This is a genomic window from Microtetraspora fusca (assembly GCF_001570365.1).
Lineage (GTDB): Bacteria > Actinomycetota > Actinomycetes > Streptosporangiales > Streptosporangiaceae > Microtetraspora > Microtetraspora fusca.
The window spans coordinates 1-57105 of the sequence record NZ_BBYK01000074.1; the positions used below are offsets into that span (position 1 = coordinate 1).

Annotated in this window: 53 protein-coding genes (1 of these 53 only partly in view); 33 read left to right on the forward strand and 20 right to left on the reverse strand. The window is 69.7% G+C overall.

The features are described 5' to 3' along the window. Positions 1–147: 147 nt before the first annotated feature. From AWQ68_RS46305 to AWQ68_RS34770, 3 genes are all read right to left on the reverse strand, one after another. Positions 148–540: a serine hydrolase gene (locus tag AWQ68_RS46305; protein ID WP_157546217.1), complete on the reverse strand. Its 393-nt coding sequence runs from the start codon at positions 538–540 to the stop codon at positions 148–150. Further along, positions 501–1532 carry a medium chain dehydrogenase/reductase family protein gene (locus AWQ68_RS34765; protein WP_066949168.1) on the reverse strand — a complete coding sequence of 344 codons (1032 nt, stop codon included), beginning with the start codon at positions 1530–1532 and terminating at the stop codon, positions 501–503. The genes AWQ68_RS46305 and AWQ68_RS34765 overlap by 40 nt, the downstream gene beginning before the upstream one ends. A gap of 105 nt (positions 1533–1637) precedes the next feature. Further along, positions 1638–1985, reverse strand: coding sequence for a hypothetical protein (locus AWQ68_RS34770; protein ID WP_066949171.1), 348 nt, complete (start codon positions 1983–1985; stop codon positions 1638–1640). A gap of 177 nt (positions 1986–2162) precedes the next feature. On the opposite strand from AWQ68_RS34770, the gene AWQ68_RS34775 reads away from it, so the two are divergent. Both AWQ68_RS34775 and AWQ68_RS34780 read left to right on the forward strand, forming a co-directional pair. Beyond that, positions 2163–2810 (forward strand): TetR/AcrR family transcriptional regulator, encoded by a 648-nt coding sequence (locus AWQ68_RS34775; protein WP_066949174.1) that lies wholly within the window; start codon positions 2163–2165, stop codon positions 2808–2810. 251 nt (positions 2811–3061) lie between these two features. Further along, positions 3062–4075 carry a hypothetical protein gene (locus AWQ68_RS34780; protein WP_066949177.1) on the forward strand — a complete coding sequence of 338 codons (1014 nt, stop codon included), beginning with the start codon at positions 3062–3064 and terminating at the stop codon, positions 4073–4075. 138 nt (positions 4076–4213) lie between these two features. On the opposite strand, the gene AWQ68_RS34785 is transcribed toward AWQ68_RS34780, so the two are convergent. The 5 genes from AWQ68_RS34785 to AWQ68_RS34805 all read right to left on the reverse strand — a co-directional run bounded on the left by AWQ68_RS34785 (position 4214) and on the right by AWQ68_RS34805 (position 11089). Continuing rightward, complete coding sequence (locus tag AWQ68_RS34785) at positions 4214–5110, reverse strand: phosphorothioated DNA-binding restriction endonuclease (protein WP_066949341.1); 897 nt, start codon at positions 5108–5110, stop codon at positions 4214–4216. A gap of 110 nt (positions 5111–5220) precedes the next feature. After that, positions 5221–7326: an ABC transporter ATP-binding protein gene (locus AWQ68_RS34790; protein ID WP_066949180.1), complete on the reverse strand. Its 2106-nt coding sequence runs from the start codon at positions 7324–7326 to the stop codon at positions 5221–5223. Between the two features lie 14 nt (positions 7327–7340). Continuing rightward, a complete protein-coding gene (locus tag AWQ68_RS34795) occupies positions 7341–8258 on the reverse strand; it encodes an ABC transporter permease (protein ID WP_066949183.1) in 918 nt (305 codons plus the stop codon). Beyond that, positions 8255–9214, reverse strand: a complete 960-nt coding sequence (locus AWQ68_RS34800) for an ABC transporter permease (protein WP_066949186.1) — start codon at positions 9212–9214, stop codon at positions 8255–8257. The genes AWQ68_RS34795 and AWQ68_RS34800 overlap by 4 nt, the downstream gene beginning before the upstream one ends. Before the next feature lie 69 nt (positions 9215–9283). Beyond that, on the reverse strand, positions 9284–11089 hold the full coding sequence (locus tag AWQ68_RS34805; protein ID WP_066949189.1) for a peptide ABC transporter substrate-binding protein: 1806 nt from the start codon (positions 11087–11089) through the stop codon (positions 9284–9286). A 304-nt stretch (positions 11090–11393) separates the two neighbouring features. Here AWQ68_RS34805 and AWQ68_RS34810 point away from each other — a divergent pair, with 304 nt between their 5' ends. Genes AWQ68_RS34810 through AWQ68_RS34820 form a run of 3 tightly spaced genes read left to right on the forward strand, consistent with a single transcriptional unit; the run spans position 11394 to position 15025 of the window. Then, on the forward strand, positions 11394–12542 hold the full coding sequence (locus AWQ68_RS34810) for an ROK family transcriptional regulator (RefSeq protein WP_066949192.1): 1149 nt from the start codon (positions 11394–11396) through the stop codon (positions 12540–12542). A 13-nt stretch (positions 12543–12555) separates the two neighbouring features. Continuing rightward, entirely contained in the window at positions 12556–14025 is a 1470-nt protein-coding gene (locus AWQ68_RS34815; protein WP_066949195.1) for a M81 family metallopeptidase, read from the forward strand. Between the two features lie 49 nt (positions 14026–14074). Further along, positions 14075–15025, forward strand: coding sequence for an ROK family protein (locus AWQ68_RS34820; protein ID WP_066949198.1), 951 nt, complete (start codon positions 14075–14077; stop codon positions 15023–15025). Here the strand turns inward: AWQ68_RS34820 and AWQ68_RS34825 are convergent. Beyond that, complete coding sequence (locus AWQ68_RS34825) at positions 15022–15399, reverse strand: hypothetical protein (RefSeq protein WP_066949201.1); 378 nt, start codon at positions 15397–15399, stop codon at positions 15022–15024. The genes AWQ68_RS34820 and AWQ68_RS34825 overlap by 4 nt on opposite strands. 94 nt (positions 15400–15493) lie before the next feature. Beyond that, positions 15494–16000, reverse strand: a complete 507-nt coding sequence (locus tag AWQ68_RS34830; protein WP_066949204.1) for a MarR family winged helix-turn-helix transcriptional regulator — start codon at positions 15998–16000, stop codon at positions 15494–15496. A 68-nt stretch (positions 16001–16068) separates the two neighbouring features. Here AWQ68_RS34830 and AWQ68_RS34835 point away from each other — a divergent pair, with 68 nt between their 5' ends. From AWQ68_RS34835 to AWQ68_RS34850, 4 genes are read left to right on the forward strand one after another with little or no spacing between them, the layout of a single operon-like run. Next, positions 16069–16848, forward strand: a complete 780-nt coding sequence (locus AWQ68_RS34835) for an SDR family NAD(P)-dependent oxidoreductase (protein WP_066949207.1) — start codon at positions 16069–16071, stop codon at positions 16846–16848. Beyond that, positions 16845–17585, forward strand: a complete 741-nt coding sequence (locus AWQ68_RS34840; RefSeq protein WP_174554183.1) for a hypothetical protein — start codon at positions 16845–16847, stop codon at positions 17583–17585. The genes AWQ68_RS34835 and AWQ68_RS34840 overlap by 4 nt, the downstream gene beginning before the upstream one ends. Next, positions 17582–18406, forward strand: coding sequence for an SGNH/GDSL hydrolase family protein (locus AWQ68_RS34845; RefSeq protein ID WP_066949210.1), 825 nt, complete (start codon positions 17582–17584; stop codon positions 18404–18406). Before AWQ68_RS34840 ends, AWQ68_RS34845 begins: the two co-directional genes overlap by 4 nt. Continuing rightward, positions 18403–19041: an NAD(P)-dependent oxidoreductase gene (locus tag AWQ68_RS34850; RefSeq protein WP_066949212.1), complete on the forward strand. Its 639-nt coding sequence runs from the start codon at positions 18403–18405 to the stop codon at positions 19039–19041. The genes AWQ68_RS34845 and AWQ68_RS34850 overlap by 4 nt, the downstream gene beginning before the upstream one ends. A 280-nt stretch (positions 19042–19321) precedes the next feature. Here the strand turns inward: AWQ68_RS34850 and AWQ68_RS43095 are convergent, their stop codons facing one another. Beyond that, entirely contained in the window at positions 19322–19807 is a 486-nt protein-coding gene (locus AWQ68_RS43095; RefSeq protein ID WP_157546196.1) for a hypothetical protein, read from the reverse strand. A 29-nt stretch (positions 19808–19836) separates the two neighbouring features. On the opposite strand from AWQ68_RS43095, the gene AWQ68_RS34860 reads away from it, so the two are divergent. Together AWQ68_RS34860 and AWQ68_RS34865 are read left to right on the forward strand one after the other, a co-directional pair. After that, positions 19837–20178, forward strand: coding sequence for a cupin domain-containing protein (locus AWQ68_RS34860; RefSeq protein WP_084464737.1), 342 nt, complete (start codon positions 19837–19839; stop codon positions 20176–20178). Positions 20179–20283: 105 nt separating this feature from the next. After that, positions 20284–20991 carry a type 1 glutamine amidotransferase gene (locus tag AWQ68_RS34865; RefSeq protein WP_066949218.1) on the forward strand — a complete coding sequence of 236 codons (708 nt, stop codon included), beginning with the start codon at positions 20284–20286 and terminating at the stop codon, positions 20989–20991. 31 nt (positions 20992–21022) lie between these two features. Here AWQ68_RS34865 and AWQ68_RS34870 read toward each other — a convergent pair whose 3' ends face one another. Beyond that, positions 21023–21958 (reverse strand): CPBP family intramembrane glutamic endopeptidase, encoded by a 936-nt coding sequence (locus tag AWQ68_RS34870; protein ID WP_066949221.1) that lies wholly within the window; start codon positions 21956–21958, stop codon positions 21023–21025. Between the two features lie 134 nt (positions 21959–22092). Between AWQ68_RS34870 and AWQ68_RS34875 the strand changes: the two genes are divergently transcribed. Both AWQ68_RS34875 and AWQ68_RS34880 read left to right on the forward strand, forming a co-directional pair. Next, positions 22093–24105 (forward strand): sensor histidine kinase, encoded by a 2013-nt coding sequence (locus AWQ68_RS34875; RefSeq protein ID WP_157546202.1) that lies wholly within the window; start codon positions 22093–22095, stop codon positions 24103–24105. Continuing rightward, positions 24102–24758 (forward strand): response regulator transcription factor, encoded by a 657-nt coding sequence (locus AWQ68_RS34880; RefSeq protein ID WP_218007168.1) that lies wholly within the window; start codon positions 24102–24104, stop codon positions 24756–24758. Before AWQ68_RS34875 ends, AWQ68_RS34880 begins: the two co-directional genes overlap by 4 nt. Before the next feature lie 90 nt (positions 24759–24848). On the opposite strand, the gene AWQ68_RS34885 is transcribed toward AWQ68_RS34880, so the two are convergent. After that, positions 24849–25430 (reverse strand): GNAT family N-acetyltransferase, encoded by a 582-nt coding sequence (locus AWQ68_RS34885; protein ID WP_066949226.1) that lies wholly within the window; start codon positions 25428–25430, stop codon positions 24849–24851. 503 nt (positions 25431–25933) lie between these two features. Here AWQ68_RS34885 and AWQ68_RS44470 point away from each other — a divergent pair. From AWQ68_RS44470 to AWQ68_RS34915, 7 genes are all read left to right on the forward strand, one after another. Beyond that, positions 25934–26200, forward strand: coding sequence for a WGR domain-containing protein (locus AWQ68_RS44470; RefSeq protein WP_218007169.1), 267 nt, complete (start codon positions 25934–25936; stop codon positions 26198–26200). A 70-nt stretch (positions 26201–26270) separates the two neighbouring features. Beyond that, the gene (locus tag AWQ68_RS34890) at positions 26271–29438 is read left to right on the forward strand and encodes a DUF4132 domain-containing protein (protein WP_218007170.1); all 3168 of its coding nucleotides are present in this window, start codon (positions 26271–26273) and stop codon (positions 29436–29438) included. Beyond that, on the forward strand, positions 29435–29767 hold the full coding sequence (locus AWQ68_RS34895) for a hypothetical protein (RefSeq protein ID WP_066949229.1): 333 nt from the start codon (positions 29435–29437) through the stop codon (positions 29765–29767). The genes AWQ68_RS34890 and AWQ68_RS34895 overlap by 4 nt, the downstream gene beginning before the upstream one ends. 144 nt (positions 29768–29911) lie before the next feature. Beyond that, positions 29912–30487 carry a DUF1707 SHOCT-like domain-containing protein gene (locus AWQ68_RS41615; protein ID WP_084464738.1) on the forward strand — a complete coding sequence of 192 codons (576 nt, stop codon included), beginning with the start codon at positions 29912–29914 and terminating at the stop codon, positions 30485–30487. A gap of 432 nt (positions 30488–30919) precedes the next feature. Continuing rightward, complete coding sequence (locus tag AWQ68_RS34905; RefSeq protein ID WP_066949234.1) at positions 30920–31648, forward strand: DUF8817 family protein; 729 nt, start codon at positions 30920–30922, stop codon at positions 31646–31648. A 361-nt stretch (positions 31649–32009) separates the two neighbouring features. After that, on the forward strand, positions 32010–32618 hold the full coding sequence (locus AWQ68_RS34910; protein ID WP_084464739.1) for a nucleotidyltransferase domain-containing protein: 609 nt from the start codon (positions 32010–32012) through the stop codon (positions 32616–32618). A 6-nt stretch (positions 32619–32624) separates the two neighbouring features. Next, entirely contained in the window at positions 32625–32867 is a 243-nt protein-coding gene (locus tag AWQ68_RS34915; protein WP_066949240.1) for a hypothetical protein, read from the forward strand. A 256-nt stretch (positions 32868–33123) separates the two neighbouring features. Here the strand turns inward: AWQ68_RS34915 and AWQ68_RS34920 are convergent, their stop codons facing one another. Beyond that, a complete protein-coding gene (locus AWQ68_RS34920) occupies positions 33124–36675 on the reverse strand; it encodes a WD40 repeat domain-containing serine/threonine protein kinase (RefSeq protein ID WP_066949243.1) in 3552 nt (1183 codons plus the stop codon). Between the two features lie 355 nt (positions 36676–37030). Between AWQ68_RS34920 and AWQ68_RS34925 the strand changes: the two genes are divergently transcribed. The 3 genes from AWQ68_RS34925 (at position 37031) to AWQ68_RS34930 (ending at position 39812) form a co-directional block, all read left to right on the forward strand. Beyond that, entirely contained in the window at positions 37031–38260 is a 1230-nt protein-coding gene (locus AWQ68_RS34925) for a low temperature requirement protein A (protein ID WP_218007171.1), read from the forward strand. Positions 38261–38553: 293 nt separating this feature from the next. Beyond that, positions 38554–38784: a hypothetical protein gene (locus AWQ68_RS44475; protein WP_218007172.1), complete on the forward strand. Its 231-nt coding sequence runs from the start codon at positions 38554–38556 to the stop codon at positions 38782–38784. Positions 38785–38828: 44 nt separating this feature from the next. Continuing rightward, positions 38829–39812, forward strand: coding sequence for a WD40 repeat domain-containing protein (locus tag AWQ68_RS34930; protein WP_066949246.1), 984 nt, complete (start codon positions 38829–38831; stop codon positions 39810–39812). Positions 39813–39914: 102 nt separating this feature from the next. On the opposite strand, the gene AWQ68_RS34935 is transcribed toward AWQ68_RS34930, so the two are convergent. Then, a complete protein-coding gene (locus AWQ68_RS34935; protein ID WP_066949249.1) occupies positions 39915–40856 on the reverse strand; it encodes an AraC family transcriptional regulator in 942 nt (313 codons plus the stop codon). 134 nt (positions 40857–40990) lie between these two features. On the opposite strand from AWQ68_RS34935, the gene AWQ68_RS34940 reads away from it, so the two are divergent. After that, positions 40991–41491 (forward strand): anthrone oxygenase family protein, encoded by a 501-nt coding sequence (locus tag AWQ68_RS34940; RefSeq protein ID WP_066949252.1) that lies wholly within the window; start codon positions 40991–40993, stop codon positions 41489–41491. 49 nt (positions 41492–41540) lie between these two features. Beyond that, on the forward strand, positions 41541–42368 hold the full coding sequence (locus AWQ68_RS34945) for an NAD(P)H-binding protein (RefSeq protein ID WP_066949255.1): 828 nt from the start codon (positions 41541–41543) through the stop codon (positions 42366–42368). 182 nt (positions 42369–42550) lie between these two features. Here AWQ68_RS34945 and AWQ68_RS34950 read toward each other — a convergent pair whose 3' ends face one another. Next, positions 42551–44140, reverse strand: coding sequence for an MFS transporter (locus tag AWQ68_RS34950; protein ID WP_066949258.1), 1590 nt, complete (start codon positions 44138–44140; stop codon positions 42551–42553). A 208-nt stretch (positions 44141–44348) separates the two neighbouring features. On the opposite strand from AWQ68_RS34950, the gene AWQ68_RS34955 reads away from it, so the two are divergent. Beyond that, a complete protein-coding gene (locus AWQ68_RS34955) occupies positions 44349–45182 on the forward strand; it encodes a TetR/AcrR family transcriptional regulator (protein ID WP_066949261.1) in 834 nt (277 codons plus the stop codon). A gap of 38 nt (positions 45183–45220) precedes the next feature. Here AWQ68_RS34955 and AWQ68_RS34960 read toward each other — a convergent pair whose 3' ends face one another. Next, the gene (locus AWQ68_RS34960) at positions 45221–46231 is read right to left on the reverse strand and encodes an Lrp/AsnC family transcriptional regulator (protein WP_066949264.1); all 1011 of its coding nucleotides are present in this window, start codon (positions 46229–46231) and stop codon (positions 45221–45223) included. Positions 46232–46366: 135 nt separating this feature from the next. Here AWQ68_RS34960 and AWQ68_RS34965 point away from each other — a divergent pair, with 135 nt between their 5' ends. From AWQ68_RS34965 to AWQ68_RS34975, 3 genes are read left to right on the forward strand one after another with little or no spacing between them, the layout of a single operon-like run. Continuing rightward, on the forward strand, positions 46367–47674 hold the full coding sequence (locus tag AWQ68_RS34965; protein ID WP_066949267.1) for an MFS transporter: 1308 nt from the start codon (positions 46367–46369) through the stop codon (positions 47672–47674). A gap of 37 nt (positions 47675–47711) precedes the next feature. Beyond that, the gene (locus tag AWQ68_RS34970; protein ID WP_066949360.1) at positions 47712–49181 is read left to right on the forward strand and encodes a M81 family metallopeptidase; all 1470 of its coding nucleotides are present in this window, start codon (positions 47712–47714) and stop codon (positions 49179–49181) included. A 56-nt stretch (positions 49182–49237) separates the two neighbouring features. Next, positions 49238–50506 (forward strand): metal-dependent hydrolase family protein, encoded by a 1269-nt coding sequence (locus AWQ68_RS34975; RefSeq protein WP_066949270.1) that lies wholly within the window; start codon positions 49238–49240, stop codon positions 50504–50506. A gap of 33 nt (positions 50507–50539) precedes the next feature. On the opposite strand, the gene AWQ68_RS34980 is transcribed toward AWQ68_RS34975, so the two are convergent. Continuing rightward, entirely contained in the window at positions 50540–51433 is an 894-nt protein-coding gene (locus AWQ68_RS34980) for a PaaX family transcriptional regulator C-terminal domain-containing protein (RefSeq protein WP_066949273.1), read from the reverse strand. A gap of 170 nt (positions 51434–51603) precedes the next feature. On the opposite strand from AWQ68_RS34980, the gene AWQ68_RS34985 reads away from it, so the two are divergent. The 4 genes from AWQ68_RS34985 to AWQ68_RS35000 all read left to right on the forward strand — a co-directional run bounded on the left by AWQ68_RS34985 (position 51604) and on the right by AWQ68_RS35000 (position 55358). Continuing rightward, positions 51604–52665, forward strand: coding sequence for an alpha/beta hydrolase family protein (locus AWQ68_RS34985; protein ID WP_245656400.1), 1062 nt, complete (start codon positions 51604–51606; stop codon positions 52663–52665). A gap of 179 nt (positions 52666–52844) precedes the next feature. After that, positions 52845–53348 carry an RNA polymerase sigma factor gene (locus AWQ68_RS34990; protein ID WP_066949276.1) on the forward strand — a complete coding sequence of 168 codons (504 nt, stop codon included), beginning with the start codon at positions 52845–52847 and terminating at the stop codon, positions 53346–53348. Beyond that, a complete protein-coding gene (locus tag AWQ68_RS34995; protein ID WP_066949278.1) occupies positions 53345–53986 on the forward strand; it encodes a permease-like cell division protein FtsX in 642 nt (213 codons plus the stop codon). The genes AWQ68_RS34990 and AWQ68_RS34995 overlap by 4 nt, the downstream gene beginning before the upstream one ends. A 136-nt stretch (positions 53987–54122) precedes the next feature. Next, the gene (locus AWQ68_RS35000) at positions 54123–55358 is read left to right on the forward strand and encodes a GNAT family N-acetyltransferase (protein ID WP_245656403.1); all 1236 of its coding nucleotides are present in this window, start codon (positions 54123–54125) and stop codon (positions 55356–55358) included. Between the two features lie 164 nt (positions 55359–55522). On the opposite strand, the gene AWQ68_RS35005 is transcribed toward AWQ68_RS35000, so the two are convergent. Further along, positions 55523–56413: a MurR/RpiR family transcriptional regulator gene (locus AWQ68_RS35005; protein WP_066949282.1), complete on the reverse strand. Its 891-nt coding sequence runs from the start codon at positions 56411–56413 to the stop codon at positions 55523–55525. A gap of 252 nt (positions 56414–56665) precedes the next feature. Further along, a protein-coding gene (locus tag AWQ68_RS35010; protein ID WP_169809043.1) for a M14 family zinc carboxypeptidase crosses the window boundary here: on the reverse strand, positions 56666–57105 show its final stretch. The gene runs 976 nt beyond the window's last position; the window shows 440 of its 1416 coding nt (coding positions 977–1416); its start codon lies beyond the right edge, outside the window; the stop codon is at positions 56666–56668.

Consider the following 57105-nt stretch of genomic DNA (forward strand, 5'->3'; position numbering starts at 1 on the left):
GCCACTGCGGCTCAAGGAGGCGGCCGCCGAGCAAAGCATCGAGAAAGATGGCGAGATCTAAGGGGGTGGAGACGATGGCTCCGGCAGACCAGGACTCCGAGGGCGTGAACTCGGTGGTGTCGATGTAGCCCAAGTCTCGGTCGAGTCTCATGTAGCCGCGAACGTGACGACCCTCGATATGCACCTCGTTTCCGGGCATGTAGGTCGAATCAAGGTGAAGGGGGCGAAAACGCGCTGATGAAAGACATCGGCCAGGGATTGCCGGGTCAGCTTCTCAACAATCAGGCCAAGGAGGATGTAGTCGGTGTTGGAATACCTGCACCAGGCTAGGAGGGATTGTGGACGCTTTCTGCCCTCTTTGCGATGGCGATCGCGCCGCGTCCGCGACCCGTGTCCTGGCCTTGCCGGAGATCCTCCGAGACCGCGGTGGAGGTCAGGCCTTGGCCCAGCAGGCGCGGTGTCCGGCCACCTTGGTGGTGCTGCTGTGGGTGCCGCGTGGGCTATGGGGTCAGCACGACCTTTCCGGCGACGGTGCCGGATTCCGCCAGCCGCAGGGCGTCGGCGATGCGGGTGAGGGGCAGTCGGGCGGCGATCCGGACGGTGATGTCACCGCGCTGGAGGGCGGCGAAGACCTGGGTGAGGTCGGTGCGTAGCCGGGCCCGGAACCGGTTTTTGGCCAGGGCTCGTCCGGCCCAGATGTTGAAGAAGTAGGCGCGGCGCCGGTTCGGTAGGGCGTGCCACAGCCAGACCCGGCCGAGCAGTTTGAGGACGGGCCACTGCTTGGACCCCTCGTCGTCGCGGGTGGAGGCGCTGCCGTAGGAGACGAGCGTGCCGCCGGGGGCCAGGAGGCGCCAGGAGTCGACGATGCCGTGGCCGCCGACATGGTCGAAGACGGCATCCACCCCGCCGGGGGCGAGTTCGCGGACCCGTGCGGCGACGTGCTCGGTGCGGTAGTCGACGGGGGTGACGCCCTGGTCCCGCAGGGTGTCGTGGTGGCGGGCGGAGGCCGTGCCGATGACCTTCACTCCCGCGGCCTGGGCGAGTTGGACCAGGACCGAGCCGACGCCGCCGTTGGCGCCGTGCACCAGGATGGTCTGCCCGCTGCGGACGCGTGCCTTGCGGTGCAGCATCTGCCAGGCGGTGATGCCGTTCACGACGAGGGTCTCCGCCTCCGCCGCGCCGATCCCGTCGGGGACCGGAACCACGTCCGCTGCGTCGACGAGCACGTGGCTGGCCCAGCCGCCGACCTTGACCAGCGCGGCGACCCGGGTGCCGGCCAGGCCCGGCTCGACGCCCTCGCCGGTGGCCAGCACCGTGCCGACGAGGTCGTAGCCGGGCACGAACGGGAACGCCGGCTGGTCGTAGTAGCGGCCGCGGCGCATCTGCTGCTCGGCGAAGGAGACGCCCGTCGCCTCCATTCGGATGAGGACCTGGCCCGGGCCCGCGGCGGGGACCCTCCCGCGCCGGATCTGCAGCCCTTCCGGCTCGACCTTGCCCGGCAGGACGACCTCGACGAGTCCTTCGGCGTTCATGTCGACCTCCGGCGTTGGTTACTTGTCTTCATGTTCATTAGGGCCTCTAACTCGTTGCCATGGGGAGGTGCGCGTTCTGTGCAAGGGGTGTGGCGGCGCGCTCCGTCAGCGTCGGCGGGCTCGAAGGATGGCCACGATGAGTGCGGCGGACGCGGCGCCGATCAACCCGACGAAAGCGGGGTGAATGTCCTTGGACAGGCTCGGCGCACCGTCGGGTCGCGTCAGCCATATGGCGAGTGGGATCGCGTACGTGACGGCGAGAAGCGCGGCCGCCCAGCGGATTGTCCGGTCGCGGGTGTGACGGAGCGCGCCGACCAGCGCGATCGCGACCGGAACGATCGCCAGCAGGGCGAACTGGCCGAGCACCAGGACGGGGACCGCCCAGGAGGAGACGGTCACCGCCAGTGGAGTGTGCCGGCCGGTGCAAGGAAGTGACGTGGACGTGGTCGTCATCGCGGTGTCCCTTCGTCTGTGGAGTGCATGGCTGTGAATCAGTGCCGTGCATCCGCGATCAGCGAGAGCCTCATGCTTACGTTAGAGGTTATAACTAAACCAAGAAGAGAGTGTCAATAGGGATCGTGATACCCTCTAACTAAATCTTCACAATGTAGCTTCACAAGGTGGCGGGTCATGGCGGAGACGGACACGAAGACCCCTCGCGAGCGCTACCGGACCCAGGTGCGCGCGGAGATCAAGGAGCACGCGTGGGAGCAGATCGCCACGACGGGGGCGTCCGCGCTCTCCCTCAATGCGATCGCCAAGCAGATGGGCATGAGCGGGCCCGCGCTCTACCGCTACTACGACGGCCGCGACGCACTGATCACCGAGCTCATCAGGGACGCCTACCGAAGCCTCGCCGACACTCTCCGCTCGGCCTCCGCCGCAGGTGCCGACCTGGCCGTGCTGGCGCACACCCTGCGTGCCTGGGCGCTGGAGGACCCCCAGCGGTACCTCCTCATCTACGGCACCCCCGTCCCCGGCTACCACGCGCCCGACGAGATCACGCTCATCTCGTCCGAGACCATGGCGATGCTGCTCGACGCCTGCATGGCGCTGCCCTCGGACAGTCCCGTGACGCCGTTCGACGCACACCTGGCGGACCACCGCGACTGGGCGGACGGCCACCCCGCCCCGCCCGCGGTCCTGCACGGGGCCCTGAGGTTCTGGACCCGGCTGCACGGTGTCCTGTCCCTGGAACTCGCCGGCCACTTCACCGGAATGGGATTCGACCCCGCCCTGCTCTTCGCGGCCGAACTGGACGACCTGCTGGCGCACTGAGCACCGCCGGCCAACCGAGCAGGGGACGGGCCGGCAAACGTCCGGGCCGCGAGGCCGGTCGAATCCCTGAATTGGCCACCGTCGGCTACCTGAGGCGGGCGGCGTGACACGAGCAGCCGATCGCATTGCGGCGCGGCCGACAGGCGGTGATCAAGTGGCTTGCAAGCGGGTGGCCCTTCACTGCGTGCACAAGCCCGGGTGACACAGGCAAGTGCCAGACCGGGACGTGCCCGCTATTTCAGGAGATCTCGATGAAGCGCACCGCACTCCCTCCGACCGCCGACGCGATCGCCGCCACCCCAGTGTTGAAGCTGCGCGTCCTTTCCGGACTCGCCCTCGTTCCTGCGTTGCTGACCCCCGTGCTGCTCACACCCGATGCCGTTCTCGCCCGCACCGCCACTGCGGACGGAGCCGGTGCGGCCGCCGCGGCCACCGGGATCACGAGCGCGGCGCCGAAGCCGATCGAGGGGGTCGCCGTCTACTTCAGGGAGGGCAAGGGAAATCCGATCAGCCGGTACGAGCCCGGCAAGGGATTTATCAAGATCGGCAGTGCGCCGGAGATGTACCAGTTCGCCGCCTCGCCCGACGGTACGAGGCTCGCCTGGATCACGCTGGACGGCAAACTCCACGTCGGGGACGGGGGCACGTCGAAGATCGTGGCCAAGGGCGCCGCTGCAGGGGGGCCCTGCCTCACGCCGGTCTGGTCCCCCGACTCCGCCCAGGTCGCCTACTTCCCCAAGAGCAATGCCGACAGGTCGCCGCTGATGGTGGTCAACGCGGACGGCACGGGCGCGCGCAAGGCCGGTAAGACGTTCGGCGTCTGCCACCTCGCCTGGTCCGCCGACGGGCGCCACCTCGCCGGATATACCGGGACGACCGCAGGCGTCTACGTTTTCGACATGCGGACCGGGACCTCGGTCCGGGCCAAGGGCATCAAGCTGGCCAACCACGTGCAGAGCCTGTCGCCGGACGGCAGGAAGGTCGTGGTGCACACCCTGTCGCCGGAGGATCCGGGGGGAGACGGGGGTTGGCCGGTGGGGTTCACGCCGACGATCGTCGACACCATCACCGGCAAGAAGGTGCCCATCCCAGTCAAGGGGACCAAGATGGGCGCGTTCTACCTCGCCGACGGCCGCCTGGTGGTCCGCGTCCTCGGTCGCACGCACAACACCCTGGTCGTGCTCGACTCCGCCGGCAGGGAACTGCAGCGGCTCGCCGAGCCGGCGCAGACGCGAAACCAGGCCCTGCTCCAGATCGTCAGATGACCCACACCACCGGAACGGGCTCGCGACTCCTATCTCTGCCCCATCGGCGAAGCGGCGGGGGATGACCGGGGCGTCCTGATGGTCAGGGCGACGTGCCATGGTTGTACGGGATGCGCCGTTCGAGCTGGTGAAGAACTGTTATCCGCTTCGGGCGGGGGCGCGGAAGACTTGGCGGCGATGCCATTCGATGTGTGCGGCGTCGACGGGGGCGAGCCCCGGTTGTGGGGCGCGGGCGGGGCGTTCGGCCAGGGAGAGGACCACATCCTTGGCCGCCGACGTTCGGCCGACGAACCTCGCGGAGACAGTGATCGTCCGGTCGGAGGTAAGACCGAGGACGCCCTTGTCGAAGAGTTTGTGGTGGATCGCACACAGACACAGGCCGTTGGCGACGTCGTCGGGTCCCTCGAACGCCCACCAGCGGACGTGGGCGGCGTCGAGGCCGACGGCGGTGCCGTCCAACCATCCGTCGTACTCACAGAACGCGCAGCAGTACTCGTAGGCCATGAGCACGTTCTCGCGGAAGGCGGGGTCCCGCCGGACCGTCGAACGCGCCCGGACGTTCACCGGGTCGGCTGCGCCGTGCGTTTCCAGGTCGAGGCCGGTGAGTTGGCAGATGTCGGCGTGGAGAGATGGTTCGAAGTTGGCGTCGAGCAGATGGCGGGCGAGGCGTACGACCAGAAGGGAGTCTTCGGACAGCGCTCGCAGGAGGTCGGGATGGAGCCGGCCGGAGGCTTGGGCGGCCCGCAGCCGGCCGAGTTCCGGCCCGGGACTGCCCGGGCCGTGAACGGTGTCGACGAGCCAGATGTCGTCGCTGGTCAGGTGGTGGAACGGGTAACCGGGGCTGGTGTCCCGTGGCGGTCCGAACTCCTTGAGCAGGCGCTTGAGATCCGCTTCCGCTGTGCTGAACGGGATCGGGCCGCCGCCGTGGCGTTGGAAGCGGCCGAGTGCGTAGAGCAGCAGGAGGGGCTTGTGCGGGGCGCGTTCGCCGCCCCGCGTCCAGCGCCGGATGTCGGCGACCCGCTCGACCCAGTCCATGGCCATCACCATATGGTGATCTTCATCCTGCCGACCAGGGCCTTACCGCCTTGTCGGAGCACGCCCGCTCGGAGTCGCGGATCCCACCATGGTCGATCTGGGAGGCCGGCTCATCCGATCCCCCCTGTCGGCGCGCCCGCCGTCCTCGGCTCGGGACGCAGCGGAAAGTGACAGGCGACCTGATGCCGGTCGCCCGCCAGCGGCGGCTCCGTCTCGCAGATCTGCTCGGCGATGGGACACCGCGTCCGGAACCGGCACCCGGTGGGCGGGTTCAGCGCGCTGGGCAGTTCACCCCGGATGGTGATGTTCTCGCGCGGCGCGGCGGGTTCGGGGTCGACGGAGGGAACGGCGTCGATGAGCGCTTGGGTGTAGGGGTGCCGGGCGGCCCTGACCACGTCGTGGGCCGGGCCGACCTCGACGAGCTTGCCGAGGTACATGACGCCGATCCGGTCCGACATGTAGTCCACGACGGACAGGTCATGGCTGATGAACACGTACGCCAGGCCGAGTTCGCGCTGCAGATCGCGCATGAGGTTGAGCACCTGCGCCTGGATCGAAACGTCGAGCGCGCTCACCGGTTCGTCGCCGACGATCAGCCGGGGCTGCAGGGCCAGCGCCCGGGCCAGCCCGAGCCGTTGCAACTGGCCGCCGGAGAATTCGTGGGGATAGCGCTCCAGGACTCGTCGCGACAGGCCCACCTGGTCGAGCAGCTCCGTGATGCGGGCCCGGCGCGCGGACGTGTCACCCACCTGCTGGATCTCCAGCGGTTCGGCGAGGATGGCGTCGACCCGCATTCGCGGGTTCATGGCCGCGTAGCTGTCCTGGAACATCAGCTGGACCTGCCGATGCGTCCGCCGGCGTTCGCGGCGGTTCAGCGTGGCGATGTCGGTCCCGTCGAGGACGATCTGCCCGGCGGTCGGCTTCTCCAGGCCGACCACCAGGCGCCCCACGGTGGACTTGCCGCACCCGGATTCGCCTACCAGCCCGAAGGTCTCGCCCGGGTGGACCTCGAACGAGACCCCCGCGACGGCGCTCACCTGCCCGGACGCCCGTCGCAGCAGCCCACCGGTCGTGGCGCCGTAGTCCTTGACCAGATCACGGACCGACAGGATCGCCTCCGTGGCCGCCTCGGGCGCCTCCGTGGACGGGGGCGCCGGGACGGTCCGGACGGCCGTGGCAGTGGTCGTCGCGGTGACCGGGTGCAGGCACGCGTACCGGTGCTCGCCGGTTGACAGGGTCACCTCGGTGGTACGGCACTCCGGTGTCGCGAATCGGCAGCGCGGGGCGAAACGGCACCCGTTCAGGGGCCGGGACAGGTCCGGCGGCAGGCCGGGGATGCTGTACAGGCGCTTGCCCGCACCGGTCTCGCCGGTCACCGACTCGGGAAGCGACTCCATGAGCGCCTCGGTGTAGCGGTGCCGGGGTGCGCGGAAGAGCCGCGCGGTCGGGGCGGTCTCCACCACGCGGCCGGCATACATGACCGCGACACGGTCGGCGCGGCCGGCGATCACCCCCAGATCGTGGGTGACGAGGATGACGGCCATCCCGAACTCTTCACGCAGGTCGTCGATGAGCTCGAGGATCTGACGCTGCGTGGTGACGTCGAGCGCCGTCGTGGGCTCGTCGGCGATGAGGAGGCGCGGGGAGCAGATGAGCGCCATGGCGATGACGACGCGTTGGCGCATCCCGCCGGAAAGCTGATGGGGATAGTCGTCGACGATCTTGTCTGCGCGCGGCATCCCGACCCGGCGCAGGATCTCGATGGCTCGCGCGCGGGCCTCCGCCTTGCCGACGCCCTCGTGTACGCGCAGCGGCTCGGCGACCTGGGTCCCGATGCGCATCGTCGGGTTGAGCGAGGTGAGCGGGTCCTGGAACACCATGCCCATGCGGACGCCGCGGATCCGGCGCACCTCGTCCGGCGGCAGGGACCGCAGGTCGCGCCCCTCGAAGAGGATCTGCCCGCCGACCACGCTGCCGCCGGAGGGCAGCAGGCCCATGACCGACAGCGCGGTCATCGTCTTGCCGCTGCCGGACTCGCCCACGATGCCGAGGGTCTCTCCCGGCCGGACCTCCAGGTTGACGTCGTCGAGGGCGTGTACGGTGCCGCGACGCAGCGCGATGTTGGTGCTGAGGTGACGCAGCTGCAGCAGCGGCCGGCTCTCTCCGCTGTCACCGGGCGCCCCGTCGTACGGGGCCGTGTCGATTGGTGCGCTCATTAATCCTGCTCCTGCTAGCGTCGCCGGAGGCGGACCTCGAAGGCGTCCCTCAGCCCGTCGCCGATGAAGTTGAAGGCGAGGACGATGAGGATGATGGCGATTCCGGGTGGGTAGAGCAGCCACCAGTGGCCGCTGAATGTGTCGGCGAGACCGTCGGAGAGCATCCCGCCCCAGTTGGCCGCCGGTGGGGGAACGCCGAGGCCGAGGAACGACAGGTAGGCGACGTAGAGGATCGCGTCGGCGATCTGGAAGGTCGCGTTGACGATCACGGTCCCGATGGCGTTGGGGATGATGTGCCGTCGCACCGCACGTCCACCGGCCCCGCCCATCGAACGCATGGCCTGGATGTACTCGCGGGAGCGCAGCGACAGTGCCTCACCTCGTACGAGCCGGGCCGGCCCGAGCCAGGCGAAGGCTCCGATGATGAGGATGAGCATCGACACGCTCGGTGTGACGATGGCGGCCAGGAGCATGAAAAGGAACAGCGACGGGATCGACATCATCGCGTCGACGAGCCGCATCATCGCGGCGTCCACCCACCCGCCGGCGAAACCGGCGATGGCGCCCCACACCGTTCCCACGACGGTGGCGAGGATTCCCGCCGCGAGCCCGACGATGATGGAGGTCTGCCCGCCGAGCATGAGACGACCCAGCTGGTCGTAGCCGACCCCGTCGGTGCCCAGCGGGTGTCCGTCCGTACCGGGGGGAAGATGCACGGCGGAGAGATCGGTGTGCACCTGGTCGGTCTGGTAGAAGAGCGGTCCGAGGAAGCAGGCCGCGGCGAGGAGTACGAACATGGCCAGGCCCACCAAGGCCAGCCGGTTCTCGCAGAAGACCTCCACCCCTTGGCGCCACAGGCCCCGGACGGGCGTCTCGTCCGGCTGCGGCGACGTTCCTTCGGACATGCCGGTTGTCTCAGCCGGTGTGGTCACGACGCGCTCCTTCGGAGGCGGACCCTGGGGTCGGCGGCGGCGTAGAGCACGTCGGCCAACAGTGCGCCGAGCACGGTCGCGACCGAAATGATCAGGGTGACCCCGAGCAGGATCGGGAAGTCACGCTTGAGGGCGGCCTGCCAGAACAGCTGGCCCATGCCGGGGAAGTTGAACAACGACTCCACGACCAGAGCGCCGCTGAACAGCGCGGGCAGGTACATCCCGAGCAGCGTGATGACGGGGAACAGGCCGTTGCGCAGGGTGTGCTGGACGACGACACGTCGCTCCGACAGCCCCTTGCTGCGCGCGGTGCGCACGTAGTTCTCGTTGAGGTTGTCGACCATGGACGAGCGTACGTACCGCGAGTAGACGGCGACGGTCACGACGGCGAGCGTGACGGTGGGGAGGACGAGGCCGGCCGGGTCGGCGAGCACCTCCCCAAGGGTGAACCCCTGCGGTGCCTCCGGCGGCAGGATCGGCCAGACCTGCGAGAAAAGGATGATCATCATCAGGCCAAGGAAGAAGATCGGCGTGGCGTAGGCCAGCAGCGACAAGGAGGTGATGGTGTAGTCGGGCCACCGGTTGCGACGCGTGGCCTGGACGACTCCGAGCGGGATGGCCACGACGATGGCCAGCAGTGTCGACAGCAGCGACAGCACCATGGTCTTGGGCAGCCGCTGGCCGATGGCTTCGGTGACGGACTGGTTCAGCTGGAACGAGTAGCCGAGGTCGCCGTGCAGCAGGCGCTGCACGTACATCACGTACTGCTGGATCCAGGGTCGGTCGTAGCCCATCTCGTGGTCGAAGGCCGCCAGCTGCTCAAGCGTCGCCTCCTTGCCCAGCGTGGCCCGGGCCGCGCCCCCCGGCAGCAGGTGCAGGATGACGAACGTGATGATCGTGACGAGCACCACGATGACGAGGGCTTGGCCCAGGCGGACGATGAGATACCGGGCCACGTGGCCCCTCCTTTTCGAGGGGCTCCGGTGGCGTCGTCAGGGTGCCACCGGAGCCCGACGGTCGGTGTCTCAGCTCTTCCAGGACCAGTCCTGGAAGAACATGTTGTTCAGCGGGTCCTGCACGACCCCCTGCAGATCCGACCTGTACGCCGAGATCTGGTAGACGGGGTTCGGCATCCACAGCACCGGCAGGTCCTTGGCCAGGAAGTCGTTGTAGGCCTTGAGCGTGCTCTCGTCGCCGGAGAACTGCGTCGCCTCGATGAGCTTGTCGGCCTCGGGGTTGCTGTAGCTGCCGAGGTTGACCGGCGCGCCGGTGGCGAAGAGCCGCTCACCGCTGGCGAAGGCCGGGTAGTACCAGCTGCCCTGGGAGCCGAAGAAGGACATGTCCCACGTGCAGCTCGCCTCCGACGGCTTGCACGCCGGAGTCACCGCGACCGAGTCGGGCACCTCCTTGATGGTGAGCTGGATGCCGACCTTGGCCATCTGCGACTTGATCTCGGCGAACATCTTCGTCGTCGCGGCGAAGCCGGTCTGGCTGGTGACCGTCAGGCGCAGCGGAGCACCGGCGGCGATGCCCTCCCCACACTGGTCCGCACCGGTGCCTGGCTTCTGGCAGGTGGTCTCCCCGTCCGGGACCACCTTCCACCCGTGGCTTTCCAGCAGTTCCTTGGCCTTGGCGGGGTCGAACGCGTAGACACACCCGTCGCCGGCCTCACCGGTCCCCGGCTTGGGCGGCACGGGACCACACGTCGGCGCGGCCGTGCCGGACCAGATGACCTTGCTGATCGTCGGCTGGTCGATGAGCATCTGCATCGCCTGGCGCAGGTACAGCTGCTTGAACAGCGGCCCGGACGTGGGGTTGTTGTAGTTCAGCTGCAGATAGGTGATGGACCACCCGTACCAGGGCGAGATCGTGTAGCCCTTGGACTCGAGGTACTGCTGCTGCGACAGGTTGCCCGGGGGGACGTACCCGTAGTCGATCTCACCGGCGCGCAGCACGTTGAACTGGGAGTCGTCACTGGTGAAGGGCCGCAACACCACCGTGGACACCTTCGGCTTGTCGCCGCCGGAGTAGCTCTTCTGCGCGGTGAAGACGACCTCGCCGTTCGGTACGTACTTCTCCAGCTTCCACGCGCCGCTGTTGACCTTCCACAGCTCGTTGGTCGCGTAGGTCTTGGGATCCTTCGACGCCGCGGTGAGGAAGTCGAAGACCTTGCCGGCGCCGGCCGAGGTGCCGGAGAGGTCGCTCACGCTCGCCGTCGCGGAGTCCTTGTCCCACGCGTGCTGCGGGAGCGGCACGATGCGGTTGAGCTGGTTCCCCACGAACCACGCGGTGTTGTAGACCTTCGTCGTCGTCAGCGAGAAGGTCTTCTCGTCCTTGACGGTGAACTCGGCGATGTTGTCGGGGAAGCCGCCGGCCCGGTAGGACGCCCACTTGTCCTTGTTCGCGCTGACGAGGTCGTACCAGAACCGCACATCGCGGGTGGTGATCGGCTTACCGTCCGACCACGTGTTGTCCTTCAGGGTGATCGTCAGGGTCTTGCCGCCGTTGCTCACCTCGGGCGGGTCGGCCATCGAGCGCCCGGGGTCGATGTTGTACTTCGCCGAGCCGTCCAGCTGGTACTCGTACAGGTGGCGGTACTGCGCCCCGCTGAAAATGGCGTTCTCACCCTGGGTGAATCCTGGCGCCGAGATCGGCAGGATCCAGTTGGGCGTGCGAAGGGCGACGGTCACCGAGTCCTTGCCCTGACTCCCACTTTGAGCGCCCTTCGGTGAACCGGCGCCGCCGCAGGCGGCCAGGCCCAGCCCGATGACGATCGCGCCGGCGGTGACCGCGGTGCCGCGGAGTGCGCGCCGGTGGAATCTACTCCTCATGGGTCTCCTCGCTTGATGTGCACGTGACCGGGCACGCCGGGGGATGCCTCGCTCGGCTGTCTCAAGCGTTGGGGGCCGGGGAGCGGTGTCCCGTCGCCTGGTCATCTTCGAGCGATGGTTCGCAGAATGTATTACGCACGATGTAGGTAGTCAACGAAAATAAGTGGACTTGTTTCGCCCATTTATTTCGGGCACGATGGAAGTGGCTGAAGATCTTTCGATGCCGTACGCCTGGTCCATGATTGGGGACCGCGGCGGCCCTGCGGTGGGCAGCGCCGGAAGACCAGCCACGAGAAGGAGAGGCATGTCGGACCCGTCGATCTCCGCCAGCTTGCGCGAGCAGACCCTCAACCTGCTGGCCAGTGGGGAGGCCACCTCCCGCGCCGACCTCGTCGAGGCGTTGCGGGTCGCCCCCTCGACGGTCTCCGGGCTGGTCCGGCGCTTGCTGGACGAGGGCGTCATCCTGGAGGAGGGCGTGGGCCGCTCCACAGGGGGACGACGGCCGCGGATCCTGCGGCTGCGTGAGACCGACGGTGTCTTCGGCGTCTCCGAGCTGGGCGGCCGGCATGCCCGCATCGGCCTGTCCTCGCTCGACGGACGACTGCTCGCGGCCGAAGAGGTCGCCATCGACATCGCCGCCGGACCCAAGGAGGTCTTCGACGTGATCGCCCAGGCGTTCACGCGGATCCGCGCGGCGGAAGCCCCTGGTCAGGCGTTGCTCGGGGTCGGCGTGGCCCTCCCGGGCCCGGTCCGGTTCCCGAGCGGCCGGCTGGTCGGCCCCGCCCGGATGCCCGGCTGGAGCGGCGTCGACGCGCAGGCCGACCTCAAGGAACGCTTCGACGTGCCCGTGGTCGTCGAGAACGACGCCAAGGCCGCCGCGATCGGTGAGCACATCACCCGCGGCCGGGACACCGGTGACATGATCTACGTGAAGGCCGGCACCGGCATCGGCGGGTGCCTGGTCAGCGGCGGTCAGGTCTACCGCGGCAGCCGCGGTCTCAGCGGCGACCTCACCCACGGGCGGGTGGTGGACAGCGGTGAGCGCCACTGCTCGTGCGGCAGGCGCGGCTGCCTGGAAACCGTCGCGAGCGGCGCCGCCCTGGTCCAGCAGCTGAAGGAGCAGGGCCTGTCGGTGGCCACGACCCGTGACGTCATCGCCGCCGCCGTGGACGCCGACCCCGCTGTGGTGACGATGGTGCGCCGCGCCGGCGGGCTGCTCGGGGTGGCACTGTCCGGCCTGGTCAACTTCCTCAACCCCGACGCGGTCGTCATCGGTGGAGCGCTCTCCAGTCTCGACGTCTACATGGCGGCGGCCCGAGGAGTGCTCTACGAGTGCTGCCTGCCGTCCATGACCCAGTCTCTGTCCATCGAGGCCAGCGTCGCGGGCCCGGATGCGGCCCTTGTCGGCCTCGGGCATCTGGCGCGCGCGGTGGCCGATGTCCGGCTTTCCTGAGGAGGCCCCGTCAGTGCCCCGTTCCCTCCGCATCGCCATCGGTGGCATACACATCGAGTCCAGTACCTTCTCGCCCCACCTGAGCACCGCCGACGACTTCCACGTCACCCGCGGTGACGCGTTGCTGGCGCGCTATGACTGGCTCTCGCCCGCCCGGCCCTGGGCCGGAGACGTCGAGTGGGTGCCCCTCGTGCACGCACGAGCGCTCCCGGGCGGCGTGGTCGACCCCGCCGCCTACGACGCCTGGTCGGCGGAGATCCTGGACAGGCTGGCCGAGGCAGGCCCGGTGGACGGCGTCCTGCTCGACATTCACGGCGCGATGAGCGTCGTCGGGCGGGAGGACGCCGAGGGTGACCTCGTCACCGCCATCCGGACGCTGATCGGGCCGGAGCCGTACATCTCCGCCGCCATGGACCTGCACGGCAACGTCTCACACGTCCTGTTCGAGGGCTGCGACCTGCTCACCTGCTACCGCACCGCGCCCCATGTCGACGTGTGGGAGACCCGCGAGCGCGCGGCGCGCAACCTCGTGGACGCGCTGCGCCGCGGACAGCGCCCGCACAAGGCGCTCGTACACGTGCCGATCCTCCTGCCCGGCGAGATGACCAGCACCCGGACCGAACCGGCCCGGGGGCTGTACGCCGGCATCCCCGAGATCGAAGCCCGGGAAGGGGTGATCGACGCAGCGGTCTGGATCGGTTTCGCCTGGGCCGACCAGCCCCGCTGCCGCGGAGCGGTGGTCGTGACGGGCACCGACGCCGCCGCCGTGGAGAAGGCGGCCGGGCAGCTCGGTGAGCACTTCTGGTCGGTGCGCGAGGAGTTCGCGTTCGTCGCCCCGACCGGCTCGATGGACGAGTGCCTCGACGTCGCGCTCGCCACGGCGGCAGACCCCTCCCGCCGCCCGTTCTTCATCAGCGACTCCGGAGACAACCCGGGCGCCGGCGGCGCCGACGACGTCACCTTCGCCCTTGAGCGGATGCTGGCCCGCCCGCGGATCCGCGACGGCTCCCTCCGGGCGGTGTACGCCTCGCTGGTCGATCCGGAGGCCGTGGCGCAGGTCGCCGACCAGCCGCTCGGCTCACCGGTTCGGGTACGCGTCGGCGGCCGGATCGACCAGCGGGACCCGGGCCCGCTCCAGCTCGACGGCGTCCTGGAGGCGGTCGCCGAGGACCCCGCCGGTGGGCGGTGCGCGAGCGTGCGAGTGGGCGGGCTCAGCGTGTTCGTCACGTCCCGTCGCATGCAGTACGCCGAGCTGGCCTCCTACGCCCGTCTCGGCATCGCGGTCGGCGACATGGATCTCGTCGTCGTGAAGATCGGCTATCTCGAACCCGAGTTGTTCGACGCGGCGGGAGACTGGCTGCTCGCGCTGACGCCGGGCGGCGTCGATCAAGACCTCGGGCGTCTGCCGTACCGGCGTCTGGTGCGACCGGTGTTCCCTCTGGACCGTGACTTCGCCGCGGACCTCACTGTGGTGACCCGGTGATCGCGTGACATATACGGATGTGTCGTCCGCAGGTCCCTGCGTGCTCGCCATGGATGTCGGAGGCACGACGATGAAAGGGGCGGTGGTCGGCGAGGAGGGCCGGATCCGGCACTCCGTGGTCGTACCGTCGCCTGCGGACTCCGATACGAACCCGGTCGAGACGTTGCGGGAGCTATGCCGGCTGCTGTACGACGACGCGCTGGCTCTCGGCGCCATCCCTGCGGGTATCGGGGTGGTCGCGCCGGGGATCGTCGACGAGGCTGCCGGGGTGGTGCGGTACGCGTCGAACATCAGGTTCCGCGATGTGCCGCTGCGGACGCTCATCCGCGACGACTTCGGGCTGCCGGTCGCGGTCGGCCATGACGTCCGCGCCGCGGGCGTCGCCGAGGCGGTCGCCGGGGCGGCCCGCGGCCTGGACAACTTCCTGATGTTGCCGTTGGGAACGGGCATCGCCGCCACTGTGATGCTGAACGGTGAGCCGGTGGCGGGCGCGGAGTGGTCGGCGGGGGAGGTCGGCCACATGCCGGTCCATCCCGGCGGCGAGCCGTGCGCGTGCGGGCAGCGCGGGTGCCTGGAGGTGTACGCCTCCGCCAGCGGGCTGGCCCGGCGCTACATCCGGCTCGGGGGAACGCCTGGGCTGGACAGCCGGGCCATCGCCGAGGCCACGTGCACCGACCCGCTCGCCCGCTCGGTGTGGGACACCGCGACCCACGCGTTGGGGACCGCCTTGGCCACCCTCACCCTCACCCTCGACCCGGCGTGCATCGTTCTCGGCGGTGGACTGGCCGAGGCCGGCGCGCAGTTGTTCGACCCGGTGCGCGACACATTGCAGTCGGCCCTCGCCTGGCGGACGGCGCCGGCGGTGCTTCCTTCCGCCTTCGGGGCCCGGGCGGCGCAGGTGGGCGCCGCCATCCTGGCCCGGCGTGCGGCGGGCCTGGCCGTACCGGAGGGCTGGGGCGCGCAGAACCAGGCGGGTCAGGTGGCCGGGAGCGAGCATTAGGGCCGGCTCGCCCTGCCGCCGTTGTCGGAGCACATCCGCTCGGAGGGCGTGGTTCCCACGAAATCACTCCAAAACGCCACCGTGGACTTCGGCTCTTGGGCCCGGATGCCGAACCACGTGAACTCCCGGCGGATGTAGTCGGCCAGGTCGAGGCCGTAGAAAACGATGTCGGTCTGGTGCATCGACAACACCGGATGGCCGAACGTGCCGCGCCCCGCGGGCAGGTAACGGTGGCCGAAGACCGGGACCATCGTCGGTGCTTCGGCCAACCGCCGCCGGGCCAGGTCGATCGCTTCCGTCATCGCGGCGGGGCGATCGCCCCACTCCTCGTGCCAGTAGGCGTTGTGCTCGACATCGAACAGGACCCCGTCCACGGGCCAGGCGAGCCGGCCGGCGAGCGCGTCGGGGTCGCCGTCGTGGCAGTGGCATCGGTCCTGAGAGGTGGACCGGCCTGCTGCTCCAGTGTGGTCACCACGGTGCTTTCCGGTATCCGGGATGGACGCCGGAAGTGAGCCCTTGCTGGGCGGCGATGGCTTCGAGCAGGGCGGTGAGCTGCGCCCGCTGGTCGTCGTCGAGCGCGGCGCAGATCTCGTCCTCGTGCGCGGTGGCCAGCTCACGCATCTTGCTCATCACAAGCGTGCCTTCCGCGGTCAGGTGCAGCGCGTAGTTGCGCCGGTCCTGCGGGTTCCGCTGTCGTTCGACCAGCCCTTTGCGCTCCAGGCCGTCGACAAGTGAGACGACCCGGCTCGGCACGACTCCCAGCTCCTCGGCCAGGGACTGCTGGCTGCGTCCCGGACGGCCGGCGATCATGCGCAGGAGTCCGACATCGGAGGGGAGCACTCCCAGACCGCTGATTCGCTCGGCGAACCGTGTCGCGGCCTGAGCACCCACCTGAGAGAGCAGGAACGCTGCTCCCCTCGGCCGGGAGCGCGGTTCCGGTCCGCCGTCGTGGCCGGTCTGCTGTTCCGTGGACATGCAAGCGATGGTAGTGGCAGAGAATAGTTCTGTGCTATGAATAGTTCACTAGACAGAACGGAGTGGAGATGATCAGCGATATGAGCGGCCCGGCGCACCCCGACCTGGCCGGCAAGGTGGCGCTGGTGACCGGCGGCTCACGGGGAATCGGGGCCGCGACCTGCCATGCCCTGGCGGCGAACGGAGTCAGGGTCGCGGTGAACGGCCGTGACCGGGCGGCGATCGACGCGGTCGTCGAGAAGATCACGGCTGACGGCGGTACGGCGGTGGCGGCACCCGGTGACGTCACCGATGAGACCGCGGTGCGAGAAATGCGTGACACGATCGAGCGCGCGCTGGGACCGGTGGAGATCCTCGCGGCGTTCGCCGGAGGCCAGGGCGCCCCCGTGCCGACCGCTCAGCTCGGATCCGACCGGTGGCGTGCGATCGTCGAGTCCGACCTGACGTCGGTGTTCGTCACGGTGGCCGCGTTCCTGCCCGCCATGATCGAGCGGGGTGGCGGGAGCGTCATCACCATGGCGTCCACGGCAGGCCGCCAGCCGGGTGGCGCGAACGCCGCCTACGCCGCGGCGAAAGCAGGCGTGGTGATGTTCACCAAGCACCTGGCGAACGAGGTCGGCCGGCACGGTGTCCGGGTCAACTGCCTGGCCCCGTCCGCCGTGCTCAACGAACGCATGCAGCGGTTCATGTCCGCGGAGCAACTCGAGGAGCTGGCCTCGGCATATCCGCTCGGCCGTATCGGCGAGCCCGGCGACATCGCCCAGGCTGTGCTGTACCTCGCCTCGAACGCCTCGTCCTGGGTCACGGGGGTCACGCTCGACCTGACCGGTGGGCGGGTGATCGTGTGACGACCGTCGAGCGCACTCGGCGGCAGGCCGACGGCGGGCCGCCGCTGGGGATCCTCGCCGTGGTGTTCACGGCGCTGTTCCTCGGCGGGATCGTCGTCAGTACGGCGATGGCGGGCGGCGCCACCTTCCCGTCGCCCTTCGGCTCCGCGGCCGGGATCCTGGCGTACTTCCAGGGCCACCAGGACGCCGTGCACGTGAGCGCGTTCCTGCAGTTCGCCGCCGCGGTTCCGCTGGCGATCTACGCCGCCACCGCCTCGGCCCGCCTGCGCAACCTCGGCATCCGGGCACCCGGCGCCACCATCGCCCTGGCCGGTGGCCTGCTGGCCGCCGCCATGCTGGCCCTGTCCGCGATGTTCAGCTGGGTGCTCTCACGCCCGGAGGTGCTCACCGAGCCCGCCGTGGTTCGAGCCCTGCAGGATCTCGCCTTCGCCGCCGGCGGCGCCGGACACGTCGTCTTCCTGGGGCTGCTCGTGGCGGGCATCGCCGTACCGGGGCTGCTGGCCGGTCTGCTGCCGCGAGCGATGGCGTTCGCCGGCCTGGCCATCGCCGTCGTCGCCGAACTGTCCCACCTGGCACTGCTGGTCCCCGACACGGCGATCCTGCTGCCCGTGGCCCGGTTCACCGCCCTGGCCTGGCTCATCGCCACCGGCTTCCTGCTGCCCCGCACCAGAACCAACCGAGCCGGCGTCCGCCGGGACCGAACGACAGCGTCGATGGCTGAAGAAGGAGCCGCATGAACGCCGCGATGACCGAACGACTCATCCGGTTCCAGCACCCTGAGAAGGCCCTGGGATATCTCGGAGGGCTCGACGACGACCGCCTCGCCGCGCTGTACGGACTGGACGCAGGCTCCTACCGACGCGTGCGCCAGGAGCACGAGGAGCAGGCACGTCGCGCCGCGACGGACCTGCTCGACGATCCCGAGTTCGCCGAGAAGGTGGACCGGTTGCCGTTCGCGCCCGATCAGCGCGTCGTGGCCGTCGGTGAGAGCACCACCGACGACCTGCTGTCATGGTTCGAAATCCTGCGCCACGTCATCGACCTCCGGCGCCCCGCCGACGGCATCACCCTGACGAACATGGCCGTCTCCGGACATACGAGCACCCAAGCTCTCACCTTGCTGCCCGGGTTGTCCTTCCACCGCCCGGACTGGGTGCTGTGCATGCTCGGCGGCAACGATGCCCAGCGCCTCGGCTCGGTCGACGGACCGACCCTGGTCAGCGTCGCCGAGACCGAACGCAACCTCCGGGCCCTCCGCGATCTCGCCGCGAGGCGCACCGCGGCGCGATGGGTGTGGATCACTCCGTCCCCGGTGGACGAGGCGCGCGTCGCGGCCTATCAGCCGTTCCAGCGAGCCGGGCTCACCTGGGCCAATCGTGATGTCGACGCCATCAGGCGGATCCTGAACGCGCAACCGGACCTCACGGTCGACAGCCACCCCGTCCTCGCCCGGCAGACGGGGGAGGAGTTCCTCCTCGACGACGGGATCCACCTTTCCCTCGCCGGCCAGCGGGCCCTGACCGCCGCCGTGGTCGACGCTCTTACGGACAAGTCGTGAAGCTCCTCATCTTCGGCCCCACCGGCGGCAGCGGCGCCCAACTCCTGACCCAGGCGCTCGAGGCCGGTCATGACGTCACCGCCGTCGCCCGCGATCCGGACAGGATCCCGGCGGCGGGCCACGGCCGGCTGACCCTCATCGGCGGAGACGTACTGGAGCCCCGGACCTGGCAAGCCGCGGTCGGTGGTCACGAGGCCGTCCTGTCCTGCCTGGGCAGCAGGGATCGGAAGCACCCCACCACCGTCTACTCGCAGGGAACGACCAACATCGTCGACGCCATGAGCCAGGCAGGGGTACGACGCCTTGTGTGCCTGTCCTCGGCGGGCCTCGAGATCCCTCCCGGGACTCCGTTGCCCCAGAGGCTCGTCACCAGGTTCCTCATCCAACGTCTCTACCGCCATGGCTACACCGACATGGCCGCCATGGAGCGTGCCGTGGCGGCGTCTGACGTCGACTGGACGATCATCCGCCCGCCGATGCTCACCGACGGGCCACTCACCGGGCGCTACCGGGCCGCGGTAGGCCGGCACCTGGCGAACCCGAGGAGGATCTCGCGCGCGGATCTCGCCCACTACATGCTGAGCCACATCGAGGATCGCGGCACCTGGCAGAAGACGGTCGAAGTCTCGTCGTGAACCGTCCGGCCGTACGACGGAGGGCCTGTCGTCCAGGTGTACTGACCACGGACGTCGGTGACAGCCGGGGCGGCCGCTGAGGGCTTTCACGGCTCGGTGTGTGGGGACCAAACCGCAGCACCGACCGGAAGCCCTCAATGCCGTACCGCAACGCCCCGCTGACCTGCACCTCGTACAAGCGAGCCGGCTTGGGTCGGCCCGCCGTACCGGCGCAAGAGCACCGCCATGTCGACAGCCGTATGCGCCGGTCACGGCCGCCGTGCACCGTTCACCGGAATCGTCAGTCGAGGCGCGTCCGGCGCACGAGCAATTTCCGTACGCGGGCCCAGAGGGCGTACTCCCTGGCTGTCAGGTAGATGGCGAGGGCTACCGGGCCGAGAAGGGCGCGCTGGGCCGCTTCGACCGCGCCGCGCGCATGCTCGCCGAGTGCAGGGAGATGTGCGCCCGCGCCGGCGACGCCCGAGGGGAGGCCATGACCGCGTATGCCCTGGGGGAGATCTGCCGGTGGCGCGGTGACGAACGCGCCGCCCTTGATCACTTCACTGCCTGCTATGCCATGCTCAGCCGGCTCAACCAACCGGTCTGGTCCGCCCGCACCCGCGAGCAGATCGCCCGTTCCCGCGCAGCCCTCGGCGAACTCGGCGCCTGAGGTGCCGTATAAGGCGTACGTCAGGACCGCCAGTCTCTGGACAGGCGACTCGCTCAAGCGATCCGCCGCGATGCCCGGGCGGAGAGGATGTCGGTGAATGTACGGGATGCTCAGCATGGACTCTGCTGCCCGGTAAGGTCGCGGTTGTGCAGATCATCAAGGGTGCAGGTGAGTGGGCGCGGCCGGCTGTCGGGGCTGCCAATGACTGGATTGAGCACCTCAAGGTGCCAGACCTGTCCGTTGGAACGTATTGCATCCCGGCGGGCGGGATCGACACCCAAAGCCCGCACACCGAGGACGAGATCTACGTGGTGACCGCAGGCCGGGCCCGGATCGTAACGCCGAGCGGTGAGGCGGAGGTCGGCCCCGGCGCTGTGATCTTCGTGCCGGCAGGCGAGGAACACCGCTTCGTGGACGTCACCGAGGATCTGGCGCTGCTGGTCGTGTTCGGGCCGGCCTACGGCTCGCGCGCGGACTCCCGGGGCTGACCCCGCCTCAGCACGGTGACGCCCTCGTCGTCCCTGCCGCATTCCGCCGGAGAGCTCACAGGTGCATATGTGGCGAGAGCGATAGAGTCGGGCCTCGTGCCGAAAATGCCGCGTGTGCTTGCTGTGCAGAATGGAACGAACGGTGGACCCGGGCGGTTCGGGGAGTGGCTGGACGCCGCCGGAGTCGCCGTCGACGTGGTCACCGCCTTCGACGGGTCGCCCCTCCCGTCACGACTGGAGCACGACGGCCTGATCGTGCTCGGCGGCGGTTACCTGCCGGACGACGACGACAAGGCGCCCTGGCTGGCGACCACCCGCGCCCTCGTCGAGCAGGCTCTCGCCCGGTCGGTGCCGTTCTTCGGCATCTGCCTCGGCGGGCAGATGCTGGCTTCGGTCGGCGGCGGGAAGGTCCAGGGCGACGCCGGAGCACCCGAGCACGGCAGCACGTCCATCACCATGAGGGCCGAGGCGGCGGACGATGTGCTCTTCGGCGGCCTGCCCGCCGCTGTCCCGGCGATCGAGAACCACATCGACGCCATCACGGCCCTGCCGCCGGGCGCGGTCTGGCTGGCCGAGACCGAACGTTGCCCTTACCAGGCCTTCCGGCTGGGCGACCGCGCCTGGGGCGTGCAGTTTCACCCCGAGGTAGGGCCCGAGCGCATCCAGCAGTGGGACGTCGAGTACACCCGCCGGCGAGGTCTCGACCTCGACGAGCTGTACGCCGCCGCCGTGACCGACGACCCGCTCTCGCGGGCCGCCTGGGCTGAGGTGGCCTCCCGTTTCGCCACCCTGGTCAAGGAGGGACGTCCCTAAAATCGCACCGCGTTCCGGTGTCCCACGCGTGTCAGCGGGACCGCCCGCTCGCACCCGGCCGGCCGCGCCAGAAGCGCCGGGTGGCGAAGACCACGACGATCGCCGAGATCGCGGGCAGCGCGCCACCTTCCCCGAGGAGCAGGGCGGGGCGGCCCTCCGTCGCCGTCATCGCCTCGGCCACGAAGTAGGTCGCGGCGTTGCCCGTGGCGTGCAGCACCAGCACCGGCCAGATGCTGCGGGTGCGCAGTCGCAGCCACACGAGCGGGAAGGCCAGCGTGATCGTGTTCACGGTGAAGACCGCCAGCGCGTACGCGAGCGGCACGCTCTCGTCCACCGCTCCCGGTACGAAGAGCATCAGGGGCACATGGAACGCCGCCCAGGCCAGGCCGACGATTACCGCGGTGACGTCGGGGCTCCTGGTCTCGGCCATCCGGGTCGCGAGGAGGGAGCTCCAGCCGAGCTGTTCCCCCAGCGCGAGCACGATGTACGGCACGATCCCGGGCAGCAGGCCGAGCAGTACGCCGAGGATCGGGTGCAGTCCGGTGGCCTCCTGAAGATTACCCGGGTCGAAACCGGCGAGACCGGTCAGCCAGGCGGTGCCGTACGCCAGGGCGGTGATCGCCACCGGAAGCGCCCACGCGCCGGCGAGCGTCCGCCAGGGCACCCGGTGGAACCCCCAGTCGAACCCGCGAAGGCCCCCTGTGCAGAGGCAGGCGATCAGCGCGGCGAGGGCCGGCATCAGCGCCTGGCTGTAGGCGGCGATCTGCGCCGCGACCGGGGCCTGCGAGATCCGGTCGAGGTCCAGGCCGCGGGACACCGCGAACGCGACGGCCGGAAGGACGAGCACGGGAAGGGTGACGGCGAACACAGTGATCCGGCGCCGTCGCGACGACGGGTCCGGGGAGGGTTCGACGGGCGGGACCGAGGACGGAGCCGACGTCGTGGCGGGGTGCGTGTGCGATTCCATGACGGGGATTCCACCCGCCCGGCGGTCCCGGTCGCCTGAGGGGACGGTCCTCTTCCGGTCCGTTCGCGGGGTCCCGGTCCGGCCGGGACTCTCGTCCTATTCCCCTTACGGCGGGAGTGCCGAATGATGTCCTGGTGCGAGCGGAAATGCCCCGATGGCCGTGGGCCATCCCCGCCCTGTGCGCGGCAGCGGTTCTCGGAGGCATCCTGCTGACCCTGTCCGGCCCGGAGGCGGACACCACATACCTGCTTCTCGACACCGTCGTCGGGCTGACCTACCCCGCCGTGGGGGCGCTGATCGCCACCCGCCGTCCGGGCAACCCGGTCGGCTGGCTGCTCTGCGCGGGCGGCGCGGGGCTCGCGCTCCAGGCGCTCGCCGGAGGCTACGCCTGGTACGGCGGGGCCCACGGATGGCCGGGGGCCGGGGCGGCGGCCTGGGCGACGAACTGGGTGTTCTTCCTGGGCTTCGGGCCGCTTCTGCTGCAGCCGCTGCTGTTACCCGACGGTCGGCTGCCGTCCCGGCGCTGGCGTCCGGTGCTCGTTGTGCTGCTCGCCGAGATGGCCGTGGTCCAGCTCATGCTGCCGTTCCGCGACCGGGTGTGGGTGTGGGGGAGGGAGTGGCCGAGCCCCCTCGGCCTCCTGCCCACGGAGACCGTCGTCGCTCCCATGTTCGCCGTGGCGATCGCTTCTCTGACCGTGGCGACCGTGGCCGCGCCGGCCGTACGGGTCCGGCGGGCGGGTCGCGGGCCTGACGAGGACCACCCGGATCAGACGCGGCGGCGGCTCGTGCCCGTCTTCGCGGCCGTACTGGCGATGGCCCTCGCGACGACCGCCGACCTGGTGCTCCCTCCCACCCCGCCGATCGGTGTGTGGCTGGAGGCCCTGGCCCTGCCGCTCTTCCCGGTCGCGGTCGCGGTCGCGATCTTCCGGTACCGGCTGTTCGACATCGAGGTGCTGCTGCGGCGGACGGTGGTCTACGTCGTCGTCACGGTCGTGCTCCTGGGCGCCTACCTGGTGACCGTCGCCACGCTGGACACGCTGGTGCGGGAACAGGGCGGCACGCTGGAGGCGCTCGCGGCCACGGCGGTCGTCGCGGTCGCGTTCGCTCCGCTCCGCCACGCCGTGCAGCGGGCCGTGAGCCGGGTGCTCTTCGGGAACCGGGGCGACCCCGCGTCCGCCCTGTCGGAGCTCGGCCAGCGGCTGAAGACGTCGGCGGACCCGACCCGGCTCCTCGACGGCGCGGCCGAGATCGTCGCGCACACCCTGCGGCTCCCGTCGGTCGCCGTGCTCGCCGCCGACGGCACGCCCATGTCGGTTGAGGGCGGCCTCCCGTCCCAAGGCGTACGGGTGCCGCTCCTGGTCGGGGGACGCGAGGAGGGGGAGCTGCGGGCGGCGCCGCGGTCGCCGGGAGAGACGCTGTCGGCCGCCGACACGGCGGTGCTCGACGACCTCGCCCGGCATCTCGCGGTCGCCCTCGCCGCCGTACGGCTGGCGCGGGAGGTGCAGACCTCGCGGGAGGGCCTGGTCATCGCCCGTGAGGAGGAGCGGCGGAGGCTCCGCCGTGACCTGCACGACGGGCTGGGCCCGGGCCTCGCCGCCATAGGCGTACGGCTCGACCTGATCGAGGCGACCGCCCCCGAGGCGATGCGCGGGCAGCTGGCCGAGGTACGCCAGCTCACGCAGGGGCTGGTCGGCGACGTCCGGCGAATCGTGCACGACCTGCGGCCTCCGGCACTGGACGAGCTCGGCCTGGGCGGCGCGCTGGAGGACCTCGCCCTGGACGCGGAGGGCGGCGCCGCCGTCACGGTCACGCTGCCGGGGCCGCTGCCCGACCTGCCCGCGGCGGTCGAGGTGGCGGCCTACCGGATCGTGCAGGAGGCGCTGGCCAACGCGCTCAGGCACGCCGGGGCGAACAGTGTAGAGATCAGCGCGGTGGCGGAGCCCGGCGACCTTCGGGACGCGGGGAGCGCCGCGCAAGCCCGACTGGTCGTCACCGTACGCGACGACGGTCGTGGGCTGCCCGAGCGGCTGGTCGAGGGCGTGGGATCGGGCAGCATGAGAGAGCGCGCGGCGGAGCTGGGCGGACGGCTGCGCAGGACATCAGGCCCCACAGGGGGCACGACCGTGGAGGCGGTGCTGCCGCTGTGACAGATCCGGTTTCCGAACCCCCGATCCGGGTCCTGCTCGTGGACGACCACCCCCTGCTCAGGCACGGGCTGCGGGCGCTGCTCGAACAGGTCGGCGGCGCCGAGGTCGTGGGTGAGGCGGGCGACGGCGACGAGGCGATCGCCCTCGCGCTGTCCCTCGCCCCCGACGTCGTCGTGATGGACCTGGTCATGCCGGGCACCTCGGGCATCGAGGCTACCCGGCGGCTGATCGATCGGCGTCCCGATCTCGGGGTGCTCGTGTTGACGATGAGCGAGGACGACGCCTCCGTCTTCGCCGCGCTTCGGGCGGGCGCGCGGGGTTATGTGCTCAAGGGCACGGGCGGGTCCGAGTTCATCGCGGCCGTCCGCTCCGTCGCCCGCGGCGAGGCGGTGTACGGCCCGGCCGTGGCCCGCCGAATCCGGAGGTTCATGGCCGGAGGACCGGCGACCGGCCCGTTCCCCGAGCTGACCCAGCGGGAGCGTGAGGTCCTCGACCTGCTCGCCTCTGGACGCTCGAACCCCGAGATCGCGCGGATGCTCTTCCTCAGCCAGAAGACCGTGAAGAACCACCTGACCTCGATCTTCGCCAAACTCCAGGTGGCCGATCGGGCCCAGGCGGTGGTCCGGGCCCGGCGCGCCGGACTGGGCGACTGAGTCGCGAGGCCCCGGCACCCGGGGGCGTTCAGTGGTCGGCGCGCAGGGCGTGGCGACGGCAGCCCAGGTTGACGTAGCGGGCTCGAGGTCTTACCAGAGCTTGTCGATCAGGCCCGGATAGAGTTCGATTCGAGCCTGGTGGAACGACGGCCGGTGTTGCCGGCTTCTCACGGAGAAGAAGTCGGCCATCGTGACCTTGTCGAAGCCGGGCTGATCGCTGGGGAAGGGCTCTTCCGGGGTTCCTCCGATCAAGACTGTGGCAGGCAGTGGCTGCCACCCGCCGCTTTCGTAGAAGGCCTGAAGCGGGCGATCGCAGGTGAACAGGCCGATGTCGAAGCCCGCGTCCGCCATCGCGGTGCGGGCGGCGGTGATCAACGTGCGGCCGTGTCCGCGGCCGCGCGCTGCCTTCCGGGTCACCACGGTGCTCAACCCCGCGGCGCGATAACGCCGGCCATGGTGCGTGATCTCTTTGGAGAGGATGTCCAGGGCGGCCACGACGATGTCGTCGTCGACCAGCAGCATGGACAGCGGGTGCAGTGCGGGGTCGTGGTTCGGCTCACCACTGCCGGGCGCCGGGAAGGTGTAGGACGGCCAGGCCTCCTGCTGCAGGTCCCGGACCTGGATCAACAGCTCGGTGGGCGTGGCCAGGTCGGGTCGGGACACGATATGCACGGATCCCGAGTGTGCTGACCGGAGGCGATTCCCGGCAAGCGAGTTTTGCGTTCGCTACCTGTGGTTTGCGGCGGATCGCGGATTGGCTGCGTCGTTTCCCAGCCCCTCCGGGTGCCGGGGTGCTGCTTCATGGGGCGAAACGCCACCCTCAGGCGCGAGACGTTCCAGGGCGCCGGGTGCCGGCCCTCCGCCCACACCGCCCGGCTGTCCGTCTTCGCCGCGATCAGCCGCCACAACACCCGAAGGAGGCACTCGAGCCTGGGCTACCTCAGGCACTGCCTGGGCCACGTCCTCGGCCGGCCGCCCGCAAAGGTGCGGAACCCGCCCCCAAGCCTGTCGCCGCCGCGGCGGCCGACAATCGGCAGTGCGGTGAGTGCCAGTTTGTCAGTCTTGCGCGCAATACTCGCCGCTGGCGATCACGAGGATGAGGCATCGGGGATGGCGCGTCTACTCCGTCGCTTGAAGGACGAGTTCTACATGAAACCCAGCGTGGAGGGATCGGCATGAGCGCAGATCGGATGCTGACCTATGTCGGCGGCGGTGCGGCGAAGTTCTGGGAAGTGCGTCAGAACGGTACGGAGCTGAACATTCGGTATGGGCGGCTGGGCGCAGCCGGTCAGACGCAGGTCAAGTCGTTCGACTCCGCTGCCGCCGCCGCGGCGGCGGCCGACAAACTGGTGGCGGAGAAGCTGCGCAAGGGTTACACGGAAGACGAAGCGGTCGCCGCGCCGGTGACCTCCCCGGCGGGGGGGCGACAGCGTCGGGGATGAGGACCGGCTGACGATGCCGACCGCTTGGCTGCGCGCTCTCCATCCGCGCCGGGGTGGCGTGGAGGTCGCCGTGAAAAGGCTGAACGCGGGCGCGCCCAAGGAACTCGCGGCAAAGGTGGACGAGCGTCGGCAGCTGATCCTTGACTCGCTGGCGAAGTGTCCCGACCCGGAGATCGCCGCCGCAGGCACGGCGTACCTGGCCGGGGAGCCCACTGCGACGCCGCTGGGCGCTGCGGTGGTCGCCGAAGTGGTGGCCGCGTCCCTGCCATGGAACGATCAGACGCTGCTGCCCCTGTTCGCCGAAGTTTGGCTGGTCGAACGCGGCCTGGTCTTCGCGGCAGTGGCCGCGACCGAACTGGCCTCGCTGGCTTTCGATGTCAGCGAGCACACGCGGCCGGTTCGGCGGCGGGCTGCCGGTGAATCCCCTCACTATTGGCACGGCTGGAATCGGATGGAGCCCGCCACACGGGTCCGTGCCGCCCTCGCGGCCGCATCGGATGCCGAGTATGCCGAGGTCGTCGCGGCGCTGGCGGTGATCCGTGAGGGCGGGCTCCACCATCGAGTGGCGGCTTCCTACCTGGCGCCGACCGAGGTCGACTGGGTTGCGGCCGACTGCGCCGAAGTGAGTCGTGTCAATCCGCGTCTCGCCCTCGGCCTGGTCGCCGCCATCAGCACGCCGGAGCATGCGGCGCTCATCGCGGGCCACGTGTGGGATTACGGCGTGATGAGATCCCTCGCTCTGCCTGCCACGGTCGTCGACGGCATGGGTGACGCGGCCGTGCCGGTGCTGGCCGGCTGGTTCGACGAGCTCTACGACGCGGAGAGCCAGCGGCGGCTGCTGGGTATGCTCGCCGAACTGCCGACCGACGCGGCGATGCAGGCACTCCTCGACCGGATCGAGCACCAGTACACCCAGCCGGCCCTCCTGCGCGCGGCGGCCCGCTTCCCACGCCGGGCGATGCGGATGCTGGCCACCTCCGGCGGCAAGGTAGCGGACCTGCTGCTGCGCGCCCACGTGCTCGCCCATCCCGACCTGGTGGCCGAGGTGCTCGCGAGCGTCGATGATGCCGCCGCCGAGCGGATCAACAAGGTCGCGACCGCTGCGCCCGTCGCCACCGCTCCGCTCGAGGCCTTGCCCGAGGTGTTGGTCAGCCCGCCGTGGACCCGTCCTCGTACGGCCCGCAAGCCGGTCGTGGTGAGTGACCTGGTGTGTGCCGATGAGGCGACCGTGGTGTGGAAGCCGGGCGAGCGGGACAATTGGCTTTCCGCCCCGCCAGGACAGTGTTCATGGGATCTGCCCTGGCGCCAGAGCTGGAAAGAGGTCGCCGGCCAGATCGCCGATGGCCGGCAGGGCTCCTGGTACAACGAGATCGCCCTGTTCGTCTCCGGGCCCGCGGAGCTGGCCGGACCGCTGATCGAGAAGTGGCGACCGGCTGACCAGTGGGACGCCTCCGAATGGATGCCGAAGGTGGTCGCCAGGTTCGAGCTGGCAGCGCTGCCCCTGGTGCTGGACAGCGCCCGGCGCAACCCCGGCGCGATCGCTCCGGCGCTGCTTCCGTTCGCCGGCCCGCAGATCGCTGTGCTGATGGCCGACTGGCTGTCCCGGCTGAAGTCGGTGCGCGCCACCGCACGCGCGTGGCTGGCACGCCACCCCGAGGCGGCCGCGAGGGCGCTGATCCCAGCCGCCCTGGGCAAGGCCGGGCCGGCCCGGCGACAGGCCGAGCAGGCGCTGGCGGTGCTGGCCGCGGGCGGTGGCCGTGACGCTGTGGCGGAGGCCGGCGCGGATTACGGCCCCGCCGCCGAAGCCGCAGTCGCCGACCTTCTCTCGGCTGACCCGCTGGACGCGCTGCCCGGCAAGATGCCCGTGCTGCCCGAGTGGGCGGAGGTCGCGATCTTGACACCGATCCACCTGCGCGGCGACGCAGGCGCGCTGCCGGCCGAGGCGGTCCGCCATGTCATGACGATGCTGGCGATCTCCCGGCCCGGTGATCCGTACGCTGGTCTCACCCTGGTCAAGGAGACCTGCGACAGCCGCAGCCTCGCGGACTTCAGCTGGGCACTGTTCCAGCGCTGGCAGGCGGCCGGCTACCCGTCCAAGGAAAGCTGGGTGATGGACGCGCTCGGACTGCTCGGCGGCGACGAGACCGTCCGACGGCTGACGCCGTTGATCAGGACCTGGCCCGGTGAGGGCGGACACGCGCGTGCGGTCGCGGGTCTGGACCTGCTGGCCGCCATCGGCTCCGAGGTCGCGTTGATGCACCTGCACGGCATCGCCGAGAAGGTCAAGTTCACCGGGCTCAAGAACCGGGCCAGGCAGAAGATGGACGAGGTCGCCGTGGAGCTCGGCCTGACGCCGCAGGAACTGGCCGACCGGCTGGTGCCGGACTTCGGACTGTCCGCCGACGGCAGCCTCACCCTCGATTACGGCCGCAGGCAGTTCGTCGTCGGCTTCGACGAGCAGCTCAAGCCGTACGTTGCCGACACCGCGGGGAAGCGGCTCAAGAACCTTCCCAAGCCGGGGGCGAACGACGATCCGGAGCTCGCGCCCTCCGCCTACCAGCGGTTCGCTGGGCTGAAAAAGGACGTGCGCGCCGTGGCCGCGGACAACATCCGCCGACTGGAGCAGGCCATGGTGAACCGGCGCCGCTGGAGCGGTGAGGAGTTCAAGCGGCTGCTCGTCGGCCATCCGCTGCTCTGGCACATCGTGCGGCGGCTGGTATGGGGGCTCTACGACCCCTCGGGCCGGCTCACGGGCACCCTGCGAGTGGCCGAGGACCGCAGTTTCGCCGACGTCGAGGACGACACCCTGACGTTGCCCGACGGGGCCGTCGTAGGGGTGGCGCACCCGCTGGAACTGGGGGAGAAGCTGGCCGCCTGGGCCGAGGTGTTCGCCGACTACGAGATCCTGCAGCCGTTCCCGCAACTGGGCCGGGAGACATACGACCTGGACGAGACGCTGCTGGCCGAGATCAGCGCCGCCAGAATTCCCACGGGCAAGGTGATCGGCCTGGAACGGCGTGGCTGGCGGCGAGGAGAGCCGCAGGACGCCGGTATCCAGTGCTGGATCGAGCGGGACGTGCCCGACGGCAGGACCATCACGATCGCTCTCAATCCGGGCATCGCGATCGGCTACCTCGACTTCGCCGACGAGCAGACCCTGGAGGGGGTCGTGCTCGACGGCCTCGATCCGATCACCGTCTCCGAGATCCTTCGAGACCTGCGGGAGATCACCCGATGAACGAACACGTCCAGCGCCCCCCGGCCGAGATCCGCTACGCCGACGAGCTGGCCCGGCTGCGGGAGAACGACACCGACGACCGGCCGCCCGGCTGGGCGTTGAGCCTGCGAGCAGCGCGGCGCTTCGTCCTCGGGGACGAGAAGCTGGACATCAGCCGCCAAGCCGCCCAACCGCGTTACATGTGGGAGCACCGGCGGCTGTGGTGGCCCTCGCGCCGCCGCCAGCGTCTGATGGAGGAGCAGGGCTGGGAACGCATCGTCCCGTCCGATTTCGACTCGCCCTGGGCCTACTACGAACGCCGCCTGAACGAACCCGCCGAGCGGGCCTGACCTTTCTCCGAACTTTCTATGAAGATTGGCTTGCTGAAGTGACCACAACTGGCTTCATGAAACCCGTGTCCACGCCCCCGAATCCGCATTTGGGCGGCTTCCCTGGGATGGCGACGCCAAAGGGCAGATCATTAGGCTGCTGCCATGGATGAGAAGCCGGATTTACGGGCCGGTGACCGTGATCGGGACCGCATTGCCGAGATGCTGCGTATCGCCCTGAGCGAGGGACGCATCAGCGTCGAGGAGATGACCGAGCGACTCGATCGCGTGTACAGAGCACGAACCTTCCCTGAACTGGACGCCGTCGTTGACGACTTGCCTCGGACGCACCTGGTAACGCCGTCAGGAGGTCCGGATCTGCTACGGCTGAATTCCCGTGGCTTTCGCGCGATCAGGAAAACCGGGCGGTGGACGGTTCCCCCACGACTCAACCTCGACTGCACCTGGCGTACCGCCGTAATCGACTTCCGGCAGGCGTACTGTCCGCATCCGGAAATCGCCATGCACGTGTCGTGCCATTCGCCTTTCGGGGACATCATCATCCGGGTCCCCGTCGGCTGGCAGGTGCTGTCGGACGAAATGACGTCCGGCGGATGGATACGGCTGCTTCGCGTGCACAACAGGCCACCCGAACCTCTGTCACCGGACGGGGTCGTGCTGCGCCTGTCCGGCCACATCAGCGGAGACATCTGGGTGCGCTACCACCACGACCCTTCCTGAACCAACCGCCCGAGGACTACCAGAACTTCTCCGGCAACGGCCGCTGAGATCGGTACCGGGTCCCCAGATGGTCACTGACCTGCGTTTTCCCTTCATCGCTTCTTGATGATTCTGGGCGTCTCGCGTCTTCGTATGCCGTCAATGTGCTTGCGGGAGCAATTACCTACTGGGCGCCGATGCGGTGACCATTCAGGTCGGGTGTAGTTCTTCTGCAATGACTGGAACGATCAGGGATGAGGGTGGTCCGTTCCGTTCAGTCCCCAGCGGGTTCGGTGATCTCCGGCCGGTCATCGACCTGATCGCGGGCCGTTCCCTCGATCACGCCGCTGGCGACTGGCCGGCCCTGCTCCAATGCGGGCCCTTTGGAGCGATCCATATGCGAGCCTCCCCGAAGGGTGTCAACATCGCCGGGCGACCTGGAAGGTGAATGACTTGAGTGAGCCCGTGGTTCGGCCGAACGAGACGCCGGTGCCGTTGATGCCGTGCGCATCGGTGGAGGAGACCTTGGCCTTCTATGAGGCGCTGGGATTTGAGGCGACCTACAAACAAAGCAAGCCCTATGTCTATCTGGCGCTGCGGTGGAGCGGATTCCAGCTGCACTTCGGCCCGACGCCCAAAGGCCTGGACCCGGCCCGCGAGGAGTCCGGAGGCTGTCTGGTCATGGTCGACGCCGTGGCGCCGTACCATGCGGCGTTCGTCGCGGCGATGCGCCGGGTCTACGGGAAAGTGCTGAGTTCCGGCCTTCCGCGGATCACCCGTTACCGGCCCGGCGCGTCCCGGTTCACGCTGGTCGATCCGTCCGGGAACTCGATCATATTCATCCAGCGCGACGAGCCGGCCGAGCTGGAGTACGGCGGCTCGAAGAAGCTGACGGGCCTCGCCAAGGCGCTCGACAACGCCCGGATACTGCGCGAGTTCAAGAGCGATGACCTGCAGGCCTTCCGTGCGCTCAAGTCCGCGGTGCGCCGGCACGGCGCGGACGCCTCGCCGGTCGAGCGGGCCATCGCCCTGTGTCACCTTGTCGACTTGGCCGCGGTCCTCGGTGAGCCCACCGATCCCTGGCTCACCGATCTGCGTGGTCTGGAGCTGACCACTGACGACAGGCAGCGCATCGAGTCGGAACTCGGGCATCTCGCCGGGCTTCAGGAGTGGCTCCCCTGAATTTGCAGCGGCTCCTTCTGAGGGAGCGAAGGTGGATCAGGCCGTGAGGCGGCATTCGTCCTGGCAGTGGGCGTGGTGAACGCGGCGGTGTTCGCGGTCGAGACGGTAGCGCCTCGTCGGGATCGGCGATCGACGAGCCGCACAGCCACTTGCCGGTCGCGTGCGCGGGCATGGTGGTGTCCATCGGCAGGTGGGCGAGCGCGGCCAGTCCTGGCACCGCCGACGCGGCCGGCGTCAGGACGGCGAACTGCCGGCCGTGCGCGTCCAGCCGGCATCAGATCCAGGACGGCGTCCGGGTTGTCGAGGAGTTCCTGGATCAAGGCGCTTCACCCGCCTTGTGCCCATGGGGGATGATGAGCCGGTGCCGCGCATCGAGACACCGTGGGGACCGTGGGAGGCGGCGCCGCTGCATGCGGTCGTCGCGCTTTTTCAGAACCTCGCCGCCCCGTGGTGGGTGAGCGGTGGGTACGCGATCGAACTGGCGGTCGGCCGCTCTTTCCGTGAGCACGAAGACGTGGACATCACTGTCCTGCGCCGTGACCAGCTCGCCGTACGCGCGGTGCTGGCTGATTGGGATGTGCACGCGGCCGATCCGCCGGGAAGGCTGCGGCCGTGGCCGATCGACGAGCCGCTGCCGGCCCATGTCCACGACATCTGGGTGCGTGAGCACCCAGGCGGACCGTGGCGATTCCAGCTGATGCTTGAGGAGACCGACGGCGACGAATGGGTCTATCGGCGTGACGCGCGCATCCGCCGCCCGCTCGCCTCGGTCGGCATAGCGGCAGAGGGCTTCCTTCGCCTCACCCCGGAGATCCAACTGCTGTTCAAGGCCAAGGGCACACGGCCCAAGGACGAACTGGACTTCGAGCAGGTGCTACCCTATCTGACCCCGGAGCAGGCGGCCTGGCTGCGTGAGGCGTTGGCGACCGAGCACGGCAGGCACCCCTGGCAGGCACGACTCGGCACCTGATCGACCATGGCAGATCCCGCCCAGGACGGCGGGCCGTCTTCCCTGACGTGGCGGGAGCCGCTTGACGACTGGCTGGTGTCCGTAGCCCGCCGCGTCCACGGAGCCGTCCCGTTCCGGCGTGCGCTGGTCGGCTTCGAGACCTACGGAGAGGGGAGCGAGCAGACGTCGGATGTCGTTCCCGACCGGAGATTCTGCGGGTATGTGCTGCCGCGCGGGGGAGCGCTCACCTACTGGGCCCCGACCGATTGACGCGATCACAGTATGTCCTCCTCACCGTCGAGGCCGGCGAGCGGGGCACGGGCGACGGCATGTCGCCCGCCGCGGCGTGCGTGATGACGGTGACCTGGCGGCCTTCGGGCATTCGCCGACCGATGCCGTTGCGCCTGTGCAGGTGGCCGAGCGCGCCCTGCCGGCGACGCACGGGCCTGGCTGCCGCGCTCGAGGCCGAGAGGGATCGTCGCGTGGTGTGGCTGGACGCGCGGCCGCGCCGGCTGCGGGTGGCGGTTCACCGGCAGACGTCGCGGTACGGGACGCCGGGCAGGTAGCGCCGCCACTCGGCGAGGGACAGCGTCCGGCCCATGCGGGCGCAGACCTCGGCGGCCATACGCCGCGGGTCGACCGTGATGTCCCGCAGCACGCCCGCCTCGTCGATGGTGTGGAACACCGCACCGCCGGAGCCGAAGGCCGCCGACAGAAATCCCTGGTCCGCGCTACCGCTTATGCGAGGGCCGAGCTTGCGGGGAGTGCCGGCGTCCCAGAGCTGGACGTCCGAGGAGCCCGTGGACGCCGCCACGTCGCCCCTGGGGGAGAACACGATCTCCGCCTCCTCGTTTTCGCCGTGCGCCCGAAAGATCTGGCCGTGCCGGTTGCCGGTGCGCACGTCCCAGAACGCCAGCCGGCCGGACTGGTCGACGGTGGCGACGGTCGCTCCGTCGGCGCTGAACCCCAGGGCTTTGACCGGGGAATTGAGCGACCCCGGCCCGAAGACGTGTCCGACCGGTCGTCCGGTGGACAGATCGACCAGCTGGTTGGCCGAGGCGGAGACCGGCGCGATCCTCCGGCTGCCTGGCTGGAACACGACCTCGGTGTAGTCGGGGAAGTCGACGGTCCGGCTCCAGCGCCCCTGCCGTACGTCCAAAATGAACACCCGGTTCACGCCTGTCCCCTCGAAGTCGTCGACGCCGCGGGCGGCGGTGACCGCGAGCAGCGTGCCGTCGCCGTCGATGCCCAGCGACGACGCCATCCACCCTTTGGGCAGCCGGGCCGTACGAACACGGGCCAGGGTCGAGGTGTCCCAGATGGCCACCGTGTCGCCGAGCTGCCCGATGGCTCCGAGGAGGCGCCCGTTCTGACTGAAGGCGAGCAGGCTGCCTCCGGTTTCTCCGACGGGTGCTCGGAAAGACGGCCCGAGGGGACGGCGGTGTGCGACGTCCCAGAGCACCACCCGGTGGCCGTCCTCCTGCGAGGTGGCCAGGAATCGGCCGTCCGGGCTGAAGACGGCCGAGGACGGCGGCCGGCCCGGCAGGCGTGCCGGTTGGAGAGTGTCGGCGATGTCGACGCTCACAACGGTGTCATCGGCGAGGTAGCGCAGAGTGGCCCCGTCGAAGCCCACGCTCTCGGCAGTACCCCGATAGATGAGGAGCGTGTCGCCGTCGGTGACCCGCACGATCTTCCAGTCCGTGTCCTGGGCGACGACCAGGTAACGTCCGTCAGGGCTGAACCAGAGGTTGCGGTTGTAGCCGCCCCATTTCACGGCGTTGTCGTTCAGTTTCCGTCCGGTGCGTACGTTCATGAACGTGATGTCTGAGCCGGTGCCGCAGGCGAGGATGTGCCCGTCGGGGCTGATAGCCACCTTCTCCGTGTTCCGGGCGCAGGTGGAGGAGCCGTGCCGTCGCTTGACCGGCGTGCCGCTCGGGAGCCGAAGAAGCGCGAAGTGATGTTCGGCGTCGGTGCCCGCCACGAGGTCGTTGGCCGGTGTGACCGAGGTGGTCGCGAAGCCCGCTTTGACGCGGACGGTGGCCCCCGTCTTCGTGTCCCACAGCTCGCCGCCCTGGAACCCGTCGACCTTGATGTATCGGTCGCCCGTCTGGTAGGTCATCCCGGCGAAGAGCCCGGGAAACCGGATGGTGCGCACGGCACCGGTCGGCCTGCCGGTCGCGGTGTCCCAGACCCTGATCGTGCGACCGGCGGCGACGGCGAGGTACCGGCCGCTTGGGCTCAGGCTGGCCGCGCGGAACCGATCGTCGCCGATGCCGAGGCCGTCCCAGCCGCCGACCCTGGCGCCGGTGCGCAGGTCGTAGACGCGTACGCCGCTGGGGGACACGCTGACGAACCTCCGGCCGTCCGCGGTGATCTGCCGCACTGTCTGGCCGCTGGAGTCGGGGTCGACGAAGACCTGTCTCTCGCGTTGCGCCCAGGCGTTGTGCAGGGTGGAGCGGGTCACGGGCGTGGGGGACAACCGCCAGGCGGCGACGCTGAGCAGCATGGCGTGCACCGGGTCGGTGGTACGCATCGTGTCGGCGTCGGCCGCGGCCTTGACCGCCGTCGTCTCGGCCAGACGCCTCGCGAGCGTCTCCTGCTGCGCGGTGACGGTGCGGGTCTGCCACACGGCGAGGGCGCCGCCGAGCAGGGCCAGGACGAGCAGGACGGCCAGAGCGACGGTGACCACGCGGCGGCGGCGCACCCGTTGCCGGCCGGCGGCGTTGGAGGCGTCGAGGAAGTCGCGTTCGCGTTTGGTGAGAGTGAGGTGGCGGCGTCCGGTAGCGGCCCAGCGCAGCGCGTCTTCCAGACGGCTGCCCTGCAAGAGGTCGGCAGGGAGGCGCCCGTGGTCGTTCCAGTGCACGGCGGCGGCGTGGAGGGCGGCGTGCGCCGGCAGCCCGTCACGCTCGTCGGTGAACCAGGAGCGCAACCGTGGCCATGCCTGCACCAGAGCGGGCCGGGCGAGGAGGATGCTGTCGCCGCGGGTGGCGAGCAGATAGGAGAAGACCTTCCGCACACGGTCCAGCGCCGCTTGTTCCGCAGGGGTCCTGCCGTCGGACAGCTCGCCGGGTGACAGGGGGCGCATGACGACCTCTCCGGCGTTGCCGATGCCGACCATACGCAGGAACAGATCGGGTACCAGGTTGCGCTCGCCGGGGGTGAGTAACCCGTAGGCGTCCTCGGCCAGCGTGCCGAGAGCGGGATCGTCGATGGTCGCGCTCAGCAGGCCCGCCTCGGCGCTGCCCACGGTGAGCAGCTCCGACGGCGTGCCGGTGAACCCGCTGATCAGGCCGAGCAGCAGTTCGCGCGCGGTGGGCCGGGTCAGGGGGTCCTTCGACAGCGCCGCGGCGACCAGCGGGCGCAGCACCGGGGGCAGGTCGTCCAGGTCGGGGTCGGTGGCCAGCACCCTGTGCATCACCGCGCCCAGGGTTTCGGCCCGGAACGGGTCGTCGCCGCTGGCCGCGTACACCACGATCGCGCCCCAGGAGAAGACGTCGGCGGGGGCGCCGGCGCGCTGCCCGGTGAACACCTCCGGCGCCATATACGTGGGGGTGCCCGTGACGAGCCCGGTCGCGGTCAGCGACATCTCCAGCGTCCGCGCCACCCCGAAGTCGATGACCCGCGGCCCATCCGGGCCCAGCAGCACGTTGTCCGGTTTGAGATCACGGTGGATCACGCCCGCGTCATGGATCGCCGTCAACGCGGTGGCCACCGCAGTGGCCAGCCGGTACAGATCATCCCCGGCGAAGCGCCGCCCTCCGGCCACCGCCTGACGCAGGCTGGGCCCCTCGATGTACTCGCTGACGATGTAGGGCTTTTCGGCGTCCAGGTCCACCGCCAGCACCCGCGCGGTGCAGAAGGACGCCACCCGCCGGGCGGCGGTGGCCTCCTTGCCGAACCGCGAGCGCAGGTCCGAGGCTACGGCGGCCTGAGCGTGCAACACCTTGATCGCCACCCGGGAGCCCTCGGCGTCGTAGGCCTCGTACACCACGCCCTGGCCACCGGCGCCCAGCCGACCGGCGAGCATGTAGTCCCCCAGCCGCGGGGGATCCCCCGCCTGCAGCTCCGACGCCGCCATCACCGACCACCCGTCCGATCCCTGCGCGCTACGCCCCTTAGATGCCGCCCACACCAGCGAAGTTCACCGGGACCTGGGGCCGTGGAGGCCGGAGGTGGACGACCAGCTCGGCGACCTCGCGTGTGAGCAGCCGACCGGAGTCCTGTCCGGTCCGTGGTAGCGGCCGCCGGGTGAGGCATGCTCGCCGGTGGGCTGGGGGTCAGGAGGGTTCATGGCGAGGTCTCCCTGGCCCGCGTTGAGGCGGACGTCGCCTCATGCGGGCCGGGTCGTGAGGGACAAGCGGTCTCGGTGCTGTCATAGATTGCTTTCCTGCTTTCCAGGCGGACCGGACTCCCGGAGCGACAGGAGCGAAACCTTGCCACCGACCGGCACCACGATCCGGATCCGCGTCCGGATGAGCGCTCGCCCCACCGACGAGCAGCACCGTGTCTCCAGCCAGCTCGAGCTCCTGTTCGATCTCACCTTCGTGGTCGCGGTCGCCAGCGCCACCGCCCAGTTCGCGCACGCCGTCGCCGGCGGTCATGGCCTCACCGGGTTGGTCCCCTTCCTCCAGGTGTTCTTCGCGATCTGGTGGGCGTGGATGAACTTCACGTGGTTCGCCTCGTCGTACGACACCGACGATGTCCCCTACCGGCTGCTGACCATGGTGCAGATGGCCGGCGTGCTGGTCCTGGCCGCCGGTGTGCCCGCCGCGGCCCGTCAGTCCGACTACGGTGTCGTCACGCTGGGCTACCTCATCATGCGGATGGCGCTGGTGGCCCAATGGCTGCGGGCCGGTCTGGAAGATCCGGCGAGCCGCCGCACCGCGCTGCGGTACGCCGCGGGCATCAGCCTCGTCCAGGCGGGATGGATACTTCGCTTCGTCCTGCAGGAGACGGGTGTCCTGCACACGTCCTTCGGGCTGCCGTCCTTCATCTGCCTGGTCGTCCTGGAACTGGCGGTGCCACGGTGGGCGGAACGGGTCAGGCGGACGAACTGGCACCCGCACCACATCGCCGAACGCTACGGCCTGTTCACGATCATTCTGCTCGGTGAGAGTGTCCTGGCCGCGAGCCGCGGAGTGGCGGGAGCGCTCGAAACGGGCAAGATCAGCGGCCCCTTCGTCGTCATCGCCGTCTCCGGCCTCGTCCTGCTGTTCGCCCTTTGGTGGCTCTACTTCCTCGTGGAGGCCGGGGAAGGTCTCAGTGACCGCCGTCATCGGTCGTTCCTGTGGGGATACGGCCACTACGGCATCTTCGCGGCCTTGGCGGCCTTGGGCGCCGGGCTCGAAGTGGCGGTGGAGCAGAGCGGACACGAGGTGCAGGCACCGTCGTTGGCACTCGGTTACGCGGTCGCCGTCCCGGTCGGTGTGTTCCTCACCCTGCTGTGGGCGGTGAACGCGCTTGTCGTCGCAGAGCCGATCACCCATCCCGTCGCGGTCCTGGCCTGCGTCGCCGTCATCGTGTCGCTGCCGCTCGCGACACCCTGGATCGGTGTGGCCGCCGTGGTCGCGGCGATCGCGGCTGTCTGCGTGCTGTTGGTCACCGTCACGATCGCGACCGGCGCGGTTCGGCGCCCGCGCGCGAATGCGACGCCATCCGTGTGATCCCCGAGCTCCGGCGAGCCGTGAAGTAACCGAAGCCCGGCTCCGGCGAGCCGTGAAGTAACCGAAGCCCGAAAGACCGACGGCAGTCCGGTTCTGGTCGGCTGTGGTGATGCGCTGGCTGATGAAGACCGCGCGGTTGTGGTTCCGTTTTTTTCCGCTAGAGAGCGTGACGCGGTCGGCAAGAGCACATTCGGCCAACCCCGGCAGCGGGCCATGTCTCTCGGACAACGGCCGAGCAGGCGTTGCAGCACGGGACAAGTGGCGTCCAAGACGCCCCGATGAAGCTGGTCCGCATGCGCGCCAACCCAATGCACCACATGGCGGCCGTGCTCGACGAGGACCCCGGCCGGCGCCTCGGCGCCGACCAAGCGCTCACCGCCACTGTCCACCAGCCGCTCCCGGACCCGCGACCGAATCCGTATCCGGCCCCTTCGCCGCCGCCTTCCACCGGAGCGATCTCGGCGCGGACGCAGCCGGGCGACGCCGGGACGTCGGGACCGAAGGCCGGGGTAGCAGCCAGGTGACCTCTCAAGCTGCGTCAGCGCCGACCTCCGCCGCGGATCGGCGGGTGCCCCGGCGCCGTGTCCTGTTCCTGGCCGGACTCGGTGCCGTCACCGCCGTCGGCGTACCGGTCACAATCGCTCGCCTCACCGGCATCCCCGACTTCGCATCGACCGCCACTCTCACCGGCCACACCGGCTGGGTTTCCTCGGTGGCCTTCAGTCCGGACGGCAGAATCCTCGCCACCGGCAGCCGCGACGCCACTGGACGTTTGTGGGACGTGGCCGGCCATAAAAGCATTGCCACCCTCGCCGGCCACACCGGCTGGGTTTCCTCGGTGGCCTTCAGCCCGGACGGCAAAGTTCTCGCCACCGGCAGCGAGGACAACACCGTGCGGCTGTGGGACGTGGCCGGCCATGAAAGCATCGCCACCCTCACCGGCCACACCGGCTGGGTCATGTCGGTGACTTTCAGCCCGGACGGCAGAATCCTCGCCACTGGTGGCGACGACGACGTGCGGCTGTGGGACGTGGCGCGCCGTAAGAGCATTGCCACCCTCCACACCGGCTGGGTCTACTCGGCGGCCTTCAGCCCGGACGGCAGAATCCTGGCCACTGGCGGCGACGACCACGCGGTGAAGCTGTGGGACGTGGTCGGCCGTAGAAGCATCGCCACCCTCACCGGCCATACCAGGGAGGTCTACTCGGTGGCCTTCAGCCCGGACGGCAGAATCCTGGCCACCGGCGGCGAGGACAACACGGTGCGGCTGTGGGACGTGGCCAGCCGCGCAACCATTGCCACTCTCACCGGCCACACCCCCACCGCCTACACCGGCACTGTCTGGTCGGTGGCCTTCAGCCCGGACGGCAAAATCATCGCCACCGGCGGCGACGACAACACGGTGAAGCTGCGGGACATGGCCGGCCTTGAAAGCACTGCCACCCTCACCGGCCACACCGGTACTGTCTACTCGGTGGCCTTCAGCCCGGACGGCAAAATCATCGCCACCGGCAGCGAGGACAACACGGTGAAGTTGTGGCCACCCCGCTGACCCAACCGCCTCTTGAGCCTGTTCCTCAACTGAAACCATCGCGGGGTGGTTGGGCGCCTTGGGTCCGGGCCGCGGTGGTGTTTCCGCGATAGCGGAACCGCGTCAGGACGGCACGGCACTCCTGCGGTACTCGCGGGGGCTGACGCCCCGGACCCGCTTGAAGGCGGTGCTCAGCGCGAAGGCGCTGCCGTAGCCGACCTGTCCGGCCACCGCGCCGATGGTGGCGTCGGAGTCGCGCAGCAGGTCGGCGGCCAGGGCCAGCCGCCAGCCCGTCAGGTAGGCCATGGGGGGCTCCCCGACCAGTTCGGTGAACCTCCGGTAGAGCGCGGCCCGCGAGGTGCCCACCTCCGTGGCCAGCGCGGACACCGTCCAGGGGTGTGCCGGATCGCCGTGCAGCAGCCGCAGTGCCGGGCCGACCACCGGATCGCCGGACGCGTTGTACCACCCTGGGGTATCCGCCTCCGGGCGCGAGAACCAGGCGCGCAGCACAGTGACCAGGAGTAGGTCGAGCAGCCGGTCCAGGACCACCTCCTGGCCGGGCTCGTCCCGGGAGATCTCCTGCTCCAGCAGCGCGATGAGAGGGCTCTCCCACGCGTCGCCGGGCAGCGCCAGCAGCGGCGGCAGCGCGTTCAGCAGCCGCCTGCTGATCTCGGAGCTCGGCCGGTAGGTGCCGACGAGCAGCACCGCCGGGCCGTCCAGGCTGTCTCCCCAGGTGCGTACGCCCAGGTGCATGGCCTCGGACAGGTCCTCGCCGTCGGGCGTCGTGCAGCGCTGCCCCGGATGGATCACGACCCGTGGCGGCCGGGCCGGATCGTCGGCGAAGGTGTACGCGTCCGGCCCGCGCGTGATCGTGACGTCGCCCGGCCGGAGTCGTACGGCGTCGCCGCGGTCGGGAACCACCCACGCCTCGCCGCGCACGACGGTGACCAGGGAGAGCGGGGCCCGGTCCGCGATGCGCACGGACCACGGCGGAGTCATGATCGTCTGAAGCAGGAAGGCTCCCTGGGCCCTCGGGCCCTCCACCAGTCTCGCGAGCGCGTCCACGCCCCTCAGCTTAGACGCTTGAACATGAAATCGAGCAGATGAACCATGTTCCGTCTCGTAGCATCCGGGTTCAATTGGATCACGCAAGGAGAACGACCGCGGGTCGAGATCCGAGCACGACTGAAGGAGCATGGATGTTGTTCGCGTTGACGGCCGTCTCGGCGGCGGTGGCACTCCTCCTGACCGGTGCGATCGCCGGTCTGTTCTACGGCTACTCGGTTTCGGTGATGCCGGCCTTCGACGGGATCGCCGCCGAGCACGGGATCACCGCGATGCGCAGCGTCAACGAGAAGATCCTCAACGGGCGGTTCTTCGCCTCGTTCTTCGGCACGCCGGTCGCGTGCGCGGTGACGGGCGGGCTGCTTCTCGCGCTCGGCGAGACTCCGGCGGCCGTCCTCTTCTTCGCCGCCGCCGCGACGTACGTGCTGGGCGCGTTCCTGCCCACCGTCGTCGTCAACGTGCCGATGAACGAGGCACTCGCGGCGGCGACCGTACCGGCCGACCCGGACGAGGCCGCGCGCCTCTGGACGGAGTTCTCCGGGCGGTGGACCCGGTGGAACACCGTACGCGCGATGTTCTGCCTGGTCAGCCTGCTCCTCGTCGGCCTCGCCGTATTCGTCTGGGCGCGCTCCTGACCGTACAGACGTAACGACTCTGCATACACCACATCCAAGGGGAGAAACAGTGGACAAGATCTTGGTACTGGGCGGCACCGGCAAGACCGGCCGGCGCGTCGTGACCCGGCTTCAGGAGCGTGACCTGCCCGTACGGATCGGGTCGCGCTCCGGCGACCCCGCCTTCGACTGGGAGGACCCGGCGACGTGGGCGCCCGCGCTCCGGGACGTCGGGGCGGTGTACGTGTCGTACTACCCGGACCTGGCCGTGCCGGGGGCGCCCGAGGCGGTCGGCGCGTTCGCCCGGCTGGCGGTCGCCTCCGGCGCGCGACGGCTGGTCCTGCTGTCCGGCCGGGGCGAGGAGGAGGCCCAGGCGGCGGAGCGGGCGCTGATCGACTCCGAAGCCGACTGGACGATCCTGCGGGCGGCCTGGTTCGACCAGAACTTCAGCGAGAACTACCTGCTGGAGCCCGTCCTGGCCGGTCACGTCGTCCTTCCCGCCGGTGACGTGGCCGAGCCGTTCGTCGACGCCGACGACATCGCCGACGTGGCGGTCGCGGCGCTGACCGAGGACGGGCACTCCGGTCAGATCTACGAGCTGACCGGTCCTCGGCTGCTCACCTTCGCCGACGCGGTCGCCGCCATCGCCGCCGCGTCCGACCGGGAGATCGGCTTCACCCGGGTCTCCCCGGAGGACTACGCGAGCGCGCTGGCCGCCGAGGGCGTGCCGGGCGACGTCATCGACCTGCTCATCTATCTGTTCACCACGGTGCTGGACGGGCGCAACGCCTCCCTGGGCGACGGCGTGCGGCGCGCGCTGGGACGGTCGCCCCGCGACTTCGCCGATTACGCCCGTGAGGCGGCCGCCACCGGCGTCTGGAAGGCGAGCGAGGCGTAGCCCCGAGCACGTCGAACGACGGGCCCGCGTGGCGCTTCGAGCGCGACGGCCGGCCTGGAGCCCGGAACGCGCGGCGGCCTCGGCGGAGGCCGCCGCGCTCGCGCCAGGGAGGTCGCCCAGATGGCCCGACGTTCCCGGAGTGACCGGCCCGGCTCGTACGCGAACACGACGAGTCGGGGCGGTCACGCAGTGGAGGCCAGGTCGCCCTCGTGGTCCCGGCCGTTGTGTTCTGCCGCGGATTCCGGCGCGTCGGATCCGGGCCGGGTGTGCGCGGTGCGGAGCAGGGTGGCGATGAGGATGGCCGCGCCCGCCATCAGGACGACACTGACCACCGAGGCGATCCGCATCTCTTGGGCGAAGGCGTCGAATGCCACGTTTCGCAGGGCTTCGGCGGTGCCCTTCGGAAGGGTCGCGGCGGTGTCGACCGCGCCGCCGAGGGTGTCCCGCGCCGCCTCCAACTGCTTGGGCGTGAGGGTGTCAGGAGCCTTGGCGGCCAGTTCCGAACGGTAGATGGCGGTGCCGATGCTGCCCAGGATCGCGATGCCCAGCGCCCCGCCGAACTCGGCCGAGGTCTCGGCCATGGCGGAGGCCGCCCCGGCCCGCTCCGGTGGTGCGGCGGACAGGATCACGTCGGTGACCACGGCGGAGACGGCGCCGATACCGATCGCGACGACTGTCATGGCGCTGACGAGGTGGACGATTCCCGAACCGGCTTGGATCAGGGTCAGCATGGCGTAGCCGGCGGCTGCGACGAGCAGCCCCGCGGCGATCACGTTGGGTTTGCCGATGCGGGGTGCGATCGCGGTGGCCAGTGCGATGCCCAGGGGCATCACGAGAAAGGTGGGCAAGGACCACAGGGCCGACTCGAGCGGTCCCATGCCCAGGACGAGTTGCATGAACTGCCAGTTGAACAGGCTGAAGCCGACCAGTCCGAACGTCGCGAGCGCGTCGATGAGCAAGGGCGCGTTGAACCGGCGTGTGCGGAACAGCGCAAGGTCGATCATCGGGTTCGCGGTCACGCGTTGGCGGCGGAGGAACGCGGCTCCTGCGGCGAGTCCGGCGGCGCAGTAGGCCAGGGGGATCCACCCGAAGCCGTGCTCTGCCACCTGTTTGATGCCGTAGATGACGCTGAGCACGGCCACGAGGGACAGGGCGGCGCCGAGCAGGTCGAAACGGCCTGGCCTGGGGTCGCGGTATTCGGGGAGCAGCAGGGGGCCGAGGATCAGGAGCAGGATCATCACCGGCACGTTGATCAGAAAGACCGATCCCCACCAGAAGTGCTCCAGCAGCAGACCGCCGATGATCGGGCCGAATACGGCACCGCCCGCGAAGCCCGCCGTCCAGACGCCGACTGCGGTGGCCCGTTGTCTGGCGTCGTGGAACATGTTCCGGATCAGGGAAAGCGTGGACGGCGCCAGCGTGGATCCGGCGATGCCCAGGAGCGCGCGGGCCGCGATGAGCGTCTCGGAACTGGTCGAGTAGGCCGCCAGAACGGAGGCGGCGCCGAAGGCTACGGCGCCTGCGAGCAGCACCCGCCGCCGTCCGATCCGGTCGCCGAGGGTGCCCATGGTGATGAGCAGGCCGGCGAGGAGGAAGCCGTAGGCGTCCATGATCCACAGCAGTTCGGAACTGCTCGGCTTGAGGTCGGCCGTCAAGGAGGGGAGTGCGACGAACATGACGGACATATCCATGGACGCCAGTACGCAGGGCAGTACCAGGACGGCGAGCCCGACCCACTCCCTGACTCCGGCTGTTCTGTCTTCTTCGGTCATTTCCTTTGTTTCTGAGTCGTGTCGGCCGGGTCGGAGTCGATCGCCCGGTGTGTACTTTGTACGCGTGCGCGGCGTACAGGATACGCATGCACGAAGCTCTGCCACAACAGCAATATGACCTGCAAGGCCCCCCTGTGTTGCGCATCGATGCCCTGGGCGGGCTAGAATTTCGTCACAACCTTAGTGGTGTGACGAAAGGAGTGCGGTGATGTCGGTGCGACCGGCATGCGCGTCATGCGGCAAGTCGCTGGAACCCGCCGAGCGGGGGCGGCCGAGGCTCTACTGCTCCCGCGCGTGCCAGGCGAAGGCGTATCGGGTGCGGAGGGTGGAGACGCCGGCCGACGCCCCGGAGGGTGATGACAGCGCGCCACATCTCACCATTGAGCGCATCGTGCGGGCCGGGATCGCCATCGCGGACGCGGAGGGGCTCGACGCGCTGTCGATGCGCCGCGTCGCCATGGACCTCGGTGCGAGCACCATGTCCTTGTACCGGCATGTGTCATCGAAGGACGACCTGGTGGCCCTGATGGTGGAGGCCGCGCTGGCCGACGTGCCCCTGCCCGACTCGGCGCCGCGGAATTGGCGTCACGGCCTCGAACGCGCCGCATACCGTGACTGGGACCTGTACCACCGCCATCCGTGGATCCTGCCGAGGGTCATGGTGACAACCCGTGTGCACGTCAGCCCTGCTCTGGCGGCGGACAGTGAAAGCGCCTTCTCCGCGTTCGACGGACTCGACCTCGAACCTGCCGATGCTTTCCGGTACATGTTCATGTTCGCCTCCTACGTGCAAGGCGTGGCGCTGACCTACGTTAGCGATGTGGAGGCGGAACGGCGATCGAAAATCGGCACGATCCAGGCGACGAAAGCCTCGGACCATGCGCGGAATCCGCTTTTCGAACCGGGAGCGTATCCCCGGCTCGCTCTCGCGATGCGCGCGGGCGCCGAACCCTGGGACCTCGACGCCCTGTTCGCCGCAGGTCTTGCCGGTGTCCTGGACGGCATCGCGGCCGATCTCGCGAGACGGGGCATCGATGCCTGAGCTTCGATCCGCAGGCGATGGGGCTCGGTCGCCTGGTCTCAGTCGGCCTTCACCTCGGGTAGCGCGCTCCACGGATCGGCAGGAATCACCTCGATACACCGGCCGTCCTCGTCCACCACGCGGCCGTAGATCTTCACCTGCCGCAGCACCAGCCGCCGTTCGGTGACGGAAACGCCGGGGAACGCCCTGGCGATCCGGATCAGCACTTCCTCCAGGTGCTCGAAGGAGCGCAGGTTGACTATCAAGGCGAGGTTGGTCGGGCTGGCCACGGCCGCACACATTCGGGTTTCCGGCCAACCGGCCACACGGTGTCCCACGGCCCGCAAGTCGGTGTCCGGGACGGTCAGCCACAGCAACGCCATCGTGTGCCATCCGGCGAGTGCCCGCGCGACGTCACAGCGGAAGGCGATGTCGCCGTTCCGCTGGAGCCGGTTGAGCCGACGCTGCACCGCCTTCGGCATGGTGCCGAGTTCCTCGGCGAGGTCGGTGAAGGTCCGCCGCCCGTCGCGGCTGAGGGCGAGGAACAATGCGCGGTCAAGCGCACTGAACGGGCGGATCTCCTGCGGCGGCGGACCTATGGCCTCACGTATTTTCGCGGTCTGCGAGCTGTTCATCACGCCCAGGCGCCACACCATCCCACCGAAGAGGCTGCCGAACACATGGCTGCGCATCCGGGTCACGTGCGGCGGGAGCGGCAAGCCGTTGAGCAGGACGTTCGTCGTGGCGGCCAAGGTCGGCGCGACGATGTTGGCAAACACGTGGTACTCACCGCTGGTGATGCCGACGGTGCTGACGTAGGGCAGTTTCGCGAGCCGCGTCGCGACCGCCATCTCCGTGCCGGGCGCGCAAGTGAGCTCGATGATCGCGCCGCGAGCGCTCGCGTCGCTGTGCGCGACGCTCACCCATGCGGCACCGCTGTCCACGAGCCGCTGCCATCGACGGGCCAGGGTGATCGGAGCCAGCCCGAGCACAGTGGAGAGCTTCGTCCAACTTGCCCGCGGGCTGATCTGCAGTGCGTCCACCAGGGCGAGATCAGTCTCGTCGAGCACTCCGGCCTCTTGTCATTTCTCAACATTCCGACCCATTTATCGGTCAGTATCCCTCATTGTCCGGGTCAGTCCGGCGTTGTGTGGAGGCTTTGATGACACAGCCCCCTCAGCGGCAGCACCAGGACGGAGTGCACGATGACCTACACCACCAGCGTCGACGGCGGTGACCGGCGGGATACCCGCCAGGAAACGCTGTATCGCAAGATCAGCAGGCGGCTGTTGCCACTGCTGCTGGTCTGCTACGTGTTCGCCGCTTTGGACCGGGTCAACATCGGCTTCGCGAAGCTTCAGATGTCCAAGGACATCGGGATCAGCGAGGCCGTCTACGGTCTCGGCGCCGGCATCTTCTTCGTCGGCTACGTCCTGTTCGAGGTGCCCAGCAACCTGCTGCTGGCCAGGATCGGCACGCGCAAGACCATCGTGCGGATCATGCTCCTGTGGGGCTTGACCTCCACCGCGATGATGTTCGTCCACGACACGACCAGCTTCCTGATCCTGCGCTTCCTGCTCGGTGTGTTCGAGGCCGGCTTCGCGCCGGGCATCATCTTCTATCTCAGCTACTGGTATCCACCCGCGCGTCTGGCCGCGCCCATGGCGTTGTTCATGCTCGCCGGACCCATCAGCTCCATGATCGGCGGGCCGGTCTCCGCCTGGATCATGACCGGACTGCACGGCGCATGGGGCCTGGCAGGTTGGCACTGGATGTTCGTCCTCGAAGGGGTGCCCACGATACTGCTCGGGTTTGTCGTGTGGCGCCTCCTCGCCGACTCTCCGGCCCAGGCCCGTTGGCTCAGCGCCGAGGAGAAGACGCTGGTGGCCCGGGACATCGACACCGGACACAACCCGGACGGCAAGCACCAGTTCCGTCAGGTGCTGCGCGACCCGCGCGTGTACGGCCTCGCGCTGAGCTACTTCTTCCTGATCAGCGGGATGTACGCGGTGATCTTCTGGTTGCCGACGATCCTCTCCGGCAGCGGCGTCGAGAGCATCACGGCCGTCGGCCTGTACTCCGCACTGCCGTATGCCGCCGCGATAGTCGTGATGATCGTATTGAGCAGGCGTTCGGACCGGCTCGGGGAGCGCCGGCTGCACAGCGCGGTCCCGGCGATCGTCGCCGCGGCGGCCATGACTGTCGCCGCGTTCACCACCGACCGGCTCGCGGTCGCACTGACTGCGATCGTCGTCTCGACCGCGTGCAGCTGGGGTTCCTACGCGGTGTTCTGGTCGATGCCGTCGTCGTACCTGTCCGGTACGGCCGCCGCGGGAGGCATCGCACTCATCAACAGCATCGGCCTGCTCGGCGGGTTCGTCAGCCCGACGCTTCTCGGCTACCTCAAGGAGGGCACCGGCGGCGACCTCGCAGGTCTGCTCGCCCTGGTCGGGATGTTGCTGGCCGGCGGCATCGGCATCGCCGTGACCCGCCTTCCCGCCCGAAACCACTGACGACATTCACCGAAGGAGAGGATCGACCGTGCGCATCATGGTCGCGGGGTTCCAGCACGAGACCAACACCTTCTCCGCTACACCAGCGGCCTACGACAGCTTCGTCAACGGCGAAGGATTTCCCGCGCTGCGCCGGGGCGAGGCGCTCTACGAGCTGGAAGAAGTCAACATCGCGATGGGCGGCTTCCTCACCGCCATGCGGGCGCACGACTGCGAAATCGTGCCCGTGATCTGGGCGGCGGCCTGCCCCTCCGGACGGGTCACCCGCGACGCCTACGAGCGAATCACCGGAGAGATCCTCGACGCGGCACGGGCCGTCCGGCCGGACGCGATCTACCTCGACCTGCACGGCGCGATGGCGGCCGAACACCACGACGACGGCGAAGGTGAACTGCTCACCCGACTGCGCGCGATCGTGGGGAGCGATGTCCCGATCGTGGTGACCCTGGATCTGCACGCCAACGTCACCGAGCGCATGATGTCCACAGTGGACGCCGCGGTGGGGCTCCGTACGTACCCGCACGTCGACATGGCCGAGACGGGCAGCCGGGCGGCCACGCTGTTGCTGCGGTTGTGCTCCGGCGAACGGCTCTACCAGCAGTGGCGGCGGATTCCCTTCCTCATCCCCGTCAACAGCGGCTGCACCGAACTGGAACCTGCCGTGGACGTCTACCGCAGCCTCGGTCCGCTGGGCGGGGACAGTACCTGTCTGTCCTTCGCGGCAGGCTTTCCCGCCACGGATTTTCCCGAATGCGGCCCGGCTGTGTGGGGGTACGGCGACGACGCCGACGAGTTGCGGAGCGCGCTCGACACGCTGTACGAGGACATCGTGCGGCGGGAGGCCGACTGGCAGGTCAGTTCGCTGCCGCCCGCGGTGGCGATCGCCGCAGCCGGCCGGATGGCCGATGGCGCCACCCGTCCGGTGGTGATCGCCGATACCCAGGACAATCCCGGCGCCGGCGGTGACGCCCGCACCACGGGCATGCTCCGCGCGCTGGTCGACGCCCGGGTGCCCGCCGCCCTGGCCGCCATCTGGGACCCCGCCGCGGCGGCGGCGGCGCATGCCGCCGGAGTGGGCAGGACCGTCAACATCGTGCTCGGCGGGCATCCCGGCATCCTCGGCGCCGAGCCGTTCGAGGGGACGTTCGTGGTCGAGCACCTCGCCGACGGCCGGTGCCGTTACGAGGGCCCAATGATGCGCGGCACCGAGGTCGACTCCGGCCCGAGCGCCTGCTTGCGCGTCGGCGAGGTGCGAGTAGGGGTGACAAGCCGGAAGGTGCAACTCGTGGACCGGTCCCAGCTCCGGATGCTCGGCATCCACCCTGAACGGGAACGGATCATCGTGGTCAAGAGCTCGGTCCATTTCCGCGCCGACTTCGCGCCCGGCGCCGAGGCCGTGCTCGTCGCCGCGGCGCCGGGTCCGATTCCCGCGAACCCGGCCGACCTGCCGTGGCGACGTCTGCGACCGGGCATGCGCACCGGCCCGCTCGGTCCGGCGGCGCCCTGAAGTTCCACGGCCGACTCAGTACCCACCGTCCCGAATGCCTTGCGAGAGGAGTCGTCATGATCAGCGGAACGGAACAGACCAGCGTTTTGATCACCAACGCGCGGGTGCTCGACGTGCACACCGGCGAATACCTCGAGGGGGCGAGCGTCCTCGTCGCCGACGGCGTGATCGTGGAACTCGGCGGCAGTGAGGTCAGGGCGCTCGCCGGGAGCACCGTCATAGACGCCGAAGGTCGCACCGTCCTTCCTGGTTTCACCGACGCCCATGTGCACGTGACCGCTTGCACCGCGGACCTGGCGGCGCAAGCCGAGTGGTCACCGACCTACGTGGCCGCTCGGGCCGGCCACATCCTGCGGGACATGCTGCACCGCGGCTTCACCACCGTGCGGGACATGGGCGGCGCCGACTATGGCCTGGCCGATGCCGTCGACGACGGGTTCTTCACCGGCCCGCGCCTGTTGTTCGGTGGCAAGGCGCTCTCGCAGACCGGTGGTCACGCCGACATGCGCCACCGCGGCCGGATCGTGGCCGACGAACACCCCCACTGTCCCGCCGTCGGCGTGGTGTGCGACGGTGTGGACCACGTCCGCAAGACCGCCCGTGAACAGCTGCGTACCGGGGCGCACCACATCAAGCTCATGCTGTCCGGCGGGGTCGCGTCCCCGACCGACAGGGTGGACTCCACCCAACTGTCACTGGACGAGATCCGGGCCGCGGTCGAGGAAGCGGAGGCGGCCAACCGGTACGTCGCAGGACACGCCTACACCGCACGTGCCATCAACCGCGCGCTGCGATGCGGCGTGCGCAGCATCGAACACGGCAACCTGCTCGACGAGACCAGCATCGAGCTGTTCAAGCAACACAAGGCGTTCTACGTTCCGACCCTGGTCACCTACCGGACGCTGGCCGACGAAGGGCCACGATACGGCCTGCCGGCCGACAGCCACCGCAAGGTCTCCGACGTGCTCGAACACGGCCTGCGGGCCCTGGAGCTGGCCCACCGCGGGGGCGTCCAGATCGCTTTCGGCACCGACCTGCTCGGCGGCATGCACCCGCACCAAGCGGAGGAATTCGCCATCCGCGCCGAGGTTCAACCCGCCATCGATGTCATCCGTTCCGCCACGTGCGTCGCCGCACGACTCGTCGGACTGGAGGGCCGCATCGGCGAGATAACGCCCGGCGCCTACGCCGACATCCTGATGGTGGAAGGCGATCCACTGGACGACATCACCGTACTCGCCCGCCCGGACAAGCACCTGAAGCTGGTGATGAAGGCCGGCCATGTCATGACCCGGTCGACGCTCGGCGTTGTCCGTGGTTCGTGAGGCCGTCTCGGCGCCCGGCAGGACGTTCGCCGGTCACGTGTGAGCGGTCGCCGTGCGGGCCATGTCGCCGTAAAGGCGGAAGAGGCGGGGGCTCTCGCTGTCCGGGCCGGCGTTCTCGTTCAAGAGCGCCCAGCACTGCGCCACGAGCGCTCGGGCGTGGCTGCCCGGCCAGGGCTGCGGGAGCAACTGGGGCGGCAGGAGCGGGTCGGGCTCCATGGCGCGGGTGAATTCGGCGGCCAGTTCCACCGCGATGGTCAACTGCCGCGCTTCGGAGAGGTCGGCGTGGTCGCGGAGGCGCTCGAGGCGCGGTTCTGCGACGGCGGTGAGCCGGTGGTAGCGCTCGGCGATCTCGGCCAGCGGCCACAGGGCGCGGGCGAGTGCGGCGGGGTCGTCCTGGTCGCCCTGGCGCAGGTCCCGGGTGGTCGCGACGGTGAGGTGGTCGAGGACGTCGAGCCGGCGGGCGTGGTCCTCGACGTAGGGTTCCCACGGGTTGGCGCTGACGTACAGGCCGCCTTGGATGGGAGCGCCGCCCAGGTGGGTGAGCGCGGCGCGCAGGGCGTCGCGTGCGGCGCGGGCGGTCTCGGGAACGGCGAAGGCGACCAGGTGCCAGGTGCCGTCCCAGGGGGCGAGCCCGGCGTCCTGGCGGAAGGCGTGGGCGACGAATTCGACGTCGAGGCCCAGGGTCTGCTCGGTGGCGTCGGTGGCCCGCAGTATCGCATTGCGTCCTCTGCCCTCGCGGGTGAAGCGTCCTTCGGCGACCAGCCGCTTGATGCACAGGCGCACCTGCTGGTCGGTCATGCCCAGCAGATTGCCGGTGGCGTAGACCTCGCCGGTGTCGACCGTGAGGTCGGCGCGGACGAGCGCCTCGACGAGCATCCGGGTGGGGACCTGGACGTCCGCTCCCGGCATCTGGGGTTCGGCGGTCATGGTGCGGGCCTTCCGGGTGCGGCCGCGGCGGCACGCCGTGATGGCGACGCCGGCTTCTGGCGAGTACGGGCGGACAGCGGGGTGCCCGGTGTGCCGAGCCTATCGACCTCGCCGGACACTCTTTGCCTATCGTCAATTAAACTATCGAATCTAATCCGATAGTTTTGATTGTGAGGGGTATCGTGGTTCGCGGGAAACTGCTCCGCCGGCGCGGGTGGCGGGCCGTACTCGTCGCCGTCACCGTGCTCGGGCTCGTCGTGGCCGGCCTGAGCGGAGTGGTGGTGTGGCAGAACTCCTACGCCATGAACGTGCAGCGGATGACGATCCGCGAGGGCGGACACGAGCTGCGCGCGGTCCTGACCACGCCGGAGGGCGGCGCACGGCGCCATCCTTTGGTGGTGATGGTCCACGGCGACGGGCCGACCGACGCGACCCACGAGGATGGCTACCAGCCGATCTGGGAGGCGTTCGCCCGCGCCGGGTACGCGAGCCTGTCCTGGGACAAGCCGGGAGTGGCGGGGGCGCCGGGGAACTGGCTGCACCAGTCCATGGACGACCGCGCGGACGAGGTCGCCGCCGCCATCGCCTGGGCTCGGTCCCGACCGGACATCGACGGCGAGCGGATCGGCCTGTGGGGCGCCAGTCAGGCCGGATGGGTCATGCCCAAGGTCGCCAAGCGCACCGGAGTGGCGTTCGTGATCGCCGTCGCCACCGCCGTCAACTGGCTTCAGCAGGGCCGATACAACCTGCTGGCCGAGCTGCGGCAGGAGCATGCCTCGGCCGCCGAGGTCAAGGAGAGAATCGCCAAGAGTGATCGGACCCGAGAGCTGCTGCGCCGCGGAGCGAGCTACGAGGAGTACGTACGCGCCATGGGAGACGGCGACGGCATGACCGCCGACCGGTGGGGTTTCATCGGCCGCAACTACACCGCCGACGCGACCGACGATCTGCTCGCGCTGCGCGGAGTTCCGGTCCTGCTCTTCTTGGGAGGGCTCGACGTCAACGTGGACTCGGCCGACACGGAGACCGTGTACCGCAGGCAGTTGGAGCCCGGCGGCGCCCTCACGGTCCGCAACTATCCGGACGCCGACCACTCCATGGTCAAGGGCGAGCTCGTCCGGTCCGGCCTCCGGCTCGCGCTGACCGCGATCTTCGCGCCACGGTCGCTGTTCGCCCCGCACTACCTGGCCGACCAGGAGAACTTCCTGCGCGGCCTCCGCTCCCGGAGCTGACCCCATCACCCGGACCGCCGCGGCGCCGGCCGGGCGATATGGAGTGACGGCTGCCCGGCCACGTCCACCGTGCGGGCTCTGCAGTACGCGCACAGGGCACTGCCCGAGAAGAACGCGAGCCCTACGGGAGGATCTTCTCCCTGGCGGTAATCGAAGGGGTGGAGAGGTCATTACCAGGTGTGGACGATTCCGAAGCGCAACTCACCGCGCTATATAAGGGGCACTACCGCAGCGTGCTCAGTTACGTGCTGTTGCGAGCCGAGCAGCAGACAGCCGAGGACATCACCAGCGAGACATTCCTGATCGCCTGGCGACGGCTCGACCGCGTGCCTGAGCCGCCGCTGCCCTGGCTGCTCGGTGTGGCCCGCAATCTGCTGCGGACGCAACGCCGGTCCCGGCTGCGCGGACAGAGCCTGGTTGAGCGGCTCGCCGAACTGGCCCCGGCCGGCGATGTCGCCGAACAGGTGGCCGAGCGGCAGGCGGCGCTGAACGCGCTCGCGGACCTGTCCGAGCGCGACGCCGAGGCCGTGCTCCTGGCCAGTTGGTACGGCCTCAGCCCGGCCGAGGCCGCGAAGGTCACGGGCTGCTCGGCCGGCACGTTCAACGTCCGCCTGCACCGCGCCCGCCGCCGTCTGGCCGACGCACTCGGCTTCACCCGCCTCACCTTCCAGGAGCAGTCATGAGCGACCTCGACGACCTGATCATGTCCCTGCGCCCCGACACCGACGACGCCTACCGGCGCCGCTGCGAGTCCGACCTCGCCCGCACCCTCGCCACTCCTCGCCGCCGCTCCTTCTCCCTGCGGCTGGGGTTGGCGGCGGTGGCCGTTCCTGTCGTGCTCGTCGGCGTCGTGGCCGCGGTCGCACTGGCACCCGCCCCATCAGAGGATCGCGTCGTCATGGCGGCGAGCCTGCAACAGGTTCTTTCGGCGGGCGCCGAAGAGCCAGTGATCACGGTCTTCCTGTGCTACGAGGATGACGCATGGCCCGCGTGTGGCGGCAGCACGGGGGATCCCGGAGGCGGCGGCTCGGCGATCACCGAGCGGGAGAAGGCGAACGTCAACAAGACGCTGACCACGATGCCGGGGGTGGAGAACGTCACGTTCGAGGACAAGGCCGCCCTGTATGACCGTTTCCGCAAGAGCTTTGTCAAGTCTGGCGGGAAGCCGGAAGTGCTTGAGCGGCTCACGGTTGAGGACATGCACGAGTCGTTCCGGGTCACGATGAAGCCCGGTGCGGACTGGCGCCCGGTGATCGAAACGGCGAAGGGGATGTCTGGGGTCGCCAGCGTCATCGACCAAAGATGCAGCTCTTCATGTTAGAAGATCGCTGAAGACGTTGGACTTCTGGCTCCACCCCGTCCGGGGCGGAGCCAGAGTCGTTGATGCGCACGTTGAACAGGATGAATCGGCGGAAATCCGATGGACGAGGCGGTCCGGGCGATGCGATAGTCGCGCCGTGACTGCGACCACCACCTTGCCCGCGCCCATCTCCCTGGCCGACGGCCTCGTCCTGCGGCAGGCGCAGCCCACGGACCTCGACCAGATCGGCGCGCTCCTCGCCGACCGCATGGACGCGGCCGACGCCCTCGACCATCGGCTGGTCGTCACCGACCCGGACGCCGGCTGGTCCGCCTGCGCCGTGGTCGTCGACGGCGACCGGGTCGTCGCCACCGCGACGCTCCTCGACGAAGACGTACGCGTCGGCGGCGTCCACCTGCCCGCCGGCCAGGTCGAACTGGTCGCCACCGACCGCGAATACGAAGGCCGCGGACTCGTACGGGCGCTGATGAAATGGGCCCACGACCGATCCGCCGCCCGCGGCCACGTCGTCCAGACGATGATCGGGATCCCGTACTTCTACCGGCTGTTCGGGTACGAGTACGCCATCGACGTCCCGCCGGCGCTGACCGTGCGCACCCCGCCGCCCGGCGACGGAACACCCGCGCTCCGTCCCGCACAGCCCTCCGACGTCCCCGCCATGGCGGCCCTGCAGGACGCGGCCCAGAGCCGGTTCGACGTGACGATGCCGCACTCGGCGGCATGCTGGCGATGGCTGCTGGCCCACGAGGCGAGCAACCTCTGGGTCCTGGAGCAGGACGACACCGTCACCGCCGTCGGACGCACCACGCCCCCCGACGACGAGGTGCTCCTGGCCGAGGCCGCCGCACGCGACGAGACGTCGGCGCGGGATCTGCTCCGCGGCGTCGCCGCCCTGGTGCCCGACAGCGAGGTGCAGGTCGTCCATCGGGCCGGTACCGTGACCGCGGCCGCCTGGCAGGAGTTCCTCGACCACGAACCGCGCAAGCAGGCGGAGCAGTACTACGTCCGCATCCCCGACGCCGCGGCGCTGCTCGACCGGCTGCGGCCGCTGCTCTGGCATCGGCTCACCACAGCCGGGATCGATCACGCCGGCCGCGACATCGTCATCTCCACCTTCGGCGCCCACTACCGGATCCCGGTCAACGCGGACGGCCTCGGCGAGGTCGTCGCCGGCGGCGCGATGCAGAGTCCCGGAGTCGCGGGAGGTGCCGGAGTGGCGCCCGACTACCTGCCCGCCCTGCTGTTCGGTCCGCACGGCATCGAAGGGCTGACCCGGGTCCGGCCGGACGTCTACGCCCGGGAGGAGGAGCTGTTCCAGGCGCTCTTTCCGCCGCTCACCGCCGACCTGCTCACCTACTACCTGCCGTACTAGGGCGCGTATCGGATTGTGATCAACCTGCAGGCTTCGCCCGTGCGGCGAAGCCTGATCCGATGCCCCCGCTTCCCCGAGGTGACCTACACCCGCTGACCGCGCACTGTCGAACTCGCCGCCCCCCCGTCCGCCGCCGCATGGCTCCGGTGTGAGAAAAGGAACGTTCAGTACGGCAGGAAGATCTGGCGTTCCGTGGCGCTGTCGTCGAAGGCTTCGAGCTGGGCCTGCCCTTCGGCGGCGAGGGTGTCCAGCATGGTGTGCAGCAGCGCCGTGCACAGAACCGTGGGACCCGCGTGGGAGTCGAACGCGAAATCCGAGCTCACCGGTGCGAGCAGGACCTCGTCCGCGAGGTCGGTGAGCCGGCCGACCGGTTGATCGGTGATGAGGGCGACCTTCAGCCCCACGCGCCGCGCCCACGTGAGCCCCTGGGCCAGCTCGCGCGGGTAGCGCGGCAATCCGATGGCGAGCACCCACTCGGCTCCGGCTTCGGCCGCCCGGCTCAGCCGGTCCTCCAGGGGCGACCCCGCGACGTCCAGTACCCGTACGTCCGGGAGCACCTTTTCGGCGAGGTAGCCGAACAGGTGCGCAAGCGGGGCGGAGATCCGCAGTCCCACCACCAGGAGCGGACGCGACCTGGCCAGGTGGGCGGCCACCTGCCGAAGCTTACTGAGATCCCCGAGACCGTCCCGCAGCCGCTCGAGGTCGCGGATCTCGGAGTTCACCAGTTCCTGGATCTCGTTGAGGCCCTCGGCGGGCAGCGCTCGTTGCGGGCCGCCGAACACCGACGAGCGGAGCGCGTCCCGGAACTCGGGGAACCCCCTGAACCCGAGCGCGGCGGCGAAGCGGGTGACCGACGGCTGGCTGACTCCGACGCGCTCGGCGATGTCGGTGCTGGTGAAGAAGACGGCCTCTTGCGCGTGGTCGAGCAGGTAGCGCGCGATCCGGCGCTGCGACGGGGAGAGCCGGTGGTCGCCCAAGAGCGAGCGCAGGTTCGCGGAGATCCGCGCCGCGTCCGGCACAGCGAACGGCCGGCCGGTCTCCCTGGCGTGCCCCATCCTCGACCACTTCCCTTCTCCACGGAGTGACAGACCCAGCGACGTTCTCACCGCCCGGCGGGCGACGCCATCGGAATGGTCAAGTGACTTCATGGGGCGCGAAGTTCCCGTGGGCCTACAACGTCGCCGGGTTTCTGCCGCTCATCCGCCGCAGGGTGCCTGTGGGCAGCCGCCGGCGTTCGTTCGGCTCATACGCCGCCGGGCGGCCCCTGGAGGGACCGCCCGGCTCATCGGGTGCGTGGTGACGTCCGCCTAGTTCTTCGGGCCGTTGCCGTTGAAGCGGGTCTTGCACTCCTGCAGTCGCACATCGACCTTCTCGCCCCTGTCGACGGTGACGTGCACCGTCTCGAGGACCTCGCCGGTCGGCCGGGCGCAGGTGAGCGTCCAGCTCTCCTTGAGGAACTTTCCAGGGCCGGTGGCGACGACGCCGGTCTCGGTGTAGGCCGGGACCGGCCGCACCGACGGGTTGACGTGCCAGGTGAACTTGCCGTTGGTCGGAGTGATCAGGCGGGACTCCAGGTGGGTCGGAACCGCGATGGGCGGGTCGATGACGCTGCCCGCCTGCTTGATCGGCGCCGTCCACAGGTCGAAGTCCTTCGTGATCGTGAGGACCGCGCCCTTCGGCCCCTGGCCCGTGATCACGGAGTGTCCCGCCGGGTCCGCCGCGTACTCCAGGGCCACCATGAACGCCT

What these genes read in the sequence shown, in the direction of transcription:
- AWQ68_RS34765 (WP_066949168.1), bottom strand. Translation starts at nt 1,532, where the DNA reads ATGAACGCCGAAGGACTCGTCGAGGTCGTCCTGCCGGGCAAGGTCGAG.
- AWQ68_RS34770 (WP_066949171.1), bottom strand. Translation starts at nt 1,985, where the DNA reads ATGACGACCACGTCCACGTCACTTCCTTGCACCGGCCGGCACACTCCA.
- AWQ68_RS34775 (WP_066949174.1), top strand. Translation starts at nt 2,163, where the DNA reads ATGGCGGAGACGGACACGAAGACCCCTCGCGAGCGCTACCGGACCCAG.
- AWQ68_RS34780 (WP_066949177.1), top strand. Translation starts at nt 3,062, where the DNA reads ATGAAGCGCACCGCACTCCCTCCGACCGCCGACGCGATCGCCGCCACC.
- AWQ68_RS34785 (WP_066949341.1), bottom strand. Translation starts at nt 5,110, where the DNA reads ATGGACTGGGTCGAGCGGGTCGCCGACATCCGGCGCTGGACGCGGGGC.
- AWQ68_RS34790 (WP_066949180.1), bottom strand. Translation starts at nt 7,326, where the DNA reads ATGAGCGCACCAATCGACACGGCCCCGTACGACGGGGCGCCCGGTGAC.
- AWQ68_RS34805 (WP_066949189.1), bottom strand. Translation starts at nt 11,089, where the DNA reads ATGAGGAGTAGATTCCACCGGCGCGCACTCCGCGGCACCGCGGTCACC.
- AWQ68_RS34810 (WP_066949192.1), top strand. Translation starts at nt 11,394, where the DNA reads ATGTCGGACCCGTCGATCTCCGCCAGCTTGCGCGAGCAGACCCTCAAC.
- AWQ68_RS34820 (WP_066949198.1), top strand. Translation starts at nt 14,075, where the DNA reads ATGGATGTCGGAGGCACGACGATGAAAGGGGCGGTGGTCGGCGAGGAG.
- AWQ68_RS34830 (WP_066949204.1), bottom strand. Translation starts at nt 16,000, where the DNA reads ATGTCCACGGAACAGCAGACCGGCCACGACGGCGGACCGGAACCGCGC.
- AWQ68_RS34835 (WP_066949207.1), top strand. Translation starts at nt 16,069, where the DNA reads ATGATCAGCGATATGAGCGGCCCGGCGCACCCCGACCTGGCCGGCAAG.
- AWQ68_RS34845 (WP_066949210.1), top strand. Translation starts at nt 17,582, where the DNA reads ATGAACGCCGCGATGACCGAACGACTCATCCGGTTCCAGCACCCTGAG.
- AWQ68_RS43095 (WP_157546196.1), bottom strand. Translation starts at nt 19,807, where the DNA reads ATGCTGAGCATCCCGTACATTCACCGACATCCTCTCCGCCCGGGCATC.
- AWQ68_RS34865 (WP_066949218.1), top strand. Translation starts at nt 20,284, where the DNA reads ATGCCGCGTGTGCTTGCTGTGCAGAATGGAACGAACGGTGGACCCGGG.
- AWQ68_RS34870 (WP_066949221.1), bottom strand. Translation starts at nt 21,958, where the DNA reads ATGGAATCGCACACGCACCCCGCCACGACGTCGGCTCCGTCCTCGGTC.
- AWQ68_RS44470 (WP_218007169.1), top strand. Translation starts at nt 25,934, where the DNA reads ATGAGCGCAGATCGGATGCTGACCTATGTCGGCGGCGGTGCGGCGAAG.
- AWQ68_RS34895 (WP_066949229.1), top strand. Translation starts at nt 29,435, where the DNA reads ATGAACGAACACGTCCAGCGCCCCCCGGCCGAGATCCGCTACGCCGAC.
- AWQ68_RS41615 (WP_084464738.1), top strand. Translation starts at nt 29,912, where the DNA reads ATGGATGAGAAGCCGGATTTACGGGCCGGTGACCGTGATCGGGACCGC.
- AWQ68_RS34915 (WP_066949240.1), top strand. Translation starts at nt 32,625, where the DNA reads ATGGCAGATCCCGCCCAGGACGGCGGGCCGTCTTCCCTGACGTGGCGG.
- AWQ68_RS34920 (WP_066949243.1), bottom strand. Translation starts at nt 36,675, where the DNA reads ATGGCGGCGTCGGAGCTGCAGGCGGGGGATCCCCCGCGGCTGGGGGAC.
- AWQ68_RS44475 (WP_218007172.1), top strand. Translation starts at nt 38,554, where the DNA reads ATGCGCGCCAACCCAATGCACCACATGGCGGCCGTGCTCGACGAGGAC.
- AWQ68_RS34940 (WP_066949252.1), top strand. Translation starts at nt 40,991, where the DNA reads ATGTTGTTCGCGTTGACGGCCGTCTCGGCGGCGGTGGCACTCCTCCTG.
- AWQ68_RS34950 (WP_066949258.1), bottom strand. Translation starts at nt 44,140, where the DNA reads ATGACCGAAGAAGACAGAACAGCCGGAGTCAGGGAGTGGGTCGGGCTC.
- AWQ68_RS34955 (WP_066949261.1), top strand. Translation starts at nt 44,349, where the DNA reads ATGTCGGTGCGACCGGCATGCGCGTCATGCGGCAAGTCGCTGGAACCC.
- AWQ68_RS34965 (WP_066949267.1), top strand. Translation starts at nt 46,367, where the DNA reads ATGACCTACACCACCAGCGTCGACGGCGGTGACCGGCGGGATACCCGC.
- AWQ68_RS34970 (WP_066949360.1), top strand. Translation starts at nt 47,712, where the DNA reads ATGGTCGCGGGGTTCCAGCACGAGACCAACACCTTCTCCGCTACACCA.
- AWQ68_RS34975 (WP_066949270.1), top strand. Translation starts at nt 49,238, where the DNA reads ATGATCAGCGGAACGGAACAGACCAGCGTTTTGATCACCAACGCGCGG.
- AWQ68_RS34980 (WP_066949273.1), bottom strand. Translation starts at nt 51,433, where the DNA reads ATGACCGCCGAACCCCAGATGCCGGGAGCGGACGTCCAGGTCCCCACC.
- AWQ68_RS34995 (WP_066949278.1), top strand. Translation starts at nt 53,345, where the DNA reads ATGAGCGACCTCGACGACCTGATCATGTCCCTGCGCCCCGACACCGAC.
- AWQ68_RS35005 (WP_066949282.1), bottom strand. Translation starts at nt 56,413, where the DNA reads ATGGGGCACGCCAGGGAGACCGGCCGGCCGTTCGCTGTGCCGGACGCG.